At 69.4% G+C, this 55705-nt stretch carries 53 protein-coding genes and 1 tRNA gene (1 of these 54 cut by a window edge); 22 read left to right on the top strand and 32 right to left on the bottom strand.

What is annotated here, in order from left to right; all coding sequences use genetic code 11:
* The 8 genes from SLNSH_RS03275 to SLNSH_RS03245 all read right to left on the bottom strand — a co-directional run.
* A protein-coding gene (locus SLNSH_RS03275; RefSeq protein ID WP_106335238.1) for a c-type cytochrome crosses the window boundary here: on the bottom strand, nt 1-792 show its 5' portion. The gene continues 21 nt to the left of window position 1, outside the view; 792 of the gene's 813 nt are visible here — the first part of the coding sequence; its start codon is at nt 790-792; the stop codon falls past the left edge of the window.
* On the bottom strand, nt 789-2411 hold the full coding sequence (locus SLNSH_RS03270) for a b(o/a)3-type cytochrome-c oxidase subunit 1 (RefSeq protein WP_106335237.1): 1623 nt from the start codon (nt 2409-2411) through the stop codon (nt 789-791). Before SLNSH_RS03270 ends, SLNSH_RS03275 begins: the two co-directional genes overlap by 4 nt.
* On the bottom strand, nt 2401-2964 hold the full coding sequence (locus SLNSH_RS03265; RefSeq protein ID WP_106335236.1) for a cupredoxin domain-containing protein: 564 nt from the start codon (nt 2962-2964) through the stop codon (nt 2401-2403). The genes SLNSH_RS03270 and SLNSH_RS03265 overlap by 11 nt, the downstream gene beginning before the upstream one ends.
* A gap of 6 nt (nt 2965-2970) precedes the next feature.
* Nucleotides 2971-3141 carry a hypothetical protein gene (locus tag SLNSH_RS25125; protein WP_196240207.1) on the bottom strand — a complete coding sequence of 57 codons (171 nt, stop codon included), beginning with the start codon at nt 3139-3141 and terminating at the stop codon, nt 2971-2973.
* Nucleotides 3142-3145: 4 nt separating this feature from the next.
* Entirely contained in the window at nt 3146-4411 is a 1266-nt protein-coding gene (locus tag SLNSH_RS03260; protein WP_106335235.1) for a c-type cytochrome, read from the bottom strand.
* Nucleotides 4408-5079, bottom strand: a complete 672-nt coding sequence (locus tag SLNSH_RS03255) for a c-type cytochrome (RefSeq protein WP_425352969.1) — start codon at nt 5077-5079, stop codon at nt 4408-4410. Before SLNSH_RS03255 ends, SLNSH_RS03260 begins: the two co-directional genes overlap by 4 nt.
* Before the next feature lie 138 nt (nt 5080-5217).
* Nucleotides 5218-5859: an SGNH/GDSL hydrolase family protein gene (locus SLNSH_RS03250; protein ID WP_146140183.1), complete on the bottom strand. Its 642-nt coding sequence runs from the start codon at nt 5857-5859 to the stop codon at nt 5218-5220.
* A gap of 38 nt (nt 5860-5897) precedes the next feature.
* Entirely contained in the window at nt 5898-7019 is a 1122-nt protein-coding gene (locus tag SLNSH_RS03245; protein WP_158266658.1) for an OpgC family protein, read from the bottom strand.
* Nucleotides 7020-7223: 204 nt separating this feature from the next.
* Here SLNSH_RS03245 and SLNSH_RS03240 point away from each other — a divergent pair, with 204 nt between their 5' ends.
* Both SLNSH_RS03240 and SLNSH_RS03235 read left to right on the top strand, forming a co-directional pair.
* Entirely contained in the window at nt 7224-7988 is a 765-nt protein-coding gene (locus tag SLNSH_RS03240) for an SGNH/GDSL hydrolase family protein (RefSeq protein WP_106335426.1), read from the top strand.
* Between the two features lie 136 nt (nt 7989-8124).
* A complete protein-coding gene (locus tag SLNSH_RS03235) occupies nt 8125-8859 on the top strand; it encodes a CDP-diacylglycerol diphosphatase (RefSeq protein WP_158266657.1) in 735 nt (244 codons plus the stop codon).
* Between the two features lie 39 nt (nt 8860-8898).
* Here the strand turns inward: SLNSH_RS03235 and SLNSH_RS03230 are convergent, their stop codons facing one another.
* Nucleotides 8899-9234, bottom strand: coding sequence for a DUF1330 domain-containing protein (locus SLNSH_RS03230; protein WP_106335231.1), 336 nt, complete (start codon nt 9232-9234; stop codon nt 8899-8901).
* A gap of 252 nt (nt 9235-9486) precedes the next feature.
* Here SLNSH_RS03230 and SLNSH_RS03225 point away from each other — a divergent pair, with 252 nt between their 5' ends.
* Both SLNSH_RS03225 and SLNSH_RS03220 read left to right on the top strand, forming a co-directional pair.
* Nucleotides 9487-9768, top strand: coding sequence for a PepSY domain-containing protein (locus SLNSH_RS03225; RefSeq protein ID WP_106335230.1), 282 nt, complete (start codon nt 9487-9489; stop codon nt 9766-9768).
* Nucleotides 9769-9773: 5 nt separating this feature from the next.
* Nucleotides 9774-10352, top strand: a complete 579-nt coding sequence (locus SLNSH_RS03220; RefSeq protein WP_106335229.1) for a cytochrome b/b6 domain-containing protein — start codon at nt 9774-9776, stop codon at nt 10350-10352.
* Here SLNSH_RS03220 and SLNSH_RS03215 read toward each other — a convergent pair.
* The 3 genes from SLNSH_RS03215 to SLNSH_RS03205 are packed head-to-tail and all read right to left on the bottom strand — an operon-like array spanning nt 10347 to nt 12693.
* Nucleotides 10347-11717, bottom strand: a complete 1371-nt coding sequence (locus tag SLNSH_RS03215) for a sensor histidine kinase (RefSeq protein ID WP_106335228.1) — start codon at nt 11715-11717, stop codon at nt 10347-10349. The two genes, SLNSH_RS03220 and SLNSH_RS03215, sit on opposite strands and share 6 nt — an antisense overlap.
* Nucleotides 11714-12382, bottom strand: coding sequence for a response regulator transcription factor (locus tag SLNSH_RS03210; protein WP_106335227.1), 669 nt, complete (start codon nt 12380-12382; stop codon nt 11714-11716). Before SLNSH_RS03210 ends, SLNSH_RS03215 begins: the two co-directional genes overlap by 4 nt.
* On the bottom strand, nt 12382-12693 hold the full coding sequence (locus SLNSH_RS03205; protein WP_106335226.1) for a PepSY domain-containing protein: 312 nt from the start codon (nt 12691-12693) through the stop codon (nt 12382-12384). The genes SLNSH_RS03210 and SLNSH_RS03205 overlap by 1 nt, the downstream gene beginning before the upstream one ends.
* 133 nt (nt 12694-12826) lie before the next feature.
* Between SLNSH_RS03205 and SLNSH_RS03200 the strand changes: the two genes are divergently transcribed.
* The 3 genes from SLNSH_RS03200 (at nt 12827) to SLNSH_RS03190 (ending at nt 14046) form a co-directional block, all read left to right on the top strand.
* On the top strand, nt 12827-13102 hold the full coding sequence (locus SLNSH_RS03200; protein WP_158266656.1) for a PepSY domain-containing protein: 276 nt from the start codon (nt 12827-12829) through the stop codon (nt 13100-13102).
* 35 nt (nt 13103-13137) lie between these two features.
* Nucleotides 13138-13614 (top strand): hypothetical protein, encoded by a 477-nt coding sequence (locus tag SLNSH_RS03195; RefSeq protein WP_106335224.1) that lies wholly within the window; start codon nt 13138-13140, stop codon nt 13612-13614.
* Nucleotides 13615-13764: 150 nt separating this feature from the next.
* On the top strand, nt 13765-14046 hold the full coding sequence (locus SLNSH_RS03190; protein WP_106335223.1) for a hypothetical protein: 282 nt from the start codon (nt 13765-13767) through the stop codon (nt 14044-14046).
* Between the two features lie 51 nt (nt 14047-14097).
* On the opposite strand, the gene SLNSH_RS03185 is transcribed toward SLNSH_RS03190, so the two are convergent.
* The 6 genes from SLNSH_RS03185 to SLNSH_RS03160 all read right to left on the bottom strand — a co-directional run bounded on the left by SLNSH_RS03185 (nt 14098) and on the right by SLNSH_RS03160 (nt 23017).
* Nucleotides 14098-15576, bottom strand: a complete 1479-nt coding sequence (locus SLNSH_RS03185; protein ID WP_106335222.1) for an MFS transporter — start codon at nt 15574-15576, stop codon at nt 14098-14100.
* A gap of 62 nt (nt 15577-15638) precedes the next feature.
* Nucleotides 15639-18350, bottom strand: coding sequence for a nitrate reductase (locus SLNSH_RS03180; RefSeq protein WP_106335221.1), 2712 nt, complete (start codon nt 18348-18350; stop codon nt 15639-15641).
* Nucleotide 18351: 1 nt separating this feature from the next.
* On the bottom strand, nt 18352-18696 hold the full coding sequence (gene nirD / locus SLNSH_RS03175) for a nitrite reductase small subunit NirD (RefSeq protein ID WP_106335220.1): 345 nt from the start codon (nt 18694-18696) through the stop codon (nt 18352-18354).
* Nucleotides 18697-18707: 11 nt separating this feature from the next.
* The gene (gene nirB / locus SLNSH_RS03170; protein ID WP_106335219.1) at nt 18708-21161 is read right to left on the bottom strand and encodes a nitrite reductase large subunit NirB; all 2454 of its coding nucleotides are present in this window, start codon (nt 21159-21161) and stop codon (nt 18708-18710) included.
* Nucleotides 21162-21371: 210 nt separating this feature from the next.
* Nucleotides 21372-22415 carry a CmpA/NrtA family ABC transporter substrate-binding protein gene (locus tag SLNSH_RS03165; RefSeq protein WP_106335218.1) on the bottom strand — a complete coding sequence of 348 codons (1044 nt, stop codon included), beginning with the start codon at nt 22413-22415 and terminating at the stop codon, nt 21372-21374.
* Nucleotides 22412-23017 (bottom strand): ANTAR domain-containing response regulator, encoded by a 606-nt coding sequence (locus SLNSH_RS03160; protein ID WP_106335217.1) that lies wholly within the window; start codon nt 23015-23017, stop codon nt 22412-22414. Before SLNSH_RS03160 ends, SLNSH_RS03165 begins: the two co-directional genes overlap by 4 nt.
* 233 nt (nt 23018-23250) lie before the next feature.
* Here SLNSH_RS03160 and cobA point away from each other — a divergent pair, with 233 nt between their 5' ends.
* Nucleotides 23251-24180: a uroporphyrinogen-III C-methyltransferase gene (gene cobA / locus SLNSH_RS03155; RefSeq protein ID WP_106335216.1), complete on the top strand. Its 930-nt coding sequence runs from the start codon at nt 23251-23253 to the stop codon at nt 24178-24180.
* Between the two features lie 82 nt (nt 24181-24262).
* Here cobA and SLNSH_RS03150 read toward each other — a convergent pair whose 3' ends face one another.
* Nucleotides 24263-24970 carry an HAD-IA family hydrolase gene (locus tag SLNSH_RS03150; RefSeq protein WP_106335215.1) on the bottom strand — a complete coding sequence of 236 codons (708 nt, stop codon included), beginning with the start codon at nt 24968-24970 and terminating at the stop codon, nt 24263-24265.
* Between the two features lie 110 nt (nt 24971-25080).
* On the opposite strand from SLNSH_RS03150, the gene SLNSH_RS03145 reads away from it, so the two are divergent.
* The 8 genes from SLNSH_RS03145 (at nt 25081) to SLNSH_RS03110 (ending at nt 32920) form a co-directional block, all read left to right on the top strand.
* Complete coding sequence (locus SLNSH_RS03145; RefSeq protein ID WP_106335214.1) at nt 25081-26013, top strand: LysR family transcriptional regulator; 933 nt, start codon at nt 25081-25083, stop codon at nt 26011-26013.
* A 140-nt stretch (nt 26014-26153) separates the two neighbouring features.
* A complete protein-coding gene (locus tag SLNSH_RS03140; RefSeq protein WP_106335213.1) occupies nt 26154-26549 on the top strand; it encodes a (R)-mandelonitrile lyase in 396 nt (131 codons plus the stop codon).
* Between the two features lie 186 nt (nt 26550-26735).
* Entirely contained in the window at nt 26736-27521 is a 786-nt protein-coding gene (locus tag SLNSH_RS03135; protein ID WP_106335212.1) for a class I SAM-dependent methyltransferase, read from the top strand.
* Between the two features lie 125 nt (nt 27522-27646).
* Nucleotides 27647-28549 carry an MBL fold metallo-hydrolase gene (locus SLNSH_RS03130; RefSeq protein ID WP_106335211.1) on the top strand — a complete coding sequence of 301 codons (903 nt, stop codon included), beginning with the start codon at nt 27647-27649 and terminating at the stop codon, nt 28547-28549.
* Between the two features lie 41 nt (nt 28550-28590).
* A complete protein-coding gene (locus SLNSH_RS03125; RefSeq protein ID WP_106335210.1) occupies nt 28591-29847 on the top strand; it encodes a 3-isopropylmalate dehydratase large subunit in 1257 nt (418 codons plus the stop codon).
* 13 nt (nt 29848-29860) lie between these two features.
* Nucleotides 29861-30421 (top strand): 3-isopropylmalate dehydratase small subunit, encoded by a 561-nt coding sequence (locus SLNSH_RS03120; protein WP_106335209.1) that lies wholly within the window; start codon nt 29861-29863, stop codon nt 30419-30421.
* Between the two features lie 12 nt (nt 30422-30433).
* Nucleotides 30434-31327 (top strand): isocitrate lyase/PEP mutase family protein, encoded by an 894-nt coding sequence (locus SLNSH_RS03115; protein ID WP_106335208.1) that lies wholly within the window; start codon nt 30434-30436, stop codon nt 31325-31327.
* A gap of 9 nt (nt 31328-31336) precedes the next feature.
* Nucleotides 31337-32920, top strand: coding sequence for an alpha/beta fold hydrolase (locus SLNSH_RS03110; RefSeq protein ID WP_106335207.1), 1584 nt, complete (start codon nt 31337-31339; stop codon nt 32918-32920).
* A 48-nt stretch (nt 32921-32968) separates the two neighbouring features.
* Here the strand turns inward: SLNSH_RS03110 and SLNSH_RS03105 are convergent, their stop codons facing one another.
* From SLNSH_RS03105 to SLNSH_RS03080, 6 genes are all read right to left on the bottom strand, one after another.
* A complete protein-coding gene (locus tag SLNSH_RS03105) occupies nt 32969-33664 on the bottom strand; it encodes an ABC transporter ATP-binding protein (RefSeq protein WP_106335206.1) in 696 nt (231 codons plus the stop codon).
* Entirely contained in the window at nt 33636-34436 is an 801-nt protein-coding gene (locus tag SLNSH_RS03100) for an ABC transporter ATP-binding protein (protein WP_106335205.1), read from the bottom strand. The genes SLNSH_RS03105 and SLNSH_RS03100 overlap by 29 nt, the downstream gene beginning before the upstream one ends.
* The gene (locus SLNSH_RS03095) at nt 34429-35334 is read right to left on the bottom strand and encodes a branched-chain amino acid ABC transporter permease (protein WP_106335204.1); all 906 of its coding nucleotides are present in this window, start codon (nt 35332-35334) and stop codon (nt 34429-34431) included. Before SLNSH_RS03095 ends, SLNSH_RS03100 begins: the two co-directional genes overlap by 8 nt.
* Nucleotide 35335: 1 nt before the next feature.
* Nucleotides 35336-36223 carry a branched-chain amino acid ABC transporter permease gene (locus SLNSH_RS03090; RefSeq protein ID WP_106335203.1) on the bottom strand — a complete coding sequence of 296 codons (888 nt, stop codon included), beginning with the start codon at nt 36221-36223 and terminating at the stop codon, nt 35336-35338.
* The gene (locus SLNSH_RS03085) at nt 36223-37389 is read right to left on the bottom strand and encodes an ABC transporter substrate-binding protein (RefSeq protein ID WP_106335202.1); all 1167 of its coding nucleotides are present in this window, start codon (nt 37387-37389) and stop codon (nt 36223-36225) included. Before SLNSH_RS03085 ends, SLNSH_RS03090 begins: the two co-directional genes overlap by 1 nt.
* A gap of 153 nt (nt 37390-37542) precedes the next feature.
* Entirely contained in the window at nt 37543-38340 is a 798-nt protein-coding gene (locus SLNSH_RS03080) for an IclR family transcriptional regulator (RefSeq protein ID WP_158266655.1), read from the bottom strand.
* 152 nt (nt 38341-38492) lie between these two features.
* Here SLNSH_RS03080 and SLNSH_RS03075 point away from each other — a divergent pair, with 152 nt between their 5' ends.
* Complete coding sequence (locus SLNSH_RS03075; RefSeq protein ID WP_210202474.1) at nt 38493-40103, top strand: FAD-binding oxidoreductase; 1611 nt, start codon at nt 38493-38495, stop codon at nt 40101-40103.
* 238 nt (nt 40104-40341) lie between these two features.
* Here the strand turns inward: SLNSH_RS03075 and SLNSH_RS03070 are convergent.
* Together SLNSH_RS03070 and SLNSH_RS03065 are read right to left on the bottom strand one after the other, a co-directional pair.
* Nucleotides 40342-40415: transfer RNA gene (locus tag SLNSH_RS03070), tRNA-Gln, on the bottom strand.
* A gap of 421 nt (nt 40416-40836) precedes the next feature.
* Nucleotides 40837-41778, bottom strand: a complete 942-nt coding sequence (locus SLNSH_RS03065; RefSeq protein ID WP_106335200.1) for a DMT family transporter — start codon at nt 41776-41778, stop codon at nt 40837-40839.
* A gap of 313 nt (nt 41779-42091) precedes the next feature.
* Here SLNSH_RS03065 and SLNSH_RS03060 point away from each other — a divergent pair, with 313 nt between their 5' ends.
* Genes SLNSH_RS03060 through SLNSH_RS03045 form a run of 4 tightly spaced genes read left to right on the top strand, consistent with a single transcriptional unit; the run spans nt 42092 to nt 45258 of the window.
* Nucleotides 42092-42637, top strand: coding sequence for an iron transporter (locus tag SLNSH_RS03060; protein WP_106335424.1), 546 nt, complete (start codon nt 42092-42094; stop codon nt 42635-42637).
* Nucleotides 42637-42984 carry a cupredoxin domain-containing protein gene (locus SLNSH_RS03055; RefSeq protein ID WP_106335199.1) on the top strand — a complete coding sequence of 116 codons (348 nt, stop codon included), beginning with the start codon at nt 42637-42639 and terminating at the stop codon, nt 42982-42984. Before SLNSH_RS03060 ends, SLNSH_RS03055 begins: the two co-directional genes overlap by 1 nt.
* Nucleotides 42985-43009: 25 nt before the next feature.
* Nucleotides 43010-43867 (top strand): FTR1 family iron permease, encoded by an 858-nt coding sequence (locus SLNSH_RS03050; protein ID WP_106335198.1) that lies wholly within the window; start codon nt 43010-43012, stop codon nt 43865-43867.
* Entirely contained in the window at nt 43825-45258 is a 1434-nt protein-coding gene (locus tag SLNSH_RS03045) for a 4Fe-4S binding protein (RefSeq protein ID WP_106335197.1), read from the top strand. The genes SLNSH_RS03050 and SLNSH_RS03045 overlap by 43 nt, the downstream gene beginning before the upstream one ends.
* Nucleotides 45259-45476: 218 nt before the next feature.
* Here the strand turns inward: SLNSH_RS03045 and SLNSH_RS03040 are convergent, their stop codons facing one another.
* The 5 genes from SLNSH_RS03040 to SLNSH_RS03020 all read right to left on the bottom strand — a co-directional run bounded on the left by SLNSH_RS03040 (nt 45477) and on the right by SLNSH_RS03020 (nt 50795).
* Nucleotides 45477-45893: a hypothetical protein gene (locus SLNSH_RS03040; protein ID WP_106335196.1), complete on the bottom strand. Its 417-nt coding sequence runs from the start codon at nt 45891-45893 to the stop codon at nt 45477-45479.
* Nucleotides 45894-46035: 142 nt separating this feature from the next.
* The gene (locus SLNSH_RS03035; RefSeq protein WP_158266654.1) at nt 46036-46437 is read right to left on the bottom strand and encodes a response regulator; all 402 of its coding nucleotides are present in this window, start codon (nt 46435-46437) and stop codon (nt 46036-46038) included.
* A 144-nt stretch (nt 46438-46581) separates the two neighbouring features.
* Complete coding sequence (locus SLNSH_RS03030) at nt 46582-47343, bottom strand: ABC transporter permease (protein ID WP_106335194.1); 762 nt, start codon at nt 47341-47343, stop codon at nt 46582-46584.
* Nucleotides 47340-48266: an ABC transporter ATP-binding protein gene (locus tag SLNSH_RS03025; RefSeq protein WP_106335193.1), complete on the bottom strand. Its 927-nt coding sequence runs from the start codon at nt 48264-48266 to the stop codon at nt 47340-47342. The genes SLNSH_RS03030 and SLNSH_RS03025 overlap by 4 nt, the downstream gene beginning before the upstream one ends.
* 129 nt (nt 48267-48395) lie before the next feature.
* Nucleotides 48396-50795 (bottom strand): transketolase, encoded by a 2400-nt coding sequence (locus SLNSH_RS03020; RefSeq protein ID WP_196240206.1) that lies wholly within the window; start codon nt 50793-50795, stop codon nt 48396-48398.
* A 1705-nt stretch (nt 50796-52500) separates the two neighbouring features.
* On the opposite strand from SLNSH_RS03020, the gene SLNSH_RS03010 reads away from it, so the two are divergent.
* Nucleotides 52501-55705: AAA family ATPase (locus SLNSH_RS03010; protein ID WP_106335191.1), on the top strand; the 3205-nt coding region annotated here is incomplete at its 3' end.

Here is a 55705-nt window from a genome sequence, read left to right as displayed (position 1 = left end):
CGGCGGCTGCGAGGCGTACCACTCGGCCGCCTGGTCGATTTCCTCGGGCGTCATGCGCCGGGCGATGTTGCGCATCTGCTGGCTGATGTCGTTGCGGCGCTCGCCCGAGGCGAAGGCCTGGAGCTGCGCCTTCACGTAGGCCGCCGGCTGGCCTTCCAGCCAGGGGCTGCCGGTCTTGTTGTCGAGCGCGCCGTGGCAGGAGCCGCAAGGCGCCACGCCCCGCATCGGCGCGCCGTTGATCACGATCTTCGGGGCAGGCTGGCTCTGCTGCGGATGGTAGCCGGGCAGGCGCGGCAGGTAGGCGTAATAGGCCGCGAGGTCCTGCATGTCGCGCTCGCTCAGGTTCGCCGCGAAGGGCGACATGATGGCGTTCACGCGGGCGCCGTTCTTGAAGTCAGCCAGCTGCTTGTAGATGGACGCCGCGTACTGCCCGGCGAGGTTCGGGGAGTCGGCCCGGCTCACCCCGGTGGGGCCATGGCAGATGGCGCATTGCTGCGCGAGCGTCGCCCCGCGCCCGATGGCGTCTGGCGCCGGGGTGGCCGGCAGGGCCGAGGTGATCACGACCTTGGTCAGCTTCGGGTCGGGCTGGACAGGCGCCTGGGCGGAGGATGTCCGCACCACGCCCGCCGCGCTGCAGATCGCGTCCCAGAGGCCAGAGACCTTGAGCTCCGGCTGGGCGTAAGGCAGCACGATGAAGCCGCCGAGGGCTGTAAGGACGAAAATTCCGGCCGTGATGCCGACGGCCCGACGGAACCATGGGTCCCTTGGAGACAGGACGTTGTCGTCGCTCATGGGTTGGCTCCCACGTAGACGGCCGGCACGGAGGTGTCGCTGCGCAGCGCCAACTGGGCGATGGGGAAGCCATAGTTGGTGACCGTGAGGCCGACCATCAGGGCAATCCAGAGCGCGTAGCTGTTGAGCGCCGGCACGGCCACCGGCGGATGCAGGGCGGCCGAGAAGCGATAAAGCCCGGCTTCTTCTCGCGGCGCGCGCTGGGCGCGCAGGAGAATGACGATGAAGAGCAGGCCGGACGCCAGAAGGATGAATCCGCCGATGGCCGACAGCATCACCGAGACCGCCTGCGGCGCCACCGCCGGGTCCGTGTAGTCGTAATAGGCCATGCGCCGCGGCATGCCGAGGATGCCGACCCAGTGCCAGGGGAAGGTGGTCACAATCATGCCGACGAACCACAGCCACAGCTGCAGGCGCATGAGTCCGAGATCGCGCATCGCCCGGCCAGTCAGGTGGGGCCATAGGTCGTAGGCGATCGCGAAATACATGATCACGATCGCGCCCCCGAAGATCAGGTGGAAGTGGCCGGTGATCCACTGGGTGTTGTGAATGGTCGTGTCGAGTTGGTAGCTCATGTTGATGAGCCCGCCGGCGCCGCCGAAGCCGAGCATCACGAAGGAAAAGGCGACCGCCAGCATGATCGGGTTGGACCAGGGCAGCGCCCGGATCCAGCCGAGCGGCCCGCGTCCACCCCGCATGCGGGCGGCGATCTCCACCGAGGCGCAGATCGTGAAAACGGTCAGCAGGGTCGGCAGAGCGACGAGGGCCGTGAAAGCCGAGTGGATGAACTTGAAGCCGGCGCCGACCTGCGGGTCGGCGAAAGTGTGGTGCATGCCGATCGGCATGGCGACGACCAGGAACAGGATGAACGAGATCCGGGCCATGGTGTCGCTGTAGACCTTCCCGCCGATCGCCCGCGGGACGATCGTGTAGTAGGCGATGTAGGTCGGCATCAGCCAGAAATACACGATGGCGTGCAGCGTCCAGGAGAAGAAGACGCGCGACAGGCCGGCGTCGATCGTCGACTTGAGCCCGAAGGCGACCGGCAGGATCTGCAGCAGCAGCTCGAGCGCGGCGCCCACGGCCGTCCAGCCCCAGAGATACGAGCCGGCCACATTGGCGAACATGGGCAGCGGCACGGGCGCGCCCGGGTTGGCCTTCTTCCAGGCGTGCAGGTTGACCGACATGAGGGCCACCCAGATCCAGGAGCCCACGACCACGAGCACGACGCCCAGGTAGTAGAAGGGGCTGCCGATCAGCGGCGGGTAGAACGTATAGAGCACCGATGCGCGGCCGAGCGCGACCGGGATCATGGCCATCACGGCGCCGACCACGATCAGCCAGAAACCGGCCCAGGCCCATTTGCGCCCGATGAGGGGCTGGTTCAGCGACACCTCGCTGATGGCGTAGCCGAAGCCCATGGCCACCAGCGTCGGAAAGACGTAGCCCATCACCGTGCCGTGGGCCGTCAGCGAGCGGTAGTACCACTCGGGATTGCTGATCCAGGTGTGCAGGGGGCTGCGGATGAACATCTGCCAGGCCCCGAGCACGAGGGCGAGGCCGAACACCGTGAAGGCCAGCCAGAAATGGGCGAGCACCAGCCTCCTGCTATTCAACACAGGTGACCCTCCGGTTCTTGCTGCTCATGGTGAGGAACTCGGTCCGGTCCACGACCTTGACCTTGGCCCACATGCCCTCATGCCCCACGCCGCAGAACTCCTGGCACGGCATCAGGTGCTCGCCGGGCTGCTTGAAGCGGGCCGGGATCTCGGAGACGTAGCCCGGCACCAGCATGGTGTTGATGTTGGTGCCCTGGATCAGGAAGCCGTGCACCACGTCCGGGCTCGTGGCGCGGAACACGACGGGCGTGTCGGCCGGGACCACCATGCACTGGGGGGTGAAACTGTATTGCTGGCCCACCGCCCGCACCGTCACGGAGCCGTCCGGCTCGGCCGCGCTGCCCAGGTTGGCTTCCGTGAATTCGCCCGAGAGGTGGATGATCTGCGGCTGGATCGTCTCGACCCGGCCCTGGGGCATGGTGGCCTGGTGAATTCCCGCGAAGGCGGCGGCGCCCGCGAGCACGACGATGATGGCGATCGAGAGGGTCGCCCAGCGCCGCTCCACCCGCTCGGCGACCCGGGCCTCCTCGACGTCATGGTCCTGGGTGGTCATGGACGGTCACCCCCGGGGCAGGAACACGAACAGGTAGAAGGCGAACCAGCAGGCCACCACGATGGCTGTCGCGATGGCGGCGAGCGTCACGGCGCCGTGGGGGCCGGCGCGCACGATGGCGCCGATCTCGCGGTCGTCGGCCTCGTCTCGGTCGCGGAGGGGAGGCGAGTTCAGCATGGCGTCAGTCCAGCGGGGCGGATCGGAGCTGGTTGGCTTCGGCGGCAGCAACCGCGGCGCCGCGGTTGCCCCAGGACGTGCGGATATAGGTCACCACCGCCGCGACCTCGTTGTCCGACAACGTCTGCGCGAAAGGCGGCATGCCGTAGGGCCGCGGATTGCCGGCCGTGCCTGGCGGGTAGCCGCCGTTCAGCACCATGCGGATCGGGTTCACGGCGGAGGACATCTGGATCGACTGGTTGCCCGCCAGAGGCGGGTAGTGTGGCGGCTTGCCCTGGCCCTGGGCGCCGTGGCATGCGGCGCAGTGCTGGTCGTAGACGGTCTTGCCAAGCGATAGCAGCAGGCTGCTTTCCGCGCGCGGCACGGTGGACGTCGCGGGGCTGGGAGGCTCCTGGCCAAGGCTCTTCAGGTAGACCGCCATGGCCCGCGTGTCCTCGGGCGTCAGGTATTGCAGGCTGTTGTAGGTGACCTCGGCCATGGGGCCGTAGACCGCGCCCCGGCGCGACACCCCGGTGCGCAGCAGGTCCGAGATCTCCTCGATGGTCCAGTCGCCCACGCCGGCCTCGCGGTTGGAGGTGAGCGAGGGCGCGTACCAGTTCTGCATGGGGATGAGGCCGCCCTGGAAGGCCTGGGACTCGCTGTTGCCGCCCAGCGCGTTGATGGGCGTGTGGCACATGCCGCAGTGGCCGAGTCCCTCGACCAGGTAGGCGCCGCGATTCCACTCGGCCGACTGGTTCGGGTCCGGCTTGAACTCGCCCTCCCGGAAGAACAGCGTGCGCCAGCCCAGGATCAGCTGGCGGTTGTTGTAGGGGAACTTGAGGTCATGCGGTCGGTTGGGCTGCCGCACCGGCGGCACCGACATCAGGAAGGCGTAGATGGCGTCGCTGTCGGCCCGGGTCACCTTGGTGTAGGAGCCGAAGGGCATCGCCGGGTAGAGCAGCCCGCCATCCGGCGAGCGGCCCGTGTGCATCATCCCGTAGAACTGGTCGGCGGTCCATTTGCCGATCCCGGTCTCCGGGTCGGGCGTGATGTTGGACGTGAACAGCGTTCCGAAGGGCGTGGGCATGTGCCGCCCGCCCGCGAAGGTCCGGCCCTCCGGCGCCGTGTGGCAGGCGATGCAGTCGCCGGCGCGGGCGAGGTACTCGCCCTTGGCGATCAGGTCGCCGTTGGATTTCGGCGCCGCGCCGTTCTGGGCCAGCGCGGCTCCAGGAAGAAGCGCGAGGGCGAGCGCGGCTGCGGCGCGCAGGGAGGGGATCAGCTTGCGCGTCATTGCGGCTGGCTCCCACAGGCGAAGGGCAGCGCATAGGTTCCTTTCGGAACGGAGCGGCGGTTCTCCGGGGCCGGCCTCGACGACAGCCAGGCCGTGATGGCGGTGACGTCCGCCTCCGTCAGGTGGCCGGCGACGATCTGCATGCAGTCGGGCGCGAGCGCCGTGCGCGTGCCGTAGCGCCAGGCCCCGAGCTGGGCGCTGATGTAGTTCGGGCGCAGGCCCAGCAGGCCCGGGATGCCGGGCTCCATCCCGGTCAGGCTGGGCCCGTGGCAGCTGACGCAGGCCGGGATGTTGCGCGCCGCGTCGCCCTGCGTCACCAGCGTCTTGCCGAGGTTGAGCACATCTTCCCCGACCGCCGGCGTGGCGGGAGGCGGAAGCGGCGGATTCAGGCTGGCGAAATACTCCGCCATCTCCTTGAGGTAGTCGGGCGGCAGGAACTCCAGGAGGTAGTTCATCGGCGGGTAATGCCGGCGGCCGTTCCGGAAGGCGATGACCTGGTTAGCCAGGTATCCTGCGGGCTTGCCGGCGAGCCGCGGAAAGTAGGGATCGCGCGTCCCTTCGCCCTGGGCCCCGTGGCAGGGCGCGCAGGCCAGGACGCGTTCGGCCATGGTGTCAGGCGGAGCTTCGGGGGACTGGGCGCGCGCCGCGGTGAAGACCGGGACCAGGATGGCGGCGAGGACCGCAACGTCGCGGATGTGGTGCAAGGCCCCCCTCCGGCTTCGTAGCAATGCCTGCCAACGTCACCGTCGCTGGGAAAGTTCCTTCGCGCCCGCAGGCCGGGTCCGGTCCGTTGCGATGCCCATGGGCTAGCGCGTGACGGCCTTCACGATGGCTTCCGCCACCAGCTCGGCCATGCACACCCGGCGCGATCCGGCGTCGGCGGGCTCCTCCTTCAGCTTCTGGCGCTGGAAGTCGAGGAACTGCATCGCCGCGTAGCGCTGCACGAGGTTCAGGCGCGCGCGATCGGAGACCTCGCGGATCTTGCCCACGATGCGCCAGTAGATCTGCTCGTGGGGTACGCGCGGCACGAAGGGCGGATCGATGAGCACCAGGTCGACGTTGCGCTCCTTCAGCCACTTCGCAGCATCGAACAGGGTGCGGCCGAACGCTTCCGCGTCCGACAGCGCGATGGCGTCCGCCCCGCCCACCTGCCAGAGCACGAGGTCGGGCTCAAATCGCGCCACCGCGGAGCGGATGTTGCCGAAATCCGCTTCGGCCAGTCCGGATTGAGGCGTCTCGTCCAGGAATTCGAATTCCGTCTGCGGCAGCCTCGTCGACAACTCCTGATGGAGGCGCACACGCCGCTTCTCGGGCGGCGAGGGCCCCCCGATCTCCGGGCCGAGCACCAGGACGCGGACCGGGCGGGCCCGGTCGACCAGGCGCTCGGTGCGCTTCAGGTCCGCCGACATGGACAGGTAGACGTCAGGGACCCGGCACCGAGGGGACACCTCGGCGCTCGAGGGCGCGGTCCAGAGCAGGCCCAGGATCAGCGCTGCGGCTGAGCCAAGCCCGGCACGACGCGCGCGCTTGCGCCAGAGCGGTTCCATTCCAATGCCCATGCCAGTCCGATCTGCAGGACGAGCCCGCCCACGATGATGGCCACATCCACCCGGACGTCGCCGTCCCCGGCTATTCTCAGCATCTGCCCACAGATCGCCAAGATGGTGCCGACGCAGAAAACGGGGAGCGAGTGGCGGCCGAGCCAGCCGAGCGGCGCCGTCCATGGGGTGCGCCTGAGCCAGGTTTCGACGGGGAGCGACGACGCCACGACGGTAAGAGAGAGCACGTGGAGGAAGCGCGGCAGCGAAAGCAGGTGCTTGTCGTCGTCCCACAGGAAGCGCGGAAGGCCGAACACGCCGTCCGGATAGATTTCCAGCTGCCTCCACACGAGGCCGAACAGCAGGTAGGCGACGCTCAGCGGCAGAACCGCGCGCGGCAGCCGCAGCGGGCGCTTGTCGATGACGGCCGCGCCCATGCAGAGGCCCGTGGTGAACAGCAACTGCCAGGCGAAGGGGTTGAAGAACCAGGCTTGCCCCATGCCGGGATAGCTCGGCGGCGTGAACCCCGCCTGGGCCGCGCCGTAGATCGCAGCCGAGACGGCGAGGGCCGCCCAGCGATTGAGCGCCACGAGGGCCATCAGCGCCGGGGCCATCAACAGCAGCACGACGTAGAGCGGAAGGATGTTGAGGTAGGACGGCTGCAGGCCAAGGGCGGCGATGCCCACCATGCTCTCGATGGGCGCAGCGACGACCGCGTCGAAATTCATGGCCTCGAGCACCCGCGGATCCTGCAGGGCGAGCGAAGCCCAGGCCACCAGCGCCCCGCAGATGGCGATCACGGCGAGGTGCGCGGTATAGATTTGAACCGCGCGGGAGACCATGCGGAAGGTCTGCCGGGCGACGTCGCCATCGCGGAACGGACGCAGGTAGGCGAGGGCGGCCGCGAAGCCGGCGAGCAGCACGAAGATTTCTGCGGAATCGGACAGGCCGAAGTTCTTGTGCGTGAACCGCTCGAACAACGTCCCGGGGACGTGGTTGATGAAAATGGTCGCCAGCGCCAAGCCGCGGCACGCGTCGACGATCAGGAGACGTTCGGGGCGTCCCGTCATGAGTACAATCCAGTTTGTGCGTCGGTGTCGCGGGCCGGGCCTTGGCCGACTCGAAGAGAGCGCCGCGAAGGCGCCCTTCTGAAGGCAAGAACGATTGGTCGCAACCTTGGGTTCATCACGTAGTGGACCTAGTCGCGATGTTTTGTTCAGGTTGGGTTCAGGCCCGGGCCTCCAACCTGGGGCCGAAAACGTTGGAAACGCCCGATGTCGAGAGTTCTGACAACAGCATTGTGCCTTGCGCTCCTGGGCGCTGCGCCCGCATTCGCGGCTCCGTTCCAATGCGGCGCCTCGTCCGCCGTGCTGCATGATCGCTTGCCTGTCCTGCGGGAGCAGGTGCAGGCGGACCATTCCGCCGCGATCCTGGCGATCGGCTCATCGTCCACGCAGGGCGTGGGTGCGTCCTCTCCGGCCTCCAGCTATCCCTCGGTGCTCCAGCAGGCTCTCACCAGCGCAATGCCAGGGGTGGCGGTGGAGGTCGTCAACGCCGGCGTCGGCGGCGAGACGGCGGACACGACGCTGGCGCGGCTGCGCCAGGCGCTCGCCAGCCGCCACTACGGTCTCGTGATCTGGCAGGTGGGGACCAACGACGCCGTCGCTGGCGTCGACCTCGGCGCCTTCGAGCGCCGGTTGCGCGCCGGGATCAACGTGGTGCGCAGGGCCAAGGCAGACCTGATCCTGGTCGACCAGCAGTTCACGCCGAAGCTCGGCGACGAGGCTCGCTATGAATCCTTCGTGGACGCGGTTCGGAGGGTCGCGAAGTCCAGCAGGGCGCCGGTCTTCCAGCGGTTCGAGATGATGCGCGGCTGGGCGAAGGCCGGACAGGACCAGCTCCTGCAGGCTCTCGCAGACGATCGCTTCCACATGAACGATGTCGGCTACCGCTGCCTGGCCCACGGGCTGGCGGAACAGATCAGGTCAGCCCTGGAATCCGGCCCGGTCGCCTTTGCGCCGACTTCGCGGTCCATGTGAACGGGGTCAGGCTCCGTTCCCGTGGGCCGTCACCGTGAGGACGATCATGTCGGCGCGCGGGCCCGCCCTTGGCCAATCGTCTTATGCGTCGGGCAAGCCCCGGGGATCCGCAACCGGCCTACGGCGAGCCGCGGCGTTGCGCGGCGCCGCGCTGGCGGCGATCGGCGCGGCTGCGGTCGCGGCCCTGTGCCTGGGGTCCCCCGCGCAGGCGCAATCGCGCCAGGCCCTGTGGACGGTCGTGCGGGCCTGCGCGCTCGCCCAGGCGACCTTCGGCGTCGCTCTGCCGTGCCGCAGCATCGAGACGGCGGCGGGGGTGAGCGTCGCCGTCGTCGATCCGCCCCTGCCTCAGGCTCATACCTTGGTGGTCCCGACCGATCGCGTGATCGGGGTCGAGGCAGAACCGCTGGCCGGCGCCGCCGGAGCGAACTACGCCGCCCTGGCGTGGCGCACCGCCCTGGGCGCCTCGTCGGGGCGTTGGGACGGGGCCGGCATGGTGGTGAATTCGGCCCGTGTGCGAAGCCAGGACCAATTGCACGTGCATGTTGATTGTCTCAGCCCGCGCGGCCGAGGCGTCGTCGCCCGGCTTCTTCCTGCGGCCCAGACGCGATGGCGGCGCATCGGTCGTGACTGGTTCCTGGCGACGGACGCCAGCGCGGGCGGGTTCAATCCCTTTGCGTTGATCCGCCAAATTCCTGGCGAACCGGCTCCGGCGACCGTCAACGTCGCGGTGCTCGGCGTGATGACCCAGGCGGGGGCGCCGGGCTACCTGGTCCTGGCGAACACGGGCAGACAGTCTTACGAGAACCTGCTGCAGACCTCGTGCGGCGCCCCGAGCGTCGCCAAGACCTCGGGCGCCGTCCTGACCCGCTGAGCCCTTCGGACGGCCCGAACCCTTCCCGCCACCTCCGAACTAAGCTGCCCTTGGAGGCGAAAGGACATCCGTGGCCTTGTGCTCGGGGTCGACGCCTTCGACCAGCAGGACCTCGCCGACGGCGTTCTCCGTGCGGCAGGCCAGGATGGCCTGGTAGGCGGGAGAGGCGTACCAGGCGCGGGCCGACGCCATGTCGGGGAAGGCGATCACGATCAGGTCGCCACGCCAGTCACCCTCGAGCACCTCGGGCCGGCCGCCATGGATCAGGAACGATCCGCCGAACGGCGCCAAGGTGGCGTCGATCCCTTCCAGATACTGCACTATGCCCGGGCCCATGTTCACGTGGCGCAGGTGGCCGACGGCGTAAGCGGTCATGACGGTCTCCCTCGTTGACGCCGGCACTATGCCGAGGCGCGGAGGGCGGAGCGATTACCCGGGAGGTAAGGAGGCGTCGTGCTCGCTTGGTGGCGAGGGGCTTGGCCGGGCGCATGGATTTTGTCTGCGCGAGCCATCCGGAACCTGACAACTCGCTGACATCGCTCATCAGCCCGCTAACAGGCCCTGTCCGCCAGTCTGCGGTTCGTCGGCCCCGCGACCCGCGGAGCCCGAACAAAGAGAGAGACAGACATGCGCAAGATCATCCCGCTCGCCGTCGCCGTCGCCGCCGGGGCCGTCTCGTCCATCCCCGCCGCCCAGGCCAGCAGCCTCGGGCGCCCCTGCACGTCCGCACCGGAAAACCAGTGGCTCAGCCTGGACGCGCTCAAGGCCAAGGTGGAAGGCCAGGGCTACAAGGTGCAGAAGGCGAAGCTGAAGGCTGCCTGTGGCGAGGTTTATGCGCTCGACGCCAAGGGCGCGCGCGTCGAGCTCTTCCTCGACCCGACCTCGGGCGCGATCGTGGCCCAGGACTGACCCGCATGGCCGCGATTGGCGAAGCGGCCCAGGCCGGCGGCGTGAAGCCGCCCGCCACGGCCACGCCGAAGGTGGTCCAGGTCTGGGACCCCTTCGTGCGCGTCTTCCACTGGAGCCTGGTCGGACTTTTCGCGCTCGCCTTCGTCACCGGGGACGAGATCGAAGGGGTCCATGTGGCGGCCGGATATGCGGTCGCCGGCCTTGTCGGGCTTCGCGTGCTTTGGGGTGTCGTCGGATCCCGTCACGCCCGCTTCGGCGATTTCGTGCGCAGCCCCGCGTCGGTTCTCGCCTATTGCCGAGCGGTGGCCGCCGGAAAGGCCCCCCGTTTCCTGGGCCACAACCCGGCAGGCGGCGCGATGATCGTCGCGCTCCTGACGATGCTGGCGGGGATCTCCGCCACCGGGTTCATGATGACCACGGACAGCTTCTGGGGCTCCGAGTGGGTTGAGGATCTCCACGCAGCGCTCGTCTACGCGACCTTGGGTCTTATCGGCCTCCATGTCAGCGGCGTCGTGCTCTCCGGGCTCGCCCATCGCGAGAACCTCGTGAAGGCCATGATCACCGGGCGCAAGCGCGCCTTATGAGCCGAGTTGGGCCGTTGGCTCCGGGAAGCGGATTTCGGCGTTCAGGCCGCCCAGGTCTGAGCGCCGCAACGCGAGCTCGGCGCCATAGGCCTGCGCCAGGTCCTCCACGATGGAGAGGCCCAGCCCCGAACCGGGCTGTCGCTGGTCGAGCCTCGCGCCACGCATCAGCGCGGCCTCGGCCTGCGGTGGCGGGATCCCCGGGCCGTCATCCTCGACGCGGAGCAGCACCGGTCCGCCGTCCGACCTTGCGGTGATCCGCACGCGGCTGGCGGCCCACTTGCCGGCGTTCTCGGCCAGGTTGCCGAGCATTTCGGCGAGATCCTGCCCGTCGACGCAGACCGACAGGTCTCCGGCGTCGACCGTCCACATGAGCTGTCGTCCGGTCGGCGTCCGCCGCAGAACCGAGACAACGCGCTCGATGACGGGCGCAAGCGCCTGCGGCTTGCCGGATCCCGCATGGGCGCCGGCCCGGGCGCGGGCGAGCTCGCGCTCCACATGGCCGCGCAGCCCTTCCGTGACATCCGCGATCTCCTGCGCCAGGGCTGTCTCGCCGCGGGCCCGCAGTTCTTCAGCATCCGCCGCGAGCACCGTGAGGGGCGTCCTGAAGCCATGGGCGAGGTCGGCGGCGCGTCCGCGGGCGCGGTTCAGCGCCGCTTCCTGGGCGTCGAGAAGATGATCGACCTCGGCCGCGAGCGGACGCACCTCGTCCGGAAAATCCGAGCCCAGGCGACGCCCGGCTCCGGTCCGCACGGCGTTCAGGCGGCTCCGGACGGCGTCGAGGGGTCGCAGGCCCACCGCCACCTGGATCCAGCCGCCGAGCACCAGGGCCGCCGCCAGGAGGGCCAGGGAGGGCGCGAGGTCGGAGGCGAAGGACCGGCCGGCCGCGTGGATCTCCGAACGGTCCAGGGCGACCGCCGCGCGCACGCGTCCGCCTCCGAGGCGCGCCGGCAGCGCCACGGAGCGCTCGACCACAAGGAGGGACTGGCCGCCTGGTCCGGGGATGACGTGCTCGTGGACCTGGCTATCCTCCAGGCTGTCCTTGGGCAAATCCAGGACCGCGTCCCAGAGCGAGCGGGAACGCAGAACGGGGCCCGGCGGGTCCGGCGCGATCTGCCAATAGCGGCCGCTGAGCGGCTCGTTGTAGCGCGGATCCAGGGGCGGCGCGCTGACCTCGATGGCGCCGGCCTCGGTTCGTCCCACGCTGCTCACCAGAGTGCGCAGATCGGCCGCGAGCTCCAGGGCGATGCGCCGCTCCACGTGACGCTCGAACAGGAGCAGGAGGCCAAGGCCGGCGACCGTCAGCGCCAGCAGGACCGAAGCGGCTCCAGCCGCGAGGAGGCGGAGCTTGAGCGAGCCCCGCGTCACGGCGCCGTCTGCTCCGGCACCGAATAGCCGAAGCCGCGGCGCGTCTCGATCAGCTCGACGCCCAGCTTGCGGCGAAGCCGTCCCATGAGGACCTCGACGGCGTTCGGCTCGCGGTCATGGTCGTGGGCGTAGAGGTGCTCCATGAGCTCGCCCGACGACACCACGCGCCCTGCGTGGTGCATCAGGTAGCTGAGGCAGCGATATTCGAGGGGCGAGAGGTCGACGGGCTCGTCCTTCACCCAGACGCGCATCTGGCGGCTGTCCAGCGTGACCGGGCCGGCCGTCATGACGGACGAGGAGCGGCCCGCGGCCCTCCGCAGCAGCGCGCGCACCCGGGCGAGCAGCTCCTCCATGGCGAAGGGCTTGCACAGGTAATCGTCGGCCCCGGCGTCGATGCCCTCGACCCGCTCGGCCCAGGCGCCGCGCGCAGTAAGGATGAGCACGGGCAGGGCGCGTCCCGCCGCGCGCCATTTCTTGAGCACGGCGAGTCCGTCCATCTTGGGCAGTCCGAGGTCCAGGACGACGAGGTCGTAGTCCTCGACGTCGCCTCGGAACCAGGCGTCCTCGCCGTCGGAGGTCGCGTCCACGGCGTAGCCGGCCCGTTCGAGGACCGTGCTCACCTTGCCGGCGATGCGGGCGTCGTCCTCGGCCAGCAGGATGCGCATCAGCGGCCCTCCCGCTTCAGGATCTCGGCCGTGGCGGCGTCGACGTAGACCTCTTCGATCTGGCCGCCTTCTCCGACGACCTTGAACTCGTAGACCCAGCGTCCATGCTTGCGCTCGAAGGACACCCCCACGAGTTCCCCGCCCAGCTGCGCCCTGATCCGCCCAAGGAGTTCGACCAAAGGCAGGGCCTCGCCGCGCTCGACGGCTTTGCGCGCGTCCTCCTGCTCGCGCGCGCGATCCGCGTGCGCGGGCGCGAGGGCGCCGGCGGCGACGCCGAGCGCGAGCGCGAGTCGGGCGAGTGCGTGAAGCATGGCGCCACTGTAGTCCGCCAGGACCTGTCAAGACGCTGACATGGCTCAACAGCGGGCCAACAGGCCCCCCGCGCTAGGGTCTCGCCCATCGGCCCGGACCTTTCGGATCCGGAGCCCATTCGGGAGAACCACCATGCGCACGATCCTCATCGCAGCCCTCGCCACCCTCGCGGCCGGCGCCTCCACAACGACCATCGCCGGCGAGCGCACGGTCTCCGGCGAAAACTTCCCTGCGTCCAGCGCTCGCGCGGAGATCCGCAAGTCGCTGGAAGAGCTCGGCTACCGCGTCAGCCATGTGGAAGACGAGCACGGCCGGCTGGAACTGCGCGCCGTCAACGACACGGGGCTGCCGATCAAGCTGACCTACGATCCGGCGACCGGCGAGATGCTCCGCGCGGCCCTTCGCTGAGGCCGGCCCGCCCTCGAAAAGAAAGGAGCCCTGCCATGTCCGCGCGAACTCTGGTGCTGACCGCAACCTTGGCCGTCGCGCTGTCGGCCCCCGCTCTGTCCACGGCGTTCTCGCAGCATTCACATGCCGGCGGCGACGTCGCGCTCCAGTCCATGAGCCTGGACCAGGGCCGGAAATGGCCAACCGACGCTGCGCTGAGAGGCGGGATGTCGGACATCCGCGCGTCGATGTCCGACGCGCTCCCCCGTATTCACGCGGGGCGGTTCGGCGGCGGCGACTACGCCGCCCTCGCCGACGCGGTCCAGGGGCGCATCGACTTCATCGTGGCGAACTGCAAGCTGCCCGAGGAGGCCGATTCTCAATTGCACCTGGCGCTGACCCACATGCTCGACGGGGTCGCGGCCATGAAGTCCGCCGACAACCGCGAACAGGGAGCCCTCGCCGTCGTGAATGCCCTGGACGCATATGGCGCGCATTTCGACCACCCCGGTTGGAAGGCGCTGGCGGATTGATGCTGCGTACAGCGCGGGCGGGTCCTTCCGCACGGAGCGCGAGCCCCGCTGCGGATTGGGCCCGCCATTTTGGCCGAAGGGCTCTCCCTGACGGAACCGCCGCATTCCGGCGTCGATTGAGCGCCGACAGGGTCAATCGGAGGACCGTCCATGAGATTCGCCCTTCTGCTTGGATGCGGCGTCGCGGCCATCGCCTCGGCGCAGGCGGCGTCGGCCATGCCGTGGCCCGGGCTGGCCAACCCCATCGCCATCGAGCCTGTTCGCACCGTCTGCGACCAATGGGGCCGCTGCTGGGAGCAGCCGGACTACGGCTACCGGCCAAGATACGGCTACGACGATCCCTATGGCGAGGGCGGCTATCGCCGACCGCCGACCAAGTGGGAACGCAAGGGCTTTTGCCCGCCCGGGCAGGCCAAGAAGGGCAACTGCTGAAGCCGGAAGGCCCGGTGCTCGCCGACAGCGGGCATCCGGGCGCCCGCAAGGTCACCTCACGCTGATCATCATCACGGCGCCATCGGGCATCACCTCCGCAATGGCGCCTTCCGGCTCGCGAAAGAAGGCGAGAACGAGGACGAGCGTCGCGCCGGCGCAGGCCGCGATGGACAGGAACAGCGCGGAAGCCCCGCCGACGGAGAACACGAGCAGGAACAGCACGCTGCCCACGTTGCCATAGGCCCCGGCGAGGCCGGCGATCTGGCCGGTTAGCCGGCGCTTGATGATCGGCAGCACCGCATACACCGTTCCGTTGGCGCTGTTGACGAAGATGGAGGTCAGCAGCATCGCCGGGAGCGCGAACGCGAGGCCGCGCGAGGCGTCCATGAATGCCATGGCGCAATAGCCCGCCACCATGCCCACGAGCACCATCAGGAGCGCCGGCTTCCGGCCGATGCGGTCGGACATCCAGCCGCCGATGGGCCGCGTTACGAAAGCCGTTCCGGCGAAGCACCCGGCGACGATGCCTGCGTCCTGCAGCGACAGCTGGAACGTGTCCTTCACATAGAGCGGCAGCATGGAGACGACGGCGAGCTCGCCGCCGAAGCTGACGAAATACATGAGGCACAGGATCGCGACCTGGGCGAAGCGGTAGCGGTGAAGCGGCGGCACTGGCTGGCGCACGACGTCCCGGTTCACCCGCCAGATCTGCGCTGCCTGCCATGCATAGAGCCCGGCCAGCACGAGCCACGCAACGATTGTGGCGGCTTCCGACAGGAGCCTCAGCTTGCCGAAGCCGAGCTGCCAGGCGAGCACGCCGAGGGAGGCGTAGATCGGAAGCTGGACGAGCGCATAAAGCGCCATGTCGCCGATGCTCGTCACCTCCATGGCGCCGGACTTCTGCGGCTTGAAATAGGTCGCGCCCTTCGGGGTGTCGGTGACGGTGAGGTAATAGACCGCGCCATACACGAGGGCGATCACGCCAGTCAGCGCGACGGCGGCGCGCCATGACGCGTAGCTCGCCAGCAGCGCCGCCAGCGCGGGCATCAGCACGGCGGCCGCAGCCGAGCCGAAATTGCCAAGACCCGCATAGATCCCCTGGGCGAGCCCCATCTGCCTGGCGGGGAACCACTCTGAAATCATCCGGATGCCGACCACGAAGCCCGCTCCGGAAAGGCCCAGCAGGAAGCGGGTGACCGCCAGCATCTCGAAGCTGGTGGACGCCGCGAAGGCGAGGCAGAGCACGCCCGACGCGGCCAGGATGGCGCTGAACGACGTCCGCGGCCCGAGCCGGTCCACCAGCATGCCGACCAGGATGCGGGCGGGGATCGTGAGCGCAACGTTGAGAATCAGGATCGCGCCGACCTGCTCGTTGCTGAGCCTGAAGGTGTCGCGGATGGCCGCCATCAGGGGCGCGTGATTGAACCAGACGATGAAGGTGACGAAGAAGGCGAGCCAGGAGAGATGAAGGATCCGGTACCGGTCCTTGAAGCTGAAAAACTCGCCGGGTCCGCGGCTGGGCTGGGACATGGTTCAACCTCCTCGAAGGCCGGGGGCTCCGCCCTGGCCATGGTGGGTGTCAGGGCGATGGGTCAGGCTGTCCGGGTTTCCGGCGCGGCCACGCGGGCGGCTTGGATGAGGCGCTGGATCTCGGGCCGGCAGGAGCCGCAGTTGGCGCCGGCCCCGAGCCTCTCGCCGATGGCGTCAAGGTTCGCCGCGCCTGTCCGGATGGCCGCGTGGATCTGCTTCGCGCCAACCTCCCTGCAAGCGCAAACGATCGTCCCGCGGTCCGGCGCGCCGGCGGCTGCGAGCCCGGCGAGCAGCCTGGCTCGGCAAGAGCCGGCGTGTGTTTGCGCGAGGGCCTCGACGAGCAGGCCGCGCGCGAGGGCCACCGGCTGCGGCGCGGCGAAGAGCGCGCCCACGAGCCGCTCGCCCGCAAAGGCGGCGAGCCGGATGCTGTCGGCGAGCCGGTCGTGATAGGCGACCCAGTCCAGGTCCTCGCCTTCGACCCCGAAGAGTCTTTCGGCGAAGGCTCGCCAATCGGCAGGAGGGGCGTGGCCCGCGAGTTCGATGCGGTAGCCGCCAGTGGCGGGGGCGAGGGCCCAGTATTCCACTGAGCTGGGAGCCGGCCGCGTCGCGCTGACGGCGAAGCCAAACCATGCGGCCGGGAACGGCTCTGCGCGGCATGTGGTCCGCTTGAAGCCGGGCTGACCCGAGACCGGGTCAGTAGCCGGGCTGACGAGCGCGTTGACGCGGCCGGCGCCGGCGAACTGGTCGTTCCAGTGCATGGGCGCGAAGACCGAGCCCCGGGCAGTCCGGTCGGTGATGAGGGCCCGCAGGAGCACGGATCCTTGCTCCGTGGTCACGCGCACGATTCCGTCCGGCGCGACCCCGAGGCGCGCGGCGTCGGCCGGGTGGATCTCGCAGAAGGGCTCGCCGTAGTGCGCCATGAGGCGCGGCGACTTGGCCGTGCGCGTCATGGTGTGCCACTGGTCCCGGATGCGGCCGGTGTTCAGGGTGAGCGGGAAGTCCGCGCGCTGCGCCACGGCGGCGAGGACTGCGACAGGGGTCATGCGGGCCCTCCCGTCCGGCGTGGAGAACTCGCCTTCGGAGAAAAACCTCGTGTCCCGCGCAGGCTCGCCGCGGCGCTGGGGCCACTGGAATGGCGCGAGCGCGTCGTAGGCGGCCGCGCCGATCGCATCGTGGGCGCCGATATCGAAGGCGCGGGCGCCGTCGTTCTCGAAGGCCGAGAGCGCGGCGTGTTCGCGGAAGATGGCGGCCGGCCCTTCGTAGTCGAACCCGGCGAAGCCCATGCGCCGCGCGGCGGCAGCGAGAGCCCACCAATCCGGGCGCGCTTCGCCGGGCAGCGGCAGGAAAGCGCGCTGGCGTGAGATACGGCGCTCGGAGTTGGTCACTGCGCCGTTCTTTTCCCCCCAGGCGGCGGCCGGAAGCAGCACGTGCGCGAAGCGCGCCGTATCGGTGCGGGCGGTCACGTCCGACACGACCACGAAAGGACAGGTTCGCAGCGCCGCCTGGACCTCGTCGGCGTCGGGCAGGGAGTCCGCCGGGTTGGTGGCCATGATCCACAGCGCCTTCACCCGCCCCTCGCGGACGGCGCTGAACAGTTCGACAGCCTTCAGTCCGGGCCGGGTCGCGATCGCCGGCGAGCCCCAGAAGCGCTGGACGCGCTCGCGCGCCGCCGCGTCCTCCAGGTCCATGTGCGCGGCCAGCATGGTGGCGAGGCCGCCCACCTCCCGGCCGCCCATGGCGTTCGGCTGGCCGGTGATGGAGAAGGGCGAGGCTCCGGGCTTGCCGATGCGTCCCGTGAACAGGTGACAGTTCAGGATCGCGGTCGCCTTGTCCGTGCCGGACACGGACTGGTTCACGCCCTGGGAGAAGACGGTCACGACCCGGTCGGCTCCGGCGAACTCGGCGTAGAAGCGGGCGATGTCCTGGGCGGAGCATCCGGTGGCGGCCGCCACGGCTTCGAGCGTCGCGGGCGCGGCGGCCGCGACCGCCTCGGGCCAACCTGTCACATGGGCGTCCGTGTAGGGCACGTCGCGCTTGCCGACGCGGTCGAGGTGACGCAGGAGGCCGTTGAACAGGGCCGCGTCGCTGTCCGCCGCGATGGGCAGGTGCAGGTCCGCCTGCTCGGCCGTCGCCGTTCGGCGCGGGTCGATGACCACCAGCCGCACGCCGCGGCTCGCGCGGGCCGCCAGAAGGCGCTGGAACAGCACCGGGTGACACCAGGCGAAATTGGAGCCGACGAGGACGACGAGCTCGGCCTCCTCGAGGTCGGCGTAGACGCCCGGGACCGTGTCCGAGCCGAAGGCGCGCCGATGGGCGGCCACGGCCGAGGCCATGCAGAGGCGGGAGTTGGTGTCGATGTTGGCTGAGCCGATGAAGCCCTTCATCACCTTGTTCGCGACGTAATAATCCTCCGTGAGCAGCTGGCCCGAGACGTAGAAGGCGACGGAATCCGGGCCATGCTCGCGGATCGCCTGTTTGAAGCGCGAGGCCACGAGGTCGAGCGCGTCGTCCCAGCCGACGCGCCGGCCCCCGACCTGCGGATGCAGCAAACGGTCAGCAAGCGACAGGGTCTCGGCGAGCGCGGAACCCTTGGAGCAGAGCCGGCCGCGGTTGGCCGGATGGTTCGGGTCGCCCTGGACCGTCACGCGGCCGTCAGGCTCACGGCGGGCGAGCACGCCGCAGCCGACGCCGCAATAGGGGCAGGTGGTTCGGGTGGCGGGCGGAGCGGGGCCCCCGCCGCCCGCGCCGTCGATCCCGGGCTCGCGCGCCACCATGTCAGGCCGCCTGTCCGACAAGGGACGCGGCGCGCACCAGTACGCGGCCATTCTCGACCCGCACTGGGACGTTGGGCGTGCAGCCGCGATCCGCGCCCTGCGCTTCTCCCGACTTCAGGCAGATCACCCAGTTGTGCAACGGGCAGGTGACGCTGTGGCCGTGCACGATGCCCTGCGACAGGGGGCCGCCGCCGTGCGGGCACTTGTCGTACAGGGCGAACACCACGCCGTCGGCCGCGCGGAACAGCGCGATGTCGCCCGCGGGGGACCTGAGCACGCGCGAGCCGCGCACGGGGATGTCTTCAACGGCGGCCACCTCGAGCCAGCCGGTCACGATCGTGTTCATGGGTCGACCTCTCACTCTGCGGCCTGGATGAAGCGGATGCTCTCGAGCGGCTTGAATTCGTGGGCGTCCTTGCCCGCCACGCGCTCGGCCCAGGGGTCGACCTGGGCGGTCTTCTGGCTCACGACGAAGCGCTCGAAGAGGCTCCGGCGCTTCTCGCGGTCGTCGACGACCGCGGCGCGGATGTGGGGCGCGCCGACGCGCTTGGCCCATTTGTAGATGCGCTCGAGATAGCGCCCTTCCTCGCGGTAGAGCTGGGTGAGGGCGGCGATGATCTCGATCGCCTCTGCCTCGGACCTGGCGTGCCCGAGGACCTCCGTGCCCTTGATGTCCAGCCCGGCGGCGCCGCCGAAGTGGATCTCGTAGCCGCTGTCGACGCAGATGACGCCGATGTCCTTGCAGGTGGCCTCCGCGCAATTCCGCGGACAGCCGGAAACACCCATCTTCAGCTTGGCGGGCGTCCAGGAACCCCACATGAACTTCTCGAGCTTGACCCCGAGGCCCGTGGAATCCTGCGTGCCGAAGCGGCACCAGTCGGAGCCGACGCACGTCTTCACCGTGCGCAGGCCCTTGGCGTAGGCGGCGCCGGAGATCATTCCTGCGGCGTTGAGGTCCGCCCAGACGGCGGGCAGGTCCTGCTTCTGGACGCCCAGCAGGTCGATCCGCTGCCCGCCCGTGACCTTCACGGTCGGGATGGCGAACTTGTCCACCACGTCGGCGATGGCGCGAAGCTCCTTCGCGCTCGTCAGACCGCCCCACATCCGGGGGACGACGGAGAAGGTGCCGTCCTTCTGGATGTTGGCGTGGACGCGCTCGTTGACGAAGCGCGACTGGTTGTCGTCCTCGTATTCGCCGGGCCAGTCGCACACGAGGTAGTAGTTCAGCGCCGGCCGACACTTGGCGCAGCCGCAGGAGGTCTTCCAGCCGAGTTCCTGCATAACGGCCGGGATGGACTTCAGCGACTTGGCCCGGATGAGCCGGCGCACGTCGTCGTGGCCCAGCTCGGTGCAGCCGCACATGGGCTGCACGGCCGCCGGGTTGTAGGCGTCCCCCAGCGCGAGGCGGATCACCTGCTCGACAAGGCCCGTGCACGAGCCGCAGGAGGCCGAAGCCTTGGTGTGCGCGCGCACCTCCTCCAGGCCGGTCAGACCCTTCGCGGTGATGATCGACGAGATCGTGCCCTTGCAGACGCCGTTGCAGCCGCAGATCTCCGCCTCATCCGGCAAGGCTGCAACGGCGGCCATAGGGTCCAGGGAGGCGCCTCCCTGGTAGGACTGGCCGAAGATCAGCGTCTGGCGCATGGCCGAGACGTCGGTCTTCTGCCTGATCATGTCGAAGAACCAGGGGCCGTCCGCCGTATCGCCATAGAGCACGGCGCCGATGATGACGTCGTCCTTCAGGACCAGCCGCTTGTAGACGCCCGCCGCGGGGTCGCGCAGCACGATCTCCTCGCGGCCCGGCCCGTCCGCGAAATCCCCGGCCGAGTAGAGGTCGCAGCCCGTGACCTTGAGCTTCGTCGCGGTCACCGATCCGCGATATGCGGCCGAGGCGTCGCCCGTGAGCTGGGCCGCCACCACCTTGGCCATCTCGTAGAGCGGGGCGACGAGGCCATAGACGGCGCCGCGGTGCTCCACACATTCGCCCAGCGCGAAGATGGACGGATCGGAGGTGCGCATCCTGTCGTCCACGAGGACGCCGCGGTTGACGTCGAGCCCGGCCTTGCGGGCGAGGTCGGCGTTCGGACGGACGCCGACGGCCATCACCACGATGTCGGCCTCGTAGATCGTGCCGTCGTCGAGCCGGACGCCCGTCACGCGGTCGACGCCCAGGAGCTCGTGCGTGTTGGCCTTGCAGTGGACGGTGATCCCCCGCGCCGCGATGGCGCGCTCCAGAAGGTAGCCGGCGGCCTGGTCGAGCTGGCGCTCCATCAGGTGCGGCATCAGGTGGAGCACCACGACATCCATGCCCTGGGCCTTCAGGCCCGCCGCCGCCTCGAGGCCGAGCAAGCCGCCGCCGATGACCACCGCCTTGCCGCCCTTGCGAGCGGCGGCGAGCATCGCCTCCACGTCGTCGAGGTCGCGATAGGCGACGACGCCGGGCAGCGTCTGGCCGGGTACGGGAAGCATGAAGGGCTGGGAGCCGGTGGCGATGATCAGCTCGTCATAGGCCGCCGTCGTACCGTCCTCGGCCGTGACGGTCTTGGCGGCGCGGTCGATGGCGACGACCTTGCGCCCCTTGTGCAGGGTGACCCCGCGCTCGGCGTACCAGGCGTCGTCATGGATGACGATGTCCTCGAAGCCCTTCTCGCCGGCCAGGACGGGCGAGAGCATAATGCGGTCGTAGTTGACCCGCGGCTCGGCGTTGAAAATCGTGACCTTGAAGGCGTCGGGGGCGGCTTCGAACAGGCGCTCCAGGGCGCGGCCGGGGGCCATGCCATTGCCGACGACCACGAGCGAACGTGTGGCCATGTCCAAATCCTGAATGTCTGGGAGGCCGCGGTCCGGATCGCGCGCCGTTGCGCGATGAGGCTCTGCGGAGAGGGGACTGCGTCGTTGCAGTCCTGGATGCAAAGATCCTTGCAGGGAGCGTGCCAACAGGCCGCTCCAGTCGAATCAGGACTTTAGGTGGGCACAGGGGAGGGGCGGCGCCGAGAAGAGGCCCAGATGCCTGCTGATTGGTCAGCCCAGGGCGCGCGCATAAAGATCAGGCCGGAAGCAGGCGAGCGCGGCGGCGCGTGCCTCGGCGCCGCCCGGCGCGTCGCCCCAACGGGTCATCTGCCGGTAGAACCACTCGGCGTGGCCGAGGCTTGGCTCGGTGGCCCCCTCCGCATGGAAGACGATGGCCTCTGGCGCGCACAGGCGCCGCGTCGCATCGAGCGGCAGTTCGCCGGAGAGAACCGGCCGCAGTTGCTCGGGTGGGCAGTCCAGGGCGTCGGATGCGGCGAGAAGGGCGACGAGTTCCTCCCGGTTCTCGGGCGCGTCGCACCAACGCGCTGCCCCCACGATGGCGCGCGTGAGCGCAAGCGCGCTCTCCTCATGCGCTTCTGCCCAATCGGCGCGCAGGGCGAGCACCTTTTCCGGGCCGCGCCCCATCAGCGCCGCCTTGGTGGTCGCCAGCCTGCCGTGGCCGCCCAGGATCGCGGCGCTGTTCCAGGGCTCGCCGACGCAGAACCCGTCGATCAACCCGGCTTCGAGCGCATCCGCCATGAAAGGCGGCGGGACCACCGGCAGGCGCACGTCGCGCTCGGGGACCAGTCCCGCGCCGGAGAGCCAGTCCAGGAGTTCGTAGCGGTGCGGCGAAAAAGGAAAGACGACCGCGAGCGACAGCGGCCCGCTCCCGGCAGGTCGCGCCTGGACGACCCGAGCGAGCGCCGCGCCGTTGGCCGCCGGATCCCCCGTCTCGGTCGCGCCCTGCTCGACCATGGCGCTCCAGAGCCGTTCGGAGACGGTGACGGCGTTGCCGTTGTAACCCAGGGCGACCGGCGCGATCAGTCGCGGCGCTCCCTTGGGCATGCCGAGCGCCGCCGCGATGGGCATGGGGGCGAGCATGTGGGCGGCGTCGAGCCTGCCCGTCGCAATCCTGTCGCGGATCGTGGCCCAGGACATCTGCCGCTGCAGATCGAGCGCGAGGCCTTGGGCGGCGGCGAAGCCCTTGTGCGCCGCCACGATCAGTGAAGCGGCGTCCACCAGGGGAATGAAGCCGACGCGCAGAACCGTGTTCACGAGGCGTCTCCCTTGGGTCCGAGGAGGTCGGCCGCCAGGATGATGCTTTCGGCGACGTCGATGATCTTGCGGCTCTGCTTCATGGCGGTGGAGCGCAGGAGAGCGTAAGCCTCCGCCTCGCCGAGCCCCTTGGCCCGCATCAGCAGCCCCTTGGCGCGGTCGACCGTCTTGCGGTCGGCCAGCTCCTGGCGCGTTTCGTCGAGCTCGCGCCTGAGCCTCGCGAAGGCGTTGAAGCGGCTGATCGCCATGTCCACGATAGGCTTGACCCGGTCGGCGCGGAGCCCGTCCACGATATAGGCGGACACGCCCGCATCGATGGCCGCCTCGATCATGCTCGCGTCCGACTGGTCGACGAACATGGCAACCGGGCGGGACACGCTGCGCGAGACCTGGAACATCTGCTCCAGCACGTCGCGGTTGGGATCCTCGAGATCGATGATCACCACATCCGGCGCGAGGTCCGCCAGTACGCGCATCACGCCCGTGGTGTCGCGGATGACGTGCACCGTTTCGATGCCGGCGGCTTGCAGTCCGTCGCACAGGATCGCGGCCCTGATGGGATTGGTGTCGACGACGGCGACGTTCAGGCTCTTGGACTGCATCGGCTTCCTTGTCGCCACGCGCCAAGCAAGCGGCGGGCCAGAGCGCGCTGCGCTTCGGGCGAGGGCTGCGGCGTGCCGGCGTCCTTGGCACGCGGCATGCTTGTTGGGCCCCAGGATCAAGGGCGATCCCCAACTGCCCACATTGTGGGCATCCGGCAACGCCGCCGGTGCGCCGGCCTCCGCTTAAGGAGGCGCGGACGCGCCGGCGGCATTTTTATTGGGAGCTCGAAGCGATGAGCGAGACGTCAGGCCGCGTTCCCACCCTGGTCCCTTCCGCTCGCGCGCCGGACGGCGCCGAGACGGCCCGGCTGGGGAAGCTGGCTAGGCGCGCCTTCGGGGCGGCGCCGCGTGCCGATGGCGCACGCACGGGTGAACCCGCTTGCCGCGGCGGCCATGGAGGGCGCGTCACTCTCGTCGGCGCGGGGCCGGGCGATCCAGGCCTGCTGACCCTCAACGCCGTGCGGGCGCTGCAGGCGGCCGACGTGATCCTGTTCGACGACCTTGTCTCCGACGGCGTTCTCGACCTCGCCCGCCGCGAGGCGAAGCGCATGATGGTCGGGAAGCGGGGGGACCGGCCGTCCTGCGCGCAGGCGGACATCAACGCGCTCATGCTCACGCTCGCGCGCGCGGGCAGGCACGTGGTGCGCCTGAAGTCCGGCGACCCCATGATCTTCGGCCGGGCGGGGGAGGAGATCGAGGAGCTCCGGGCGGCCGGCATCCCGGTGGCCGTCGTTCCCGGCATCACCACCGGCCTGGCGCTCGCGGCTGAGCTTGGCGTTTCGCTCAGCCGCCGCGGCGAGGCGCAGGCGGTGCATTTCGTCACCGGCCGCGACCGCCACGGCGACGTGCCGAGCGACCTCGACTGGGCGAGGCTCGCCGACCCACGCTCGACCACGATCATCTACATGGGCGGCAAGACGGCGTCGCGGATCGCCGAACGGCTGATCGCGGAGGGCCTGCCGGCGGACACGCCGACTCTCGTGGCTCGCGACGTCTCGCGCCCGAGCCAGCGGATCTGGCGCGGAACGCTGGACGAGCTGAGAGGCCCGTTTCCGCTTCCCTCCGACGGACCCGTGATCATCGGCATCGGGACCGTCATGCGCCAGGAAAGCGCTGGCGCCGAGCTGGAGCGAGAGCAGGTCTCGGTAAGGAAGGCCCGCTGACTGCCCGCGACCGCGGCGCGGCTGCAAGCTGCACAGCCGGGGCGTAGGCCCCTGGGGAATCAGGCAAGCGTGTCGTGGTCCGTCAACGGCCGAACTCGCGGTCGACGGCGTCGGCAAGCTCGCCGAGGCTGGCGAAATGGAAATCCGGCTTGGTCACGGACTTGGGCTCGGGCGTGCCGCCGAACCCCTTCATGCCCTTGCGGCGCTCGATCCAGCAGACCTTGTACCCCAGTTCGCGAGCGACCCCGATGTCGTGGTACTGGCTCTGGGCCACGTGGAGGATGTCTTCCTGCCGGTAGCCGAAGGCCGACTGGCGCCCAAGGTTGTACGAGAAGAAGCGCGGGTCGGGCTTCGGATATTGCGCGTCGTCGACCGTGACGCTGTCATGGAATGGCAGCCCGAGGGTGTTGGCGCAGGCGCTGTAGGCCACGCGGTCGAAGTTCGTCATGGCGACGAGGCGGAACCGGCGGCGAAGCCTGCGGAGCGCGTCGGCGGAATCCGGGAAGGCGGGATACTGGAAGAAGCGCCACATGAACCCGTTGGCTGCGGCGTCGTCGTGCGGCAGCCCCAGTTCCTTGGCGGCGTAGATGTACACGTCCCTCATTACGACGCTGGAGCGGCCCGGGAACTTCGCCCGGCCGGCAAGGTAGGGAGCGAAGATGTCCTCGTCGCTCAGATTTTGCGCAGCGGCGCCGCCCATCGCGCGGAAGCCGTCGAGAACGCCTTTCTCGAAATCGATGCACGTTCCGACGATGTCGAAGGTCATGACCTTGAAGTCTGCGAAGGACATTCCGGGAGGCTCCTGCGGCCGTGCGCGCCAAGCGCGAGTGCGGACGAGATTGGGCCTTGCGGAGGGGCCCCGCAATCCGACAAATTCTTATCGGGGAGTTACATTGTGTAATGTCACAACTGCGCCGACTGCTTCCGTCGATGAACGGGCTCGTGGCCTTCGAGGCGGCGGTCCGGTGCGGCACCTTCGCCCGCGCTGCGGCGGAACTCGGGGTGACGGGGCCTGCGGTCAGCCGGACCATCGGCAGGCTGGAGACCTACCTCGGCGTCTTGCTGTTCTCCCGCAAGCCGACAGGCGTGGAGCTGACCGCGGAAGGCTCCGACCTGTTTGCGGCCGTCACCAGGGGCTTCAGTGAGATCGAAAGGTCGCTGAACAGGCTCACCCCGTCGAGGAAGACCGGCCGGAGGCCGATCGTGCTCTCGGTGTCGTCCGCTTTCGCGACGCACTGGTTCATGCCTCGTCTGGCAGCCTTCCACGAACGCTTCCCGGGCGAGGAGATCCAGTTCCAGCTCATGTCGGGGCCCATGCGCGGCCCGCTGGACGCGGTCGACCTCGCGATGCGCTACGACCACAAGCGAGAGGGCGAGCAGGAAGTGCTGCCGCTCATGGACGAGCTGCTGATACCGGTTTGCGCACCCCACTTCGCGTGGCGGGGGGACTCCGATGCGCCGGCCGCCCGGATGATCACCCTGAGCGAAGCTCAGCCCGATTGGTCCAGCGTCCTTTCGCCCGCGACGGGCCGGTTCGACATGGAGCAGTTCGCGCTGTCCGACTACTCCCTCGTCGTGCAGGCGGCGCTGGTGGGCCAGGGCATCGCCTTGGGCTGGCTCAACACCGTGTCGCTCCTGCTCGCCGAGGGCAAGCTGGCGCCCGCGAGCCAGTTAGCGGTTCGCACTGGCCGTCGGTGTGAGCTCGTCGTGCGGGAGAGCGGCAGGCGCCCCGTCCTGCGCGAGGTCTTCCAGTGGATGAAGGACGAGTTCGCCCGGGACGTCGCCGCCATCCGAAGCAGGTACCCCCATGTGTCCGGGCTGTCCTCGCAATAGGCGTCCCGGGCTGGCCCCTCGACCGGCCTGCGGTCGCCGCCGAACGGCCTGCGCGACATGAATGAGCGTGAGGGGGAAGGAGAAGGCCCGCCCTGAGAGGACTGCGCCCCATATCCAGGAGACATCACAGGAGAAACTCCATGGACATCGCACGCGCGGGCTCGCAGCCCTCCCAGAAGGGCCCGGCCGACTGGTTCACCGGGCAGGTGCGCATCGACCCGCTTTTCAGCCCGCCTGATCCGGCGCGCGTCGCGGGCGCGATGGTCACCTTCGAGCCGGGCGCCCGGACCGCGTGGCATACCCACCCGCTCGGGCAGACCCTGATCGTCACCGCCGGTTGCGGCTGGACGCAGCGCGAGGGCGGCCCGGTCGAGGAGATCCGTCCCGGCGACGTGGTCTGGTTCTCACCCGGCGAGAAGCACTGGCACGGCGCTTCAGCAACGGCCGGCATGACGCACATCGCCATCCAGGAGAAGCTCGACGGCAAGGCCGTGGACTGGCTGGAGCATGTCACCGACGCCCAGTACCGCCGCTGACCGGCCGGAAGGGCCGACATTCGCTCAGGGCTGGCCGGATCGGATCGCCCGCGGCCGCCGCGGCAGTGTGTAAGCCTTCTGCTCCAGTGACACGCCTGCCCGGCGCTCCTAGCCTCGGGAAGCGGTGGACGAGGCGTCGGGCCCCCGCCCGATGACCTGCGGCCCCGAGGAACCGAGGCGGGCGCCATGCCGGGCCAAATCAAGTTCGACAACGGTGAATCCTATGAGCGGATGATGGGACGCTGGAGCCGGTTGGCCGGCCAGGTGTTCCTGGACTGGGTCGATCCCCGCCCGGGATTGCGCTGGCTGGATGTGGGCTGCGGGAACGGCGCCTTCACCCAACTGATCCAGGACCGCTGCGCTCCGAGCGCGGTGCATGGGATCGACCCTTCCCCGGCTCAACTGGACTTCGCCAGGAAGCGACCAGGCGTTCAATCGATCGATTTCCGACAGGGCGATGCGGAGCGGCTCCCGTTTACGGACGGATCGATGGATGCGTGTTCGGCCGCTCTGGTGCTGTTCTTCCTTGCCGACCCGGCGAGAGGAGTGGCGGAGATGGCCCGTGTCACCGCGCCGGGAGGGATCGTTTGCGCATACTTGTGGGACATCCCGACGGGCCTTCCTCATTTCCCGATCATCCGCGAGCTTCGGGCGGCCGGAATGGTCCCGCCGCTTCCGCCAAGCGCCTCGGTTTCGGCGCCGGATGCCCTGCGGGCCTTGTTCGCGGATTGTGGTCTCGAAGGCGTCGAGATGACGGAGATCGGAGTCGAACGCATCTTCGACGGCTTCGACGACTGGTGGGAAACCAGTCTCCTGGGCACGAGCTTGTCGGCTGCCGTCGAAGAGTTCGGCCTGGAACGGATCGAGCCGATCAGGCAACGACTGCGCGCGCAATTCGCCGATGCAGGTTCGGGCCCCTTTACACGAACGGCCCGAGCCAATGCGATCAAGGCGACCAAGGCCAGGCTGTAGATTTCGGCGTCGGTGCGTCGCTTTCCACCAGCCGTGTCATCACGTGAAACGGATTTTGCGGGTTGGCAGCGCGGGTGCGCCGTGATACCTCTCGGGCAAGCAAGAAAGCCCAGGGGAGGGCGCCTTTGACGAGGTTTCATCTCGGCGGCGTATCCGTGGTCCGCGTCGAGGAAGTGCTGGAGCAGGGCTTCGAGCCATCATTCCTGCTGCCCGGCTTCGATCGCTCCCTGCTCGCACGCCACCCCCAGCTGGCGCAGCCGAATTTCTTCCACGCCGAAAGCGGGAAGGTGATGTCCAGCATCCAATCCTGGCTCATCCGCCTGCAGGGCCGAACGATCCTGGTCGACACCTGTTCCGGCAACGGCAAGGCCCGGGCCCTGCCGCTGTTCCGACGCTTCCACATGCTGGAATTCCCTTACCTGGAGAACCTCGCCGCCGCCGGCGTGACGCCCGAGGACGTGGACCTGGTCTTCTGCACGCACCTGCACATCGATCACGTAGGATGGAACACGCGGGCCGAGGAGGGCCGCTGGGTTCCGACCTTCCCGAACGCCCGCTATCTGTTCGGCCGGGCCGAATACGACCATTGGCGCGAGGGCGGGGCGGGGCGGGCCCGCTTGCCCGAAAACGTCGACGTGATCCGCGACAGCGTCGATCCGGTGGTGGAGGCGGGCCTCGTCGACTTCGTCGAGGACGGCGACGAGATCCTGCCCGGCCTCAAGGCCGTGGCCGCGCCCGGCCACACCGAGACCCAGCTGAACCTCGTCTACGAGCGCGATGGCGAGAGCTTCGTCTGCTCCGCAGACGTGCTTCACCAGCCGATCCAGGTCTACGCCCCGGAGCTCAACAGCTGCTTCTGCGAGGATGGGGAGGCCGCCCGCGCCACCCGGCTGCGGCTCCTCGAGCACTGCGCCGACACGGGCGCCTTGCTGCTGCCCTCGCATTTCGGCCCGCCGCACGCGGGCTACATCACGCGCCGGGACGGCGGCTTCTCCTTCAGGCCAGCCGAGACCGCCGGGGCTCAGTGAAACACACCGCCCGCGCGGGCGGATTTTTGGGGAGTTCACACGTGGGCTACACCATCACCGAGAAGATCTTGGCGCGGGTGTCGGGCCAGGGGCCCGTCAAGGCCGGCGACGAGGTCATGGCGAAGCCGGACTTTGTCATCGCCTACGATTTCCCCGGCTACACGGACGTCTATTTCAAGCAGATGAAGGAGGACTTCGGCATCGACCGCGTGTCGGAGCCGGACCGCTACGCCATCTTCATCGACCACATGGTGCCGGCGACGACTCCGAAGGAGGAGGAGCTCCACATCGGCACCCGCCAGTGGTGCGCCGAGAACGGCGTGGCGCTCTATGAGCGCCGCGGCATCGGACACCAGGTCGCGGCGGAGGTGGGCTACGCCACGCCGGGCGCGTTTGTGGTTCATTTCGATGGCCACATCAGCCAGCTCGGCACGTTCGGGACCCTGGCGATGGGAATCCGCCGCAACCTGCTGGAGGCGTTCGTGCGCGAGCGCATCTCCATCAAGGTCCCGCAGACCGTGCGGGTGAACCTGCGCGGCACGCTGCGGAAAGGCGTGATGGCCCGCGACGTCTTCCACCACCTGGTGCGCACGCTGGGGCCGGCGTCCTGCCGTTTCCAGGTGCTGGAGCTGGGCGGACCCGCGCTCTCGCAGATCTCGACGGAGGGGCTGCAGACGATCACCGGCCTCGCCATGTTCACCGGCGCGATCACCGCCATCGTGAACCCGGACGCCGAGCGCCTCGCCTACGCCCTGCCGCGGGCCAAGAAGGCCATCGAGCCCGTGTACAGCGATCCGGACGCCGAGTACGCCGCCGTCCACGACGTCGACCTGACGGACCTCGAACCGCTCGTCGTCATCCCGCCGACGCCGGCCAACTCGCGTAACCTGTCCGATTTCCTCGGCCTGGAGATCAACGCCGGCTATCTCGGCTCCTGCGCGTCGGGGCGCCTCGAGGACCTGCGCGTGGCCGCGAAGGTCCTGCAAGGGCGGCAGGTGAAGCCCGGCTTCCAGCTCAACGTGGTGCCGACCAGCCAGGAGATCATGGCGGCGGCGGGCCGCGAGGGCCTCATCTCGACGCTGGCGGAAGCGGGCGCGTTCATCTCCTCGCCCAGCTGCGACTACTGCTTCGGGCGCATCGCGACCATGACGGCCAATCAGCGGGCGGTGTCCACGGGCACCCTGAACGTCCGTGGGCGGATGGGAAGCCCGGATTCCGAAATCTACCTCTGCAACGCCGCGACGGTCGCCGCCACCGCGATCGAGGGCGCGATCGCCGATCCGCGCAAGTATCTCTGAGAGGAGGGGAGCCATGGCCCTGACAACGCTGCGCGGGCGCGTCGCCTTCATCTTCGACGAGGAGAACTTCGACGTCGACCAGATCGTCGGCGTCAAGAACATCAAGATCACGGACGTGGAGGAGCTGGCCAAGGTGGCCATGCTCTCTTACGACCCGGAGTTCCACGCCAAGGTGCGCAAGGGCGACATCCTCGTCGGGGCGCACAATTTCGGCTACGGCCACCCGCATTACCCGCCCATGCGGGCCATGCGCCATCTCGGCGTCGCCGGCGTGGTGGCGGAGTCCTTTTCCCCCGGCTACTGGCGCGGCGAGATCAGCATGGGCTTCCCGCAGGCGAGCTGCCCCGGGATCCTCGGCCTCGTGGAGCGCTGGGACGACATCGAGGTCGACTTCGACGCCAACGAGGTGCGCAACCTCACCAGGGGCCGGTCCCTGCCCATGGAGCCCCTGTCCTTCGCCGACCGCTCGATGCTCGACGCCGGCGGGCTCGTTCCCTACCTGAAGCGCTCCGCAGCCGGGGCGCAGCCGGCCGCCCCGGCGGGGTCGGCCCCCGCAGAATCGCGCAACGCCTGAGGAGACGCCCCAATGCCTTTCACCGGCCACAAGGATTTCGCCGCACGCGTGCGCGCCCAGAAGACCTACTGGGCCGCCGGCGCCTATGACGCGCTGTCCGCCCGCATGATCCAGGCCGCCGGCTTCGACGCCCTGCTCACCAGCGGCTTCGGCGTCTCCGCCTCGCTCCTCGGCATGCCGGACGCCGAGCTCTACACCATGACCGAGAACCTCGGCGTCGTGCGCAACGTCTGCAACGTCGTCGACATTCCGGTCATCGCCGACATCGACACCGCCTACGGCAACGCCATCAACGTGATGCGCACGATCCGCGAATTCGAGGCGACCGGCGCGGCGGCCGTGATCATGGAGGACCAGGTCGCCCCCAAGCGCTGCCCCATCTGCGTCGGAGGCGTCGAGACCATCCCGCTGGAAGAAGCGGTCGGCAAGCTCAAGGCCGCCGTCGAGGCCCGCCGCAATCCCGACATGCTGATCGTCGCGCGCACCGACGTCGCCACGGAGGCGGAGGCGATCGAGCGCGCCAAGGCCTATGTGGCCGCCGGCGCCGACGTGATCCAGCCGATCAGCCGCACCTTCAAGACGATCGAGGGGCTGCGCGCGTTGCGCGAGGCCTGCGGCGCGCCGCTGTCGCTCCAGGTCCTCGGCTGGCTCGAGAAGAACCTGTCGCCCGCCGAGATCGAAAGCGTCGCCGGCCTGGCCACGTTCCCGCTCGTGCCGCTGATGACGGTCGCCCAGGCCATGCAGGAGAACCTGGCCGTGCTCGCCCGCGAGAAGACCAGCAAGAACCTGCCGCGGCCCGTGATGGCGCATGACCCCTTCGTCGAGATGATCGGCTTCAAGCAGATCGAGGAGCTGCAGCTCAAGTATCTGACCTCGCCGCCGCCGAAGGCCTTCGCCGCGGAGTGAACCCCGTCCATGGCCGGCCCGCAGCCCTGCCCCCATTACCTGACGCTGCCCGCCGGCCAACTGCGCCTCTGGCGTTGCGGCGAAGGGCCGGATGTCGCCGTCCTGCACGGCTTGGCGCTCGGCGCGGAGGCGACCGCCGCGCGTCTGGCTGAAGCCTGGCCGGGCCGTCGCGTCACCGTGCTGGAACTGCCGGGCGTCGGCGGATCCGCCGGGCTGGCCACGGGCGATCTGGCCGAAGCCGCCCGCCGCCTGGACGCCGCCCTGGACTTCTGCGTGGCGCACGACGCACCCTTGGTCGCGTGCGACCTGTCGATCGCCGTCGCGGCCCGCATGCGGCGGCGACCGGCGGTGACGCTCGGCGCAGGCGCGGCGCAGTCGTGGGCGCGCCGTGGCTGGCGCCTGCCGTCGCTTGCGCCTCGCCAGGACGGGACGCACCTCACGGCCCTCTGGGCCCACCTGCGCGACGCGCATTTTTTCGAGCCCGATGACCCAACGCAGCCGGCCCGCCTCGGCGAGCCGTTGCCGTCGCCCACGGAGCTCGACTCCACGGTCGTCGCCGCCGCGGCCGACCCCGCCGCCTACGAGAGGCTCTGGTCCGCCTGCATCGACTCGCTGCAGCTGGGGGCGGCGGCCGACGCCTTCGGCGCAACTGGGGCCAAGGATCTGCCGGAGGCCGCAGCCCTTCTCCAAGCCTTGCCGCAGCCGGCCCGCGCGCCCGGGCTGCCGTCCACCAAGCCCCTCCCGGCGGGACTCTGGAACCAGTACGTCCAGACGTCCCGCGGACGCATGCACCTGCGTCGCGCCGGCGGCGAGGGCCGTCCGCTGCTGGTCATTCCCACGGGGGGCGGCTCCTCGGCCCAGTTCGCTCCCGTGGTCACCGGGCTGGCGCGCGGCCGGCAGGCCTTCGCGGTCGACTACCTGGGCAACGGCCTGTCCGAGAAGCCGGATCGCGCCGTCACCATCGGCGACCTCGCCGACGACATGGCCGCGCTGATCGAGTCGCTGGGTTTCCCGGAGGTGGACGTATGGGGCTCCCACACGGGCGCCCTCGTCGGGCTGGAGCTGGCCGTGCGCCGGCCCGACCTGGTCGGCCGGGCGGTGCTCGAAGGCCCCGTGTTCATATCTCCGGACTTCCAGCAGGATCTGCTGGCCCACTACTTCCCGCCGCTACGCCCCGACCCGTGGGGCCTCCACCTCCAGTTCGCCTGGAACTGGAGGCGCGACATGTTCCTGTATTGGCCGTGGTACCGGGTGGAGCGCGCCGCTGCGCGCCAGCTCGGCTTGCCGTCGGCCGAGCAGCTGAACCTCTACACGGTCGGGATCCTGGAGAGCGGCCCCACTTACGATCGGGCTTACCGGTCCGCCTTCGCCTACGACACCCGCGCCCGCATGCCGCTCCTGCGGCGCCCCGCGCTGGTGTGCGCCGGCCCGAACGACATGCTCGTGGACGGGCTGAAGGAGGCGGAAGCGCTCGCCGTGCCCTCCGTGCAGGTGCGGATGACGCCGACCACCGTGTGGTGGCCCGATCCGGAGCCGGAAGCGGCGGCGCGCGCCATGGCGATCTACGACGCCTTTCTCTCTCCCGAGACTTGATCGCCGACGGCGCCGCAGCAGCCGGCGCCAGCACAGCTGTACGCGGCATCAGGAGAGATAGGCCTCGAGCACTTCCGGGTTCTGCCGGAGCTCCTCCGGCGTTCCCTGGACCACGATCTGGCCCCGGCGCATCACATAGCCGTAGTCGCACACCGACAGCGCGATGGCGGCGTTCTGCTCCACGAGGAGGATGGACTGCCCCTCCTTGTGCAGGGCCACGATGGCCTGGAACACGAGGTCGACGATGGCTGGCGCGAGCCCCATGGAGGGCTCGTCCAGCACCAGCATCTGGGGCTTCGTCATCAGCGCGCGGCCGATGGCGAGCATCTGCTGCTCGCCGCCGCTCATGAGCCCGGCCTTCTGCTTGCGGCGCTCGGCCAGCCGGGGGAACAGCGCATAGATCTTGTCAACGAGGCGGGGGTCGGCGTTGCGCCCTGCGAAGCCGCTCAGGGCGAGGTTCTCCTCGACCGTGAGGGGAGCGACCACCATGCGCCCTTCCGGCACAAAAGCGAGCCCCGAGCGCACCACCCTGTGCAGCGACAGGCGCGAGATCTCCTGGCCGGCGAGGTTGACCGATCCTGAAACGGGGCGGTGCAGGCCGGCGATGCTGCGCAGTGTGGTGGACTTCCCCGCGCCGTTCGAACCGAGCAGAACGCAGAGCGAGCGGGCCTTGACCTCCAGGTCGACGCCGCGCACGGCCTGGATCGCGCCGTAGCTAGCGGAGAGCTTGGATACGGTCAGCATCGTGCTTTCGTCCGAAGTAGGCTTCCTGCACGGCGGGATCGGCGATGCAGGCGCGGGGATCTCCCTCCGCCAGGAGGCGGCCGAAGTTCATCACGGTGCAGCTGTCGCAGAAGGCCGTGACGAGGCTCATGTTGTGCTCGACCATCAGGATGGTGAGCCCCGCGTCCCGAAGCTCATGCACGAGGCGACCGACGGCGTCCGCCTCGGCGGCGTTCATGCCGGCGGTCGGTTCGTCGAGGAGGAGCAGCTTGGGGTCGGAGCCGAGCGCCCGCGCGATCTCGATGCGCCTCTGCTCGCCATAGCTGAGGGTTTCGGCCAGTTCGTCCGCCCGGTGCGCCATTCCCACCCGCTCCAGCAGGTGCATGGCATGGTCGCGGCTGGCGCGCCAGGCGGCGGAGGCCGCCGGCAGGCCGAGAAACGAGGCCCAGAGCGACACGCCGCGGCGCAGCCAGCAGCCGGTCATGACCTGCTCCAGCGCCGTCATGCCGCTGAACAGGCGCACGTTCTGGTAGGTGCGGGTGACGCCCCGGGCGGCGATGTCCTGCGGGGCCATGGCCTCGAGCGCCGCGCCCTCGAACCGGATGCTCCCGGAGGTGGGGTGGAACAGTCCCGTGATGAGGTTGATCACCGTCGTCTTGCCGGCGCCGTTCGGGCCAATCAGGCCGTGGACGCTGCCCCGGCGGACATGGGCCGTGAGTCCGCCCACGGCGGCCACCCCGCCGAAGCGCTTCACGAGGTCATCGAGCACCAGGATGGACGCGCCGTCATGCATGGGCGTCGCGCTCCGCGGCTTGCTGCCGGCGCTCGTTCTCCTCGCGGAGCCTGGCGGCGCGCCTGAGGCCCCAGGCGCGCGGGTCGATGAGGCCGCGCGGCAGGAAGATCATGATCAGGAGCAGCACGACCCCCTTCGCCACGTCCTCGATCTGGGGAACGATGGCCTGCATGGCCGTGGGCAGGGCGGTGAAAACCGCGGCCCCGACGATGGGGCCGAGCCAATGGAAGGAGCCGCCCAGCACCGTGGAGGCGATCATCGTGAAGGCGATGCCGATGAAGTAAGTCTCGGGCGAAATGAACTGGAGCGTGAAGGCCAGGGCCGCGCCACCGAGGCCGCCGACGACACCGCTGATCAGGAAGGCCGCGAACTGCACGCGATAGGGGCTGATGCCCATCGTGGACGCCACCGCGGCGTCCTCCCGCACCGCCCTTGCGGCGAGGCCGTACCAGGACCGGTGAAGGCGCCAGAACACCAGAGCGCAGAGCGCCAGCAGGAGGGCGAGTTCAAGAGGCTCCACCCGCAACGGTACGATAAGACCGTTCACGCCGCCCGTGAGCAGGGGCGTGTTGAGGGCCGTCACGCGGGTGATCAGCACGAGCGCCAGGCTCGCCAGCGCCATCCAGTGGCTCTCAAGCCGCAGGAAGGCGCCCGCCACCACCGCGGCCGCGAAGCCCCCGCCGAGGGCGGCCATGGGGAATGCGGCCCACAGCGGCACGCCGAACTTGCCCGCCATTTGGGCGGATAGGAAGCCGCCGACCGCGGCGAAAACGACAGTCGTGAAGCTCAGGACCCCGGTCGAAAGCACCGCGTAGGTGGACAGGGCGAAGAAGGCGTTCACGCTGGCGAAGGTCACCGTGCTGCCGTAGCCGGCCCAGAGGTCGAGCAGCGTCTCCATGTCAGGCCCGCACGAAGTTGGCGCTGCCGAAAAGGCCGCGCGGGCGGGCGATCAGGAAGGCGAGCAGCAGCAGGTAGGTGAAGCCGTCACGGAAGCTGGTGGAGATGTACTGGGCGACGAAGACCTCGATGACGCCGAGGCAGATTCCGGCGATGGCGGTGCCGCGCACGTCGTCATAGCCGCCGACGACGACGGCGGCGAAGCCCTTCAGCATCAGGCCTTCGCCCAGCGTGAACGAGACGTTCGAGGTCGAGATGCCGCCGAGCACGCCGGCGAGGCCCGAGGTGGCGCCGGCCAGGAATGCGGTGAGCAGGATCACCATGCGGGCGTTGACGCCGCCGAGGGCCGCCGCGACCTCGTTCCAGCCGACGGCCCGCATGGCAGCGCCGATCCGGGTTTTCTGGATCAGCAGGTAGATGCCGACCGTGCAGACCAGCAGGGCCAGGATGGTGATGATCTGCATCTGCGGGACCCGCAGCGGTCCAAGCACGACCATCTGGTTGGGGTAGCTGGTCGCAGGAAAGGCGAGGCTTTGCTGGCCGGTGGCGAAGCCGGCCAGGCTGTCGAGGATGATCCAGAACGCGATGCTGGTGATCAGCGCGCCGAGCATGCCGGTCTTCTTGGCCCGGAGCGGCTGGAAGCCGATCTGGTCCACAACGACGGCCAGAAGGCCGCCTCCCACCACCCCCGCCGCGACCGCGACGGGGAAGGGGACGCCGAAACGATCGACGGCGTAGTAGCCGGCGATCGCGGCCCAGCTGGCGTACGTGCCGTGGGCGGCGTTGAGGATGCCGAGCGTCGAGAAGACCAGGCCGAAGCCGATCCCGAACAGGGCGTAGAGCGAGCCCAACGCCCAGCCGTTGATCAGCTGCTCGACGAACAGCTGCATCACTTGTTCTCCCAGCGCACGACCTTGCCGTCGGCCGTCCAGTTCGCGACCAGGGAGTTCTCGACCTCCGCCTGCCCGTTCACCATGGGCACGCCGCCGTAGACGTTGTGGTCGTTGGACTTGATCTGGCCGATGGCTGCGGCGAGGTCCTCGCGGGTGGGCTTGCCGTTGGTGTTCTTGAGGCCCTGGGCGATGTAGTAGAGCGCCGTATAGCCCTGTGCCGAATAGGTGTCCGGCGCTTCCCCGAACTTCTTGGTGTACCCCTCGATGAAGCTCTTCGCCTCCGGGGTGCTGGAGATCTCGGCCGCAAACAGGATGGGGAACGGAACGCCGGCGAGCGCCGGGCCGATCTTCTTGAAGACGGGGGCAGGGGAGATGACGTCGGACGCCGAGATCTTGCCCGCGTAGCCGCGGGCGCGCAGGGCGGCGATGATCCCGGCCGCGGGGGTCTGCGTGGTCCAGACCATGATCAGGTCGGGATTGGTGGCGATCGCCTGGGTGGCGGGCGCGGTGAAGTCGGTGTCGGCGGACAGAATGCTGACCACGCCGGCGGTCTTGGCCCCGGCCTCTTCCATCACCTTCTGGGCCGCCTTGAAGCGGTTCTGGAAGCCTTCGTTGTCGGCGTTGACGAAGTAGGTGACCGTCTTCGGCTTGAGCGTCTCGGCCAGCATCTTGGACATCTTCACCTCCTGCGGGCCCGGGAGGCCGACGATGGAGGTGACGTAGGGAGGCTGCGGCAGGCCGGGCAGCGTCGCCCCGTAGATCACCAGGGGCAGCTTGGCGTTGGTGGTGACAGGCTTCAGCGCGGCGGCGACCGGCGAGAGGATGCAGCACGTCACGGCGATGACGTTGCGGTCGGCCGAGAACTGCGTGAGAGCCTGCACGGCGCGGGCGGCGTCGGAGCCGCTCTCCTTTTCGCCGAGCTTGAGCTTTACGCCCTGGCCGATCCAGCCGCTGCCGTTGATCTCGTCGACCGCGAGTTGGGCCCCACGGTGATACGACACGCCGGCGGCGGCCAGCGGGCCGGTGTTCTCCGTGATGAAGCCGACGCCGTATTCGCCTGCGGCGGGCGCCGCCAGGGCGGGCCCCGCGAAGCCGGCGGCCAGGGCCGCTGCGCCGGCGACGACGCCACGCACGGCGCGCGCGGCCTTGGATATCCTGTTCATCGTTCCTCCCCCGTTCTTCGCGTGATCATTCGTGGATCAACGTCGTGCGCAGGTCGGCTCCTGGGCGGAGCCGCGGGCGCGTCTGGGCGGCCTCATGGGCCATCCCTCACGGTACGGGGCGCGCAGCCCCACTGTCAATCTGCAAACCACGTTTCATGGGGCGACACGCTCCCGCCGAACCGGGGTTCCGAGCCGTCGCTCGATGGCGGCCGCGGCGCGCTGGATCCGGGCGAGGTGGACGGGCCGGTTGCGCGAGACCATCTGGGGCGTCAGGCCGGCGATGCTGATCGCGCACACCACGTCGCCCTGCGGGCCGCGCACCGGCACGGCGAGCGCCGAGAGGCCCAGGGCCACGTCGTCCACGGCGAGCTCCCAGCCCCGCTCCCGGATCCTGGCGAGCGACTGGCGGAGCTCGTCGACGTTCGTAATGCTCTTGGGCGTGAGCTCCGTGGTGGGGCGCAGCAGGACGCGCTCGATCTCCTCCTCGGGCTGGAAGGCGAGCAGCAGCTTGGGCGCCCCGCCGCAGTTGTAGGGGAGGGCGCCGCCCACGGCCCACCAGTGGACCTCGATGCCCTTCATGTCGTGGATGCGGTCGAGGCAGACCACGTCGCCGCCGTCATAGACGGACAGGAAGGCGGTGCCGTGCAGTTCGCCCGCGAGATCGGTCAGGACAGGCTGCGCGATGCTGCGCAGGTCGCGCTCGTCGGCCACGTTGGCGACCAGGTCGCGCACGGCCCTGCCCAGGCGATAGTGCTGCGAGACGGGGTCCTGGGCGATGAAGCCGCTGTTCATCAGGGTCAGCAGCAGGCGGCGCGTGGTGCCCTTGTCGAGCCCGGTCGCATGGGTCACTTCGGCCAGCGACTGCACGCCCTTTCCCGCGAACGAGTTGAGCACCGCGAGGGCGCGCGTGACCGCCCTCACGTTCTGGGTGTTGCCTTCCGTCTCCGCCATCGACCTTTCCAGCATTGATGTTGCTTGAAGCATGCCATGTCATAGCGTGAAACGGAAGTCGAAAGTTGACACGCAGCCGTGGCGGGTGGTTCGATCGCCGGGAAGGGACAGGACGCCGTCCGCAAGATCCCGGCTCCAGCGAGGAACGCCCCATGACCCTCACGGATCACATCCGCGCCGACGACCTCATGGCGCTGGACGCGCTGCGCCGCGGCCTGGGAGAGGACCGCGTCCTCGCCGACGCCAAGACCCGGGAATACTACGCCAACGACATCTTCTGGCAGCCCGGGATCCCGCCGCTGGCGGTGGCGCTGCCCCAGACCGCGGCCGAGGCGGCCGCAGCCGTCAGGCTCGCCACGGAGCAGGGTTTCTCCGTGGTGCCGCGCGGGGGCGGCATGTCCTACACCAAGGGCTACCTGCCGGAGCGGGCCGATTCGGTCGTGATCGACCTTCGCAAGCTCGACCGCGTCGTCGAGGTGAACGCCGACGACCTCTACGTGACCGTGGAGGCGGGCTGCACCTGGGAGAAGCTGAACGCCGCGCTGGCGGACACCGGCCTGCGGACCGGCTACTGGGGCCCGCTCTCGGGCGTGAACGCCACCGTCGGCGGGGCGCTCTCCCAGAACAGCGCCTTCTTCGGCTCGGCCCTCAGCGGCACGGTCGCGGATTCGGTGCTCGGGGTCACCGTGGTCCTGGCGGATGGGACGCTGGTCACCACCGGGTCCGGCGGGCGCACGGGCGCCAAGCCCTTCACGCGGGAGGGTGGGCCTGACCTCACCGGGCTTTTCCTCGGCGACAACGGCGCATTCGGCGTGAAGGTCGCCGCCACCCTGCGCCTGTGGCCGCGGCCCGCCGAGGCGGGCTACCTGTCCTTCGGCTTCGGATCCATGCAGGCGATGGCGGCCGCCCAGGTCGAGATGGCGCGCACGAGGCTCGTGGCCGAGGGCTTCGGGATCGACCGCACCAAGGCGGAGCACTCCGCCAGCGTCAACCGGATATCCGACGGCCTGAAGGCCCTGGGCGCAGTGGCGAGCTCGGGGAAGTCGCTCCTCGAGGGCGTCAAGTCCGCGGCCGGGGTGGCGGCAGCGGGGGCGAACTTCCTCAAGGCGCACGCCTACACCCTCCACATCGTCACCGAGGCGACCGACGAGGCTCAGTTGCGCAAGGGACTGGCGACGCTCTCCGCCATCGGGCGGCGCCATGGCGTAGAGATCCAGAACAGCGTGCCGATGGTGATGCGCGCCAAGCCCTTCGGCCCCGTCCGGGGCATGTTGGGGCTGAATGGCGAGCGCTGGGTCCCGATCCACGCCGTGTTCCCGCTGGGCGAGGCGCAGCGCGTCGTGGACGCGAACGAGCGCTTCTTCGCCGAGCAGCGGCCCATCATGGAGCGGCACGGCATCGTCTATTCGGTCATGAGCATGACGGTCGGGGCGGAGTTCTTCCTGGAGCCGGCCTTCTACTGGCGCGACGAGATCACCCCGCTTCACGCGGCCAGCGTCGGCCATGAGGTGGTCAAGCCCTGGCTGGACCGCCCCGCCAACGAGGAGGCCCGGGCGGCGGTGGCGCAACTCCGCCGCGCCACCCAGGACCTCTACGTCAGCCTCGGAGGCGTCAGCTGGCAGGTGGCCCGGGATTATCCGTTCGCGAGCGTTCTGAAGCCGGAAACCCTGGCGCTGCTGCAGGCGCTCAAGCGGGCGGTCGACCCAAACGATCTCATGAATCCGGGATCGCTGGGCCTGCGCCGTGGCGGCGCCGCCGGTTGATCCAGGCGCTGCGCCGTCATCGCAGGGTGGCGAGGTACGCGGCGTTGTCACGGGCGTAAGCGTCGCTCAGCCTCATGTTGGGCATGGCGTTTCCCGGAACGACGGCCTGCGGATTCAGGCGATCAGCGTCGCCCCCTTCTTCGCGTCGCGGCGGCGACAATGGCGCGCCGCTCGCTATCTCGGCGTCATATGCTGGTTGTCTGTCGCCTGTCTGCGCTCATGGGCAGACGCCGGAAGTTGGCTGGGGGACCTGGATTCGAACCAAGATTAACGGAGTCAGAGTCCGCTGTTCTACCGTTGAACTATCCCCCAACGGGCTTCTGCGAAGGCCGCGGGCGCGGCGTCGAAGCGGGGGTGTGAATAGCGGAGGGGAGGGGGGTTTGCAACCCCCTTTGTGGGCCGATTTGGGCCGGATCGAGAGCTCCCCAGGCGCCTTGTGGCGCGTTCGCCCTGTGCTTCGGTCCGATCCTGCATCGAATAGCCCGCAATGGGCCATGGCGCCGCGCGAGGAATTGTCCGGTAAGCAAGATTCCAAAGCACTGGCCCCGCTCAGGGGCAGGGTCCCATCAGGAGCCAGGTTCAAGCCCCCCATGGCCAAGCGGCAGTGCGCCATCCCGAATCGGCGCGCCCTGGCGCGCACGTCACCGCCGCCAAGCTTCGAACGCGCGCGCTGGCCTTCGGCGAGGAAACGCGCCGCGAGCGCTCGGGATCACGCGGCTGGGCTCGCCTGCGGTCAGCGGCGCAGGACGAGCAGGTTCCCGGCCAGGGCCAGGACAAGGCCGAGGATGGCTGGCCACGTCCACTGGTAGCCCTCCAGCGCCGTCGAGATCAGCAGGGCGAAGACCGGGAACATCACGGTCGAGTAACCCGCCCGGGCCGCGCCGATGCGCCCCAGCAGCGTCAGGTAGGCGGCGAAGGCGGCCACGGACGAGACGACGGCCAGCCAGAACAGGCCGGCCAGGTAGCGGGGGGTGGCCTCGATCGCGAAGGCGTCGCCGCGCGCCGCCGCAAACAGGGCGAGCGCGACCGCGCCATACAGCATGCCCCAGGCGGCCGCCGGGATGACGCCGATCCCGCTGCGCTGGATCGCGGTGGAAAGCATGTTGCCGCTGCAGAACAGCAGGGTTCCGAGCACGCAGAAGCTGAAGCCGAGCGCGGCCGAGGCGTCGAAGGCGGCGCCGAACAGGCGGGGCGCGAACATCAGGAGCACCCCGCCGAGCCCGAGCGCGGCCCCCGCGGCGACCCGCGGCTCGATCCGTTGCCCGAGCAGCGGCCAGGCCAGCAGAAGATTGAACAGGGAGGCCGTGGAGAAGACCACGGCCAGCAACCCGGACGGGGTCGATAAACCACCGTAGTAGAAGCAGAGGAAATTGCAGCCGAAGATCAACAGTCCGAGCAGCGCGAAGCGGGCATGGGCCGCAAGCGGATAGGCCAGGCGGGCTCCTGACGCCGCCGCCCAGGCGAACATGATCGCGCTCGCCACCGCGAAACGCCACACGATGGAGACTTCCGGGGCCACCACGCCCAGCTGCCATTTGAGGGCGATCCAGCTGGTCGACCAGGCGAAGACCACGATGGCGTAGAGGCCCAGATCGGCCCCGCTCAGGCCGGGACGGGCGCGCGCCTGGGCTTGGGATGGGATGGACGAGGAAAGCGGGGGAGTCGCGGCTGTCATGGCGGCGAACCATACAGAGCAGGACGGACCGGCACAAAGCAGACCTGCTGATCACTGCCATCGCTTTTCTTGATCGCGTCTTGGCCGGACGCGGCGAGGACGCGCGGTCCGTCTTGCGGAACGGGGCCGATGAGGCCGGGTGGCCTACGTATCCAACCGGATCTTTTATCCGGAACATGATCCGCTCTACTTCAGAATGTCTCAAAACTGCTAGTTTGGAACGTTTTTAAAAAGAGATTTACTTGTTGACGCAGGGTGGGTGTCTTCGTAATTGGACCGCAATGCCTTCGGGGCGGACGTAGCGGAGCTGGTGATGCGGGTTGCAGTTGGATTGGCGGTCGGGCTCTCGGCCTTCGCGCTCGGGACCGCCCAGGCCAAGGAATATCCGATCGGCAAGCCGCAGTCGCAGGCCGGGATGGAGATCGGCGCGGTGTACCTGCAGCCGATCGAGATGGAGCCCGCCGGCATGATGCGGGACGCCAAGGACTCCGATGTCCATCTGGAGGCCGACATCAAGGCTGGCAAGGACAACAAGAACGGCTTCGCCCAGGGCGACTGGGTGCCCTCGCTTGGCGTCCACTACGAGCTGACCAAGGACGGGGACGCCCAGCCCATCTCTGGCGACTTCATGCCCATGGTCGCCAATGACGGCCCGCACTACGGCGACAACGTCAAGCTGAAGGGCCCGGGCAAGTACAAGCTGAAGCTCACGATCTCGCCGCCCGGCGAGGGCCCGGCCGCGCACGCCCATTTCGGCCGGCACGTCGACAAGGAGACGGGCGTGGGCGCGTGGTTCAAGCCTTTCACCGTCGAGTACGACTTCGTCTTCGCCGGCGTCGGAAAGAAGGGCGCCTACTGATGCGCGCTGGCCTGCTCTTCGCCGCCCCCCTGGCCGTCGCCCTGGCCCTCTCGGCGTTCGCGGCGCCGGCGCGGGCCGAGGATGACCCGACCTTCCGCATCGAGTTCAACGACGGAAAGGTTTCGCCGCAGCGGCTCGAGGTGCCGGCCGGCAAGCGCATCAAGCTCGACCTGTTCAACGTAGGCAAGACCCCGGCGGAGTTCGAAAGCAAGGAGCTCCGCAAGGAGAAGGTGCTTGCGCCGGGGTCCAACTCGACCCTGGTGATCCGGACGCTGGATCCCGGCCAGTACGACTTCTTCGATGATTTCCACCCGGACGCGCCTCCCGCCGTCCTGGTGGCCAAGTAAAGCCACGCCCAAGCAGACGACGCCCATGACAGCGCAGCTCGGAAACATCGTCTTCATCATCTGGCGCGAGAGCGTCGAGGCCCTGCTCGTGGTGGGCATCCTCAACGCCTGGCTCCAGCGGCAGACCGATCCGCTGACGTTCCTTCGGGCGCGCCGTTTCCTGTGGTCGGGCGTGGCCGCGGGCCTCGCCTTCGCGGTGGCCTTCGCGGCCCTGCTGATCGTGTTCGGCGACGCGCTGCCCGAGGAAGCCCAGCAGGCGTACCAGACCGCCACGGTGCTGATCGCGGCCGCGCTGATCGTCCAGATGGTGTTCTGGATGCGAAAGCACGGGCGCGACCTGAAGCGGAACCTGGAGAACGCGCTGGGCGCCGCGGCCGAGCGCTCGAGCTGGTGGGGCGTCTTCGTGCTGGCCCTCATCGCGGTGGCGCGCGAGGGAAGCGAAACGGCGGTCTTCCTCTACGGGACGCTGGTCTCGGGAGCGGGCGCCAGCTTCGCCGCCGACGCGCTCGCCATCTCGGCGGGTTTCGCCGCGGCGATCGCGAGCTACTGGGCGCTGCAGGTGGGCGGCAGGTTCGTGTCGTGGCGCGTGTTCTTCCGGGCGACGGAGATCATGCTCCTGTTCCTGGCCGCCTCGCTGGTGCTGACGGGCGTGGACAACCTCGCCGATCTCGGCGTGCTGCCTGACGCCGTGGGCCATCTCACGGCCAAGGTCTGGGACAGCTCTGCGCTGCTCTCCGACGGCGGGCCCATTGGCGGCCTCATCTCCGCCCTCACGGGGTACCGGGCCCGTCCGGCCCTGCTCGAAGTCCTGACCTACGCGGCGTACTGGATCCTGGTTCTATGGTTGCTCTCGTTCTCCCGGCCCGTCCGCAAGGCAGCCTGAACAAGGCTGAGCCGAAGCCGGTCGACCGGGCGCTCGCGAGCGTCGGCGACTGGCTGATGCGCCGCCAGAAGGCGATCCGGGCCGCCCAGTGGGGCGTCGTCGGAATCTACCTGTTCCTTCTGGTCGTCCCGGCGGCGCTGCCGCTGCCGGACCGCACGGCCCATATCTGGACCAACCTCGTCCTGTTCGCCCAGTTCGTGTTCTGGGGCGTCTGGTGGCCCTTCGTGCTGCTCAGCATGGTTCTGGTCGGCAGGCTGTGGTGCGGCGTGCTGTGCCCGGAGGGGTCCCTGTCGGAGACCGTGAGCCGCCATGGGCGGGGCCTCGCCGTTCCGCGCTGGATCAGCTGGAAGGGCTGGCCCTTCGTCGCCTTCGCGTGCACCACGATCTACGGGCAGATGGTGAGCGTCTACCAGTACGCCCTGCCGGCGCTGCTGGTGCTCGGCGGCTCCACGCTGGCGGCCGTCGCGGTCGGCGCTCTCTATGGGCGCGGCAAGCGCGTGTGGTGCCGTTATCTCTGCCCCGTGAACGGCGTGTTCAGCCTGCTCGCCAAGCTGGCCCCCGTGCATTTCCGCGTGGACACGGCGGCCTGGAACGCCTGGCCCAAGAACCCGGGGGCGCAGCCGGTCGTCAACTGCGCCCCCCTGGTCCCGATCAAGACCATGAAGGGCGCAAGCGGCTGCCACATGTGCGGCCGCTGCAGCAGCTACAAGGGCGCGATCACGCTCTCACGTCGGTCGCCCATGCACGAGATCATCCACGTGGCGGGCCTCGAGGCGAAGCCGTGGGAGACCGTGCTGATCGTGGTCGGCCTGATGGGCATCGCCTCCGGCGCGTTCCATTGGGCGTCCAGCGCGGTGTTCGTCCAGATCAAGCAGGCGCTGGCCGAGCAGCTGATCGGCTGGGGCTGGATGTGGCCGCTGGAGGCCACCATGCCGTGGTGGATCCTAACAAACGCGCCGGACCAGAACGACGTCATGACTGTGCTCGACGGCGCGGTGCTGATCGGCTTCATCCTGGGGACGGCCGCGCTGGTCGCAGCCGGCGCGTTCGGCGCGCTGGCGCTCGCGACCCGCATGCTGGGCGGCTGGTCGGCCCGGCGCTTCCACCATCTCGCCCAGGCGCTGATCCCCATCGCCGGGTGCGGCGTCTTCCTGGGCCTTTCGGCCCTCACGGTCACGATTCTGCGGGCGGACGGCTTCGAGCTTGGCTTCGTCGGCCCGCTGCGGGCGGCCCTCCTGGCGGGCGCCAGCCTGTGGTCTCTGACGCTCGCCTGGGGCATCGCCCGGCTGCAGCCCGTCGGAGCGGCTCGACGCTTCGCCGGCGTGGCGGCGGTGGGCGTGGCCGTCACGGTCGGGGCGGTCAGCTGGGGCTCGCTGTTCTGGAGCGTGTGAATCGGGCAGCCGAGGGCGCCCTTCCGGGTAGCCGGGCGGCGTGATGCCCCCTCGACATCACGCCGCCACGCGAAGGCCCCCCGACCTCCGCGCCGGCTCGGCGGCTTGCGCTCGCCGGGTCGTAGACGGACACCATCGGCGGCGCGGTTTCAATTGACATTTGCGCATTCGACAGAATGCGGATGACGTGTCCTGTGGAGCCGGGTTGCGGGCTTGGATCAGGCCAGGACGCAGCGGTTCAGCCGATGGATGATGGCCTCCGCGCGCTGCCGCAGCTCGGCCGCGGCGGCCTCCTGGCCCTCTGACGACAGCTGGCAGTCCTTCGCGGCGGCCGTCACCAGGCTCAGCGTAATAGGCAGGCCGCTCAGGCGCTCGACGAGCACCCCGAAGGCGGAGCGCTCCAGGTAGTCGGCCACCGCGACCCTCAGCTCGTCGTACTGGATGCCCGAGAACCGGTGCGTCGCGCCCTTGCACATGAGGGCGTTGAGGGCGGCGACGGCGGTCGTCAGCGTCTCCATCCGGGGACGTCGCTCCGGAGGCGTGTTCGTCTGGATGAGGTCGATGATTCGGTCCAGGTCTTCGGACAGACGCGTCACGGGGCTGGGCTGGGCGCGCCGAAGCGAGAGGAGAGCCATTCGAACCTCAGGTCGCAGGACAATCGGACAGGGGCGGGAGACGCCCCACTCGGGTGGCGGCCCGTAGTTTGAGGGCATTCAGCCCCCGCGGACACAGGCCAATCGAATAATCCGCCCGTCATCCTTTCGGTTGCAGTCCGGTCTAGAGCGAACGGCGGGCCGCCTTGCGGGCGAGCATGCCGGCCAGCGCCTGGGCGAAGGCGTCCGTGTCCAGCGGCTTGCCCCAGATGGGCACGGAGGCGTAGCGGTCCGGCAAAGTCGGGTTGGCGTAGCCGCTGGCGAACAGGAAAGGGGTCTGGCGCGCCCGCAACTCTTCCGCGAAGGGGAAGACGAGTTCGCCCGCGAGGTTGATGTCCAGGATGGCCATCGAGATGGGGCCGGGATCGCGTTCGAGCAGGGCCCGGGCGCCGCTGATGTCGCGCGCAGGGCCGATCACCTTGGCGCCGAGGTTCTCCAGCGCGCTCGCGAGGTCGAGCGCGACCAGGCGCTCGTCCTCGACCACCAGAATGCGATGGTTGTCCAGCCGCGGCTGCGCTGTCGCCATTGGGCCCCAGTCCCCTTGAGCGTGCGAGAACGCCATCCGTCGCACGAAGTTTCCTCGCCGTCCTTGCGCCTTTCAGCCGAGGCGCGTCGGGCCGGCTTCATTCCCTTGCCAGACTTTTGCGGCCCAAGGGAGGCGCGGAGGTTGCTAATTCTTCAGCTTGTAACCCGTGGCGAAGACGCGCCAGATCACGAGCAGGCACGCCGCCATGAAGGCCAGCGTCATCGCGAGGCTCACGCCCACATGCACGTCGGCCACGCCGAAGAAGCTCCAGCGGAAGCCGCTGACCAGGTAGACCACCGGGTTGAACAGCGTGAGCGTCCGCCAGAACGGGGGCAGCATGTCGATGGAGTAGAAGCTGCCGCCCAGGAAGGTGAGGGGCGTGATGATCATCATCGGCACCACCTGCAGCTTCTCGAAGCTGTCGGCCCAGACGCCGATGATGAAGCCGAACAGGCTGAAGGTGATGGAGGTCAGCAGCAGGAACGCCAGCATCCAGCCCGGGTGCTGGATGCCGTAGGGCACGAAGAGCCGCGCCGTGAGCAGGATGATGGCGCCCAGGATCACCGACTTGGTCGCCGCCGCGCCCACATAGCCCAGCACGATCTCCGCCGCTGAGACCGGCGCCGACAGCACCTCGTAGATCGTGCCCGAGAAGCGCGGCATGTAGATGCCGAAGGAGGCGTTGGAGAGGCTCTCCGTCAGGATGGAGAGCATCACCAGCCCCGGCACGATGAAGGCGCCGTAGCTGACGCCGTCGATCTCGGCCATGCGGGACCCGATCGCCGAGCCGAACACCACGAAATACAGCGAGGTGGAGAGCACCGGCGAGGCGATGCTCTGCATCAGCGTGCGCCAGGTGCGGGCCATCTCGAACAGGTAGATGGCGCGGATAGCGTAGCCGTTCATGGGCGTCCCCGCACCAGGCTGACGAAGATGTCCTCCAGCGAACTCTCGGAGGTCTGGAGGTCCTTGAAGTCGATGCCGCGCTCGGCCAGCCGGCGCAGCAGCTCGGCGACGCCGCCGTGGTCGGCCTGGGCGTCGAAGGTGTAGGTCAGCTCGCAGCCGTCGGCCGAGAGCTCCAGCGCGGGGTCGGCGAGGTCCGGCGGCAGCGCCGCCAGGGGCTCGCGCAGGTGGAGCGTCAGCTGCCGGCGCCCGAGCTTGCGCATCAGCGCGGCCTTCTCCTCCACGACGACGATCTCGCCCTGACGGATGACGCCGACGCGGTCGGCCATCTCCTCGGCTTCCTCGATGTAGTGCGTGGTGAGGATCACGGTCACGCCCGTCTCCTGCAGCCGGCGCACCATGTCCCACATGCTGCGGCGCAGCTCGACGTCCACGCCGGCCGTCGGTTCGTCCAGGAACAGCACCTGCGGCTCGTGCGAGAGCGCCTTGGCGATCATGACGCGGCGCTTCATGCCGCCGGAGAGCGCCATGATCTTGCTGTCGCGCTTCTCCCACAGCGACAGGTCGCGCAGCACCTTCTCGACCAGCGCCGGGTTATTGGGCTTGCCGAACAGCCCGCGGCTGAACGACACCGTGTTCCACACGGTCTCGAACATGTCCGTGGTCAGCTCCTGCGGCACGAGGCCGATCAGGGAGCGCGCCGCCCGGTAGTCGCGCACCACGTCGTGGCCGCCCACCTTCACCACGCCCCCCGTGGGGTTCACGATCCCGCACACGATGCTGATCAGGGTGGTCTTGCCCGCGCCGTTGGGGCCGAGCAGCGCAAAAATCTCGCCCCGGTTGATGGCGAGGTCCACGCCCTTCAGGGCCTGGAAGCCGCTGGCGTAGGTCTTCGTCAGGCCCTCGACGGCGATGATGGGGGACACGCAGGCTCCTCGGCAGGGCAGGCTTCGCTCGCGCCGGGAACATAGGGCAGGGCGACGCCCCTGGCGAGGCGCCGTCAACTTCACCCTTCCCAGCGTCGGGAGGGTGTCGCTTCACCCCTGGCCGGGCTTTTAAGGCAGCGCCTTGAGGTAACGCACCGTCCGCCCCGCGCTGACCGCCTGGGCGGCGTGGACGATGGCGTTGGCGTCGATGCCGTGGTGGCGGTAGAGGTCGGCGATCGTGCCCGTCTGGCCGAAATGCTCGACGCCCAGCGCCTTCACGCGGTGGCCCTGGACGCCGCCGATCCAGGCGAGCGTGGCCGGATGGCCGTCCAGAACCGTGACGATCCCGCAGTCGCGGGACAGCGGCGCCAGCAGGCGCTCGATGTGGCTCATGGCGCCATGGGTCCCGCGCTGGCGGGCGCGCTCGGCGGCCTGCCAGCCCGCGTTGAGCCGGTCAGCCGAGGTGATCGCCAGCAGGCCCACGTCGCGCCGGTCCTCGGCGAGCAGGCCCGTGGCGGCGATGGCCTCGGGGGCCACCGCGCCCTGGTAGGCGATCACCACGCTGGCGTTCGGGCCGGGCGGGCGCATCCAGTACGCTCCGTTCACCACGTCCCGCGCCAGGTCCGCCGTCATCTTGCGCAGCGGCTGCTCCAGGGGCCGGGTCGACAGGCGCAGGTAGACGGAGCCGCCCGTCTGGTCGCGCAGCCAGGTGGTCTCGTCCGGGTCGCCCTCGCCGTTGCGCTGCATGTAGTCGAAGCCGAATCGCATGATTTCGGCGAGCTCGTCCACGAAGGCGGGCTCGAAGGAGCACAGGCCGTCCTGCGCCATGCCGATCAGCGGCGTGCCGATGGACTGGTGCGCGCCGCCTTCCGGGGCGAGCGTCACGCCGGACGGCGTTGCCACCAGCATGAAGCGGGCGTCCTGGTAGCAGGCGTAGTTCAGCTGGTCGGCCGCGCGATAGATGAAGGGGTCGTAGACCGTGCCGATGGGCAGCAGGCGCACGCCGTTCACCGAATGCGACAGGCCCAGCGCCGAGAGCATGATCATCAGGTTCGATTCGGCGATGCCGAGCTCGAAATGCTGGCCCTTGGGCCCGAACTCCCAGCTATAGGTCGACGGGATGCGCTCGGCCTTGAAGGTGTCGGCCATGCTCTCTCGGGCGAAGAGCCCGCGCCGGTTCACCCATGGGCCGAGGTTGGTGGACACCGTCACGTCCGGCGCCGTGGTGACGATGCGCTCCGCCAGCGGGGTCTGCTCGCGCGCGATCTCGTTCAGGATCTGGCCGAAGCCCATCTGGGTCGACACCGGCTTGCCGCCCGGGGCCGGCGTCGCCAGCGCCTCCGGCACGGGCACCGCGGGGGCGGAGAGCCTGCGCGTCCCCTCGCTGAAGAACGGCGCCTGGGCGATGAAGGCCTCGAGTTCGGCCGCGGGCAGTCCGGCGGCCTCCCACTTGTCCCACTCGTGGCCGGGGCGCACGCCCATCTGCTTGCGGAAGCTCTCCATCTGGGCCGGGGTCATCAGGCCCGCGTGGTTGTCCTTGTGCCCGGCCAGCGGCAGCCCGTAGCCCTTGATGGTGTAGCAGATGAAGCAGGTGGGCCGGTCGTTCCGGGAGGCCTTCTCGAAGGCGTCCAGCAGGCTCGGCATGTCGTGGCCGCCGAGGTTCACCATCAGGGCCTGCAACTCGTCATCCGAGCGGCGCTCGACCAGCGCGGTCACGGGACCCTGGTCGCCGATCTCGTCGAGGAGCCGCTTGCGCCACGCCGCGCCGCCCTGGAACGTCAGGGCGGAATAGAGCTGGTTGGGGCAGCGCTCGATCCAGTCGCGCAGGGTGTCGCCGCCCGGCTCCGCGAAAGCCGCCTGCTGCAGCGAGCCATGGCGCAGAATCACGACGTCCCAGCCGAAGTTCTCGAAGATCTGCTCGAACTTCTGCCACAGGCCCTCGCGGACCACCGAATCAAGGGACTGGCGGTTGTAGTCCACCACCCACCAGCAGTTGCGCAGCCCCTGCTTCCAGCCCTCGATCAGGGCCTCGTAGATGTTGCCTTCGTCCATCTCGGCGTCGCCGATCAGGCTCACCATGCGGCCCTCGGGTCGGCCCTTCATCCAGCCATGGGCGGAGACGTAGTCCTGCACCAGCGCCGAGAAGAGCGTCTGGGCCACGCCCAGGCCCACCGAGCCGGTCGAGAAGTCGACGTCGTCCACGTCCTTTGTCCGGGACGGGTAGCTCTGCGCGCCCTTGTAGCTGCGGAAGTCCTCCAGCTTCTCGCGGGTCTGGTTGCCGGCGAGGTACTGGATGGCGTGGAAGATCGGCGAGGCGTGCGGCTTCACCGCCACCCGGTCCTGCGGCCGCAGGGCCGCGAAGTACAGCGCCGTCATGATGGCGCCCAGCGAGGCGGACGAGGCCTGGTGGCCTCCGACCTTCACCTCGTCCGCCGGGCGGACGTGGTTGGCATGGTGGATGGTCCACGCCGCGAGCCAGGACACGCGGCGCTCGAGTTCACGAAGGAGGGGAAGGCGGGGGTCGGTCATGCCCGCATTCAACGTGGCGCCGCTCGCGCTGGCAAGACGCTGAATGCGACTGAATGCGTCAACCGCCGACCTCCGGCGCATTGGCCGCCACGGCGTCTCAGCTTTCGCCTTCGACCAGCTACCCCCGTCCTTGCGAGGAGCGAAGCGACGAAGCAATCCAGGTGCATCTGCCCCCGGGGTTTGGCGCTTGGCCCCTGGATTGCTTCGCTGCGCTCGCAATGACGGAACGGCGGATGCCTCCCCCGGCAGCGTGGGAAATGACGCGCCGTCATCCCCGGCGGCCCGCGCAGCGGGCCGGGAAGGGGATCCAGGGCCACGCGCGCCGCCCCCCGCCGGTCTGCGCCCCTCTCGGAAGTCCGGCGCAAGACGTCGGGAACCCACCCGACCTCCTGGATCCCCTTCCCGGCGCTTCGCGCCGCCGGGGATGACGGCGGAGAGGTTCGTTTCCTCATCCGGCATGCCGGAGAGGGCAGGGATGAGTTCGGCCGCGAGCCGCCGCTGTCCTTGCGAGGAGCGAAGCGACGAAGCAATCCAGGGGCGGCTGCCCCCGGGGTTTGGCGCTTGGCCCCCTGGATTGCTTCGCTGCGCTCGCAATGACGGAATGGAAGATGCCCCCGGCAGCGTGGGAAATGACGCGCCGTCATCCCCGGCGGCCCGCGCAGCGGGCCGGGAAGGGGATCCAGGGCCGCGCGCGCCGAACCTCCCCGGACTGCGCCTCTCTCGGAAGTCAGGCGCAAGACGTCGAGAACCCACCCGACAACTCACCCAGTCCCCTGGATTCCCTTCCCGGCGCTTCGCGCCGCCGGGGATGACGGCGGAGAGGTTCGTTTCCTCCTCCGGCATGCTGGAGAGGGCAGGGATGAGTTCAGCCGCGAGCCACCCCCGTCCTTGCGAGGAGCGAAGCGACGAAGCAATCCAGGGGAAGGCCCCCGGGGTTTGGCACCTGGGCCCCTGGATTGCTTCGCTTCGCTCACAATGACGGAATGGAAGATGCCCCGGCGGCGGGGGAAAGTACGCGCCGTCATCCCCGGCGGCCCGCGCAGCGGGCCGGGAAGGGGATCCAGGGCCGCGCGCGCCGAACCTCCCCGGACTGCGCCCCTCTCGGAAGTCAGGCGCAAGACGTCGGGAACCCACCCGACAACTCACCCAGTCTCCTGGATCCGCTTCCCGGCGCTTCGCGCCGCCGGGGATGACGGCGGAGAGGTTCGTTTCATCTCCCACGCGCGTAGGAGAGGGAGGCGCCTAGCGCTTCTGGGGTTTGTGGCCGGACTGGCCGGCGTCGTGGTGCTTGTTGTGGCCGCGGTTTCCTGGTTCATGCCGCCGCCGCTCACGGGGAATTCGCTCTTGGCGAGCCTGGGGATGGCGCGCGGCGCGGATTTCGGCGCCGCTGGTGCGGGCGTCGCCCGGGCTGGCCATGTCCGCCCTTCCGTTCGAGAAGCCGAGGCTGTGCCTGGGTTGAACGCCCCTGGAGACCCTTCGTTCTCAGGTTTTCAGGCTGTCCGATGATGAATGCCACGTCACGCGATGTCTCGCGACGTCTAATGACGAGTGACCGCGGAGGGCCCGGAGCCGGTAGACTGCCTCAACTCACTGCAATCTCGAATTTTATTCGTACGACAACGTCGCGGCATGTGCGCATCCACGCTTGCGGGTCGCGCGCGCCTTGGGGCATCTTGGCGCCATTGTGGCCACGAGTGGCTCGGCCGTGTCAGAATTTCCGCAATCATTCGAGGAATGGCTGGCCGCCATAGGCCTGGCAGAGCTGGCGCCGGTGTTCGAGGCCCAGCACGTGGCCTTCGACACCTTGCCCGCCATCACCGAGGGCGACCTGAAGGAGCTTGGCCTCACGCTGGGCCAGCGCAAGCGGATGATGCGGGCCATCGCGGAGCGGACCGGCGGGGCGGCTGTGGCCAGCCACGCCCACGACACGGTCGAGGGCCTGGTCGAGCGCCGCCATCTCACCGTGATGTTCTGCGATCTCGTCGGCTCGACCCGCCTGTCGGACCGGCTCGAGACGGAAGACTACCTGGAGATCATCCAGAGCTACCGGGCCTTCTGCACGCAGGTGGTGCACCGCTACGAGGGCTTCGTCGCGCGCTTCATCGGCGACGGCATCCTCTGTTACTTCGGCTACCCGATCGGCCACGAGAACGACGCCGAACGCGCCGTGCGCGCCGCCATCGAGATCACGCGGGGGCTCGGCGACATCCGCACGCCGGACGGTTCCCGCATGCAGGCGCGGGTCGGCCTGACCACGGGCGTGGTGATCGTGGGCGACGTGTTCAGCCCGGGCGGACCCGAGCGCCAGGAGATCGTGGGGTCGACGCCCAACCTCGCGGCGCGCATCCACTCGGCGGCCGAGCCAGACGAGGTCCTGGTCGCGGAAAGCACCTACCGGCTCGTGCGCGGCCTGTTCGCCTGCGAATATCTGGGGCGCAGGACCTTCCGGGGCTTCTCGGCCGACACGGCGCTGTGGCGCGTGCACGGGGAACGGCGGATCACGAGTCGGTTCCGGGCGCGCCGGGGGCGCCACGCAGCGCCGCTCGTGAACCGGTTCTCCGAGGTGGAGGACATTCGGGAGCGGTGGAAGCGCGCCCTTGGGGGGCAGGGCGGCGCCGTCGCCGTGGTCGGTGAGGCGGGAATCGGCAAGTCCCGCCTGGTCGAGCATTTCGCCCAGACGGTGGAGGGGACGGAGGCCGTCGTGCACCGCTACACGGCGAGCCCCTTCGCCACCCACAGCCCGTTGCTGCCGCTGGTCGAATTCCTGACGCGCGCGTCCTCCATCCGGCGCGGGGACGACGTCGCGGTGCGCCGCCGGAAGCTGGAAGCCCTGGTCCACGGTGACGAGCAGGGCCGGCGTGCCGGCGCCGTCCTGCTGGCCGACCTCCTGTCGATCGACGTCGGCGAGCGGATCGGGCAGGACCTCACGCCGCGGCAGATCCGCGACCAGACCTTCGCGCTGCTCATCGCACAGTTGGAAGCCCGGGCGGCCGTGAACCCGGTGCTCATGCTGGTGGAGGACCTCCACTGGCTCGATCCGACCTCGCTCGAGCTTCTCGAACAGCTCATCCCGCGCCTCGCGGACAAGCGCATCCTCCTGGTCGTGACCTGCCGGGACGAGGATCAGTGCGGGTGGATCGAGCGCACGGGCATCCCCGTGTTGCGGCAGGGCCGGCTCGAACCGGAGCATGCGCGCGCGCTGATCCACACCGTGCTCGGCGACCGGCGCCTGGACCCGGCCTTCGAAGCGCAGATCGTCAGCAAGACGGATGGCATTCCGCTGTTTCTGGAGGAGTTCACCAGCACCGTGCTGGACGCGGTGCAGAGCTCCAGGGGCCTCGACCGCTTCGCCGTCCAGGCGATGCCGCCCATCCCGGAGTCGCTGCACGAGATCCTGGTGGCGCGCCTCGACCAGGCCGGGGACGGCAAGGACCTGGCCCAGATCGGCGCGGTCCTTGGGCGCTCTTTCGGGCGCAGGCTCCTGGAGGCGCTGACCGAAGGGGAGGGCGTCGACATCGAATCAGGCCTGCAGGCGCTGCTGGCCTCCGGCCTCGTCTACGAGGGCGTTGAGCAGGGGGAGCGCGTCTATCGCTTCAAGCATGCCCTCGTGCAGGACGCCGCTTACCGCACGCTGCTGCGCGACCGGCGCCGGCGCCTGCATGCGGCCGCGGCCGACGCCATCCTGCGGCTCTCGCCGGAGACCGCCCGCGAACAGCCCGAGATGCTGGGCCAGCACCAGATGGAGGCTGGGCGCTATGCGGAGGCGGTCGGCTACTGGCTGCGGGCGGGCGAACGCAACCTGCAGCGCTCGGCCCTTCCCGAAGCCGTCGGCCAGCTGCGGCGCTGCCTGGAGGCGCTGGACCGCTTGCCGCGAGAAGCGGAGCACCTGGAGCAGCGGCTGAGGGTTCTCGTGCTGCTGGGGCCGGCGCTGATTTCGCTGAAGGGGCCGGGATCGCGCGAGGTGGAGGAGATCTACGCCGCGGCCTACGACACCTGCCGCCTGTTGCCGGAGTCGCGCACCCACTATCCCGTGTATTGGGGCTGGTGGCGGATGTCGGAGGACTACCGCGACAAGACCCGCCGCTTCGAGGAGCTGCTGGGGCGGGCGCAGGAGCGACAGGACCCGGAGCTGCTGCTGCAGGCGCACCATTGCGGCTGGGGCAGCTATTTCGGCCTGGCGCAGTTCGGCGCCTGCTGCGAGCACATCGACAAGGGGCTCGCGATCTACGAGGCGGGCGATTTCCGCCATCACGCCACGCTCTACGGCAACCATGACGCGAAGGTTTGCGCGCTCGGCGAGCGGACGCTGGTCCATTGGCTGCAGGGCGCGCCCGAGCAGGCCGTGCTGCAGGAGCGGCGGGCCATGGCCTGGGCGGCCGAGCTCGGCCACGACGGGTCCTACAGCCACTGCATCGACATCGCCGTGATGCACAGCGCCTATCGGCGCGACATCCCGGCCGTGCGCGAGCGCGCCGCCACCATGCTGCGCCTGGCGGAGGAGAAGGGGTTCGCCGACCACCTGTCCAAGGGGCGCATCTTCCTGGGCTGGACCGCCGCGCTCGGCGGAGACCCGGCCGGCGGCCTCGCCATGCTGCGCGAGGGCCTCGCCCAGCAGAAGGACAGCGGCACGTCGGAGGATTTTCCGATCTACTACTGCATGCTCGCGGAGGCGCTGGCGCTCGCGGGCCGCGCGGACGAGGGCCTGCGCGAGCTGGAATACGTGCGCGACGCGTGCGAGGCCGCGGGCCTGCGCATCTGGATGCCCGACGTGCTGCGCGCGATCGGGGAGATGCGGGCGCTGGCGGGCGCGGGCCTGCGCGACGCGGAGGCGAGCCTGCGCGACGGGCTCGCGCTGGCGCAGGCCCAGGATGCGCGCGCGCTCGCGGTCAGGGGCGCGCTCAGCCTCGCGC

The sequence above is a fragment of the Alsobacter soli genome (assembly GCF_003004785.1).
Classification (GTDB): Bacteria; Pseudomonadota; Alphaproteobacteria; order Rhizobiales; family Beijerinckiaceae; genus Alsobacter; species Alsobacter soli.
The sequence above is the reverse complement of the archived record's forward strand: the minus strand, read 5'-3'. Positions and strand labels throughout refer to the sequence as shown.

Coding starts and splice junctions, on each gene's coding strand:
- SLNSH_RS03265 (WP_106335236.1), bottom strand. CDS start 2,964: ATGACCACCCAGGACCATGACGTCGAGGAGGCCCGGGTCGCCGAGCGG.
- SLNSH_RS25125 (WP_196240207.1), bottom strand. CDS start 3,141: ATGCTGAACTCGCCTCCCCTCCGCGACCGAGACGAGGCCGACGACCGC.
- SLNSH_RS03260 (WP_106335235.1), bottom strand. CDS start 4,411: ATGACGCGCAAGCTGATCCCCTCCCTGCGCGCCGCAGCCGCGCTCGCC.
- SLNSH_RS03245 (WP_158266658.1), bottom strand. CDS start 7,019: ATGACGGGACGCCCCGAACGTCTCCTGATCGTCGACGCGTGCCGCGGC.
- SLNSH_RS03240 (WP_106335426.1), top strand. CDS start 7,224: ATGTCGAGAGTTCTGACAACAGCATTGTGCCTTGCGCTCCTGGGCGCT.
- SLNSH_RS03230 (WP_106335231.1), bottom strand. CDS start 9,234: ATGACCGCTTACGCCGTCGGCCACCTGCGCCACGTGAACATGGGCCCG.
- SLNSH_RS03225 (WP_106335230.1), top strand. CDS start 9,487: ATGCGCAAGATCATCCCGCTCGCCGTCGCCGTCGCCGCCGGGGCCGTC.
- SLNSH_RS03220 (WP_106335229.1), top strand. CDS start 9,774: ATGGCCGCGATTGGCGAAGCGGCCCAGGCCGGCGGCGTGAAGCCGCCC.
- SLNSH_RS03210 (WP_106335227.1), bottom strand. CDS start 12,382: ATGCGCATCCTGCTGGCCGAGGACGACGCCCGCATCGCCGGCAAGGTG.
- SLNSH_RS03205 (WP_106335226.1), bottom strand. CDS start 12,693: ATGCTTCACGCACTCGCCCGACTCGCGCTCGCGCTCGGCGTCGCCGCC.
- SLNSH_RS03200 (WP_158266656.1), top strand. CDS start 12,827: ATGCGCACGATCCTCATCGCAGCCCTCGCCACCCTCGCGGCCGGCGCC.
- SLNSH_RS03195 (WP_106335224.1), top strand. CDS start 13,138: ATGTCCGCGCGAACTCTGGTGCTGACCGCAACCTTGGCCGTCGCGCTG.
- SLNSH_RS03190 (WP_106335223.1), top strand. CDS start 13,765: ATGAGATTCGCCCTTCTGCTTGGATGCGGCGTCGCGGCCATCGCCTCG.
- SLNSH_RS03185 (WP_106335222.1), bottom strand. CDS start 15,576: ATGTCCCAGCCCAGCCGCGGACCCGGCGAGTTTTTCAGCTTCAAGGAC.
- SLNSH_RS03180 (WP_106335221.1), bottom strand. CDS start 18,350: ATGGTGGCGCGCGAGCCCGGGATCGACGGCGCGGGCGGCGGGGGCCCC.
- nirD (WP_106335220.1), bottom strand. CDS start 18,696: ATGAACACGATCGTGACCGGCTGGCTCGAGGTGGCCGCCGTTGAAGAC.
- nirB (WP_106335219.1), bottom strand. CDS start 21,161: ATGGCCACACGTTCGCTCGTGGTCGTCGGCAATGGCATGGCCCCCGGC.
- SLNSH_RS03160 (WP_106335217.1), bottom strand. CDS start 23,017: ATGCAGTCCAAGAGCCTGAACGTCGCCGTCGTCGACACCAATCCCATC.
- cobA (WP_106335216.1), top strand. CDS start 23,251: ATGAGCGAGACGTCAGGCCGCGTTCCCACCCTGGTCCCTTCCGCTCGC.
- SLNSH_RS03150 (WP_106335215.1), bottom strand. CDS start 24,970: ATGTCCTTCGCAGACTTCAAGGTCATGACCTTCGACATCGTCGGAACG.
- SLNSH_RS03145 (WP_106335214.1), top strand. CDS start 25,081: ATGTCACAACTGCGCCGACTGCTTCCGTCGATGAACGGGCTCGTGGCC.
- SLNSH_RS03140 (WP_106335213.1), top strand. CDS start 26,154: ATGGACATCGCACGCGCGGGCTCGCAGCCCTCCCAGAAGGGCCCGGCC.
- SLNSH_RS03135 (WP_106335212.1), top strand. CDS start 26,736: ATGCCGGGCCAAATCAAGTTCGACAACGGTGAATCCTATGAGCGGATG.
- SLNSH_RS03120 (WP_106335209.1), top strand. CDS start 29,861: ATGGCCCTGACAACGCTGCGCGGGCGCGTCGCCTTCATCTTCGACGAG.
- SLNSH_RS03115 (WP_106335208.1), top strand. CDS start 30,434: ATGCCTTTCACCGGCCACAAGGATTTCGCCGCACGCGTGCGCGCCCAG.
- SLNSH_RS03110 (WP_106335207.1), top strand. CDS start 31,337: ATGGCCGGCCCGCAGCCCTGCCCCCATTACCTGACGCTGCCCGCCGGC.
- SLNSH_RS03105 (WP_106335206.1), bottom strand. CDS start 33,664: ATGCTGACCGTATCCAAGCTCTCCGCTAGCTACGGCGCGATCCAGGCC.
- SLNSH_RS03100 (WP_106335205.1), bottom strand. CDS start 34,436: ATGCATGACGGCGCGTCCATCCTGGTGCTCGATGACCTCGTGAAGCGC.
- SLNSH_RS03095 (WP_106335204.1), bottom strand. CDS start 35,334: ATGGAGACGCTGCTCGACCTCTGGGCCGGCTACGGCAGCACGGTGACC.
- SLNSH_RS03090 (WP_106335203.1), bottom strand. CDS start 36,223: ATGCAGCTGTTCGTCGAGCAGCTGATCAACGGCTGGGCGTTGGGCTCG.
- SLNSH_RS03085 (WP_106335202.1), bottom strand. CDS start 37,389: ATGAACAGGATATCCAAGGCCGCGCGCGCCGTGCGTGGCGTCGTCGCC.
- SLNSH_RS03080 (WP_158266655.1), bottom strand. CDS start 38,340: ATGGCGGAGACGGAAGGCAACACCCAGAACGTGAGGGCGGTCACGCGC.
- SLNSH_RS03075 (WP_210202474.1), top strand. CDS start 38,493: ATGACCCTCACGGATCACATCCGCGCCGACGACCTCATGGCGCTGGAC.
- SLNSH_RS03065 (WP_106335200.1), bottom strand. CDS start 41,778: ATGACAGCCGCGACTCCCCCGCTTTCCTCGTCCATCCCATCCCAAGCC.
- SLNSH_RS03060 (WP_106335424.1), top strand. CDS start 42,092: ATGCGGGTTGCAGTTGGATTGGCGGTCGGGCTCTCGGCCTTCGCGCTC.
- SLNSH_RS03055 (WP_106335199.1), top strand. CDS start 42,637: ATGCGCGCTGGCCTGCTCTTCGCCGCCCCCCTGGCCGTCGCCCTGGCC.
- SLNSH_RS03050 (WP_106335198.1), top strand. CDS start 43,010: ATGACAGCGCAGCTCGGAAACATCGTCTTCATCATCTGGCGCGAGAGC.
- SLNSH_RS03045 (WP_106335197.1), top strand. CDS start 43,825: ATGGTTGCTCTCGTTCTCCCGGCCCGTCCGCAAGGCAGCCTGAACAAG.
- SLNSH_RS03040 (WP_106335196.1), bottom strand. CDS start 45,893: ATGGCTCTCCTCTCGCTTCGGCGCGCCCAGCCCAGCCCCGTGACGCGT.
- SLNSH_RS03035 (WP_158266654.1), bottom strand. CDS start 46,437: ATGGCGACAGCGCAGCCGCGGCTGGACAACCATCGCATTCTGGTGGTC.
- SLNSH_RS03030 (WP_106335194.1), bottom strand. CDS start 47,343: ATGAACGGCTACGCTATCCGCGCCATCTACCTGTTCGAGATGGCCCGC.
- SLNSH_RS03020 (WP_196240206.1), bottom strand. CDS start 50,795: ATGACCGACCCCCGCCTTCCCCTCCTTCGTGAACTCGAGCGCCGCGTG.